The following is a 44,710-nucleotide window of genomic DNA, read 5'->3' as shown; positions in this document are numbered from 1 at the left end:
AATAGTGCAATAAATAATCAAAAAGCAATCAAAAAAAAACTTAAAGGGATTATTATGTCTAAAATTAGATTGGGTTATCTATTTTTAATTGCCAGTTTCGTTTCTTTTTCTACCTTAGCAGAGAAAACCGCTTTAGTTGGGGGGCGGTTAATTGATGGTTTTGGTAATCAACCAATCGCAAATAGTGTGATATTGATTGAAAATGGAATCATTCAACAGGTAGGAACTATTGAAAGCTTAGATGTGCCAAGCAGCTTTAAAATAATTTCAACTGAGGGAATGGATGTACTGCCAGGGCTTTGGGAAAATCATGCTCACTTAATGTTAAATGGTCATTCAGATTATGTACATTGGGATAAAACCTATCTAAATCGATTGTCAGATGAAATTATGCCAGCAAGTGCACTGCAATTATTACTCGCAGGTGTTACAAGTGCTCGGGATTTAGGCGCACCACTGGCAGATACCGTTAGCATAAAAAACAGAATAAATAATGGTGATATTCCAGGCCCAAACTTATATGTATCAGGGCCATTTTTACAGCATGAAGCATATTCAGGGGCTAAAGCATTTCGATGGGGTATAAATGGTGTTAGTGATGCAAAAAGAAAAGTTAATAAATTAGCAGACGCTGGAATGGATATAGTTAAGCTAATAGATCAAGATAAAATGACGCTTAAAGAGGCACAAGCGATCGTTGAGCAAGCACATAAGCGAGGCTTGAAAGTTGTAGCTCATTCACATAGGCCTGATGAAATAAGACGAGGGCTTGAAATCGGAGTTGATAACTTTGAGCACACAGGGTTAACTACTGCACCTGAGTACCCTGAAGATATTGTTAAGATGCTGAAAGAGCGTACGGCCACAGGTAGAGTTGCCGGTGGTCCATTATTTTGGACTCCAACAGTTGAAGGTTTATGGAATTATCAGCAAACGGTTGCTAACCCGGAAAAGCTAGATAGTAAATGCTGGCAACGAGGTCTAAAATCAGACACGATAAGTGATATCCAGAACTCCCTTAAAAATGTTGGACAACTAGAATATATGCAATTAACCCCATTAAGAAAGCCAACATTAAAACGAAAAATTGCTCAATTAAAAGATGCTGGAGTTGTTTTTTTGATTGGAACAGACAGCGGTATTCCGACAAAGTTTCATTGTCAAAGTACTTGGAATGAAATGGCAGTTTGGGTTGAGCAAATGGATATAAGTGCTATGGATACAATTCGCGCAGCCACATACTGGCCTGCAGTAATGATGGGAGTTAGCAAGAAAACGGGTACAGTCTCTGTTGGTAAAACCGCTGATATCATTGCAGTAAAAGGTGATGTTTTGCGCTATATAAATTTATTGCAAAATGTTGACTTTGTTATGAAAAGTGGAATTATTTATAAAGAACAAGGTTTACCTGTAGAAACGAATTTATAAGCAGGCTCAGTGTCTAAATGAAAGTGATTGAATGCAGTTTTCGATTATTATAATTTAGATATAAGCTCAAACTGTAGTAAGTCTACTCAGGTTAGACATAAAACAGTTAGGGCTTATTTTCAAAGAAGGATATTAGGTTAACTAAACACTACAGTTTTATTACCATTAATAAATAGCTTATGCTCTGATGCAAGTTGGAGTGCTTTACAAAACACTGTTTTCTCTACATCTTTACCCATTTTAGCCATCATTTCGGCGGTATTAGCATGTGTAACGCTTGTTACATCCTGCAAAATAATAGGGCCTTCATCAAGCTCATTATTCACAAAGTGAGCGGTAGCACCAATAATTTTTACGCCGCGCTCAAATGCTTGATGATAAGGTTTAGCACCTATAAATGCAGGTAAAAATGAATGATGAATATTAATTATTTTGCCTTCAAAGCGACCCACAAATTCAGGACTTAAAATACGCATGTATTTGGCAAGGCCAATAATGTCAGGGTTGTAGCTGGCAATTAAATCACCTACTTTTTGATCGTGCTCGCTACGAGTTAGTCCTTCGTGCGATACAACATGAAACGGCACATCAAACCCTTTTGCTAAAGGCTCTAAATCAGCGTAGTTAGCAATAACAGCTAATACTTCAATATTAAGAGTTTGTTCAAATTGCTTTAGCAACATACCACCTAAACAATGGGCTTCTTTAGTTGCAAGTAAAACTACTTTAGTTTTTGCACCGCAATGTAGGGCAAGTTTAGCGCCTTGTGGCAACAGTGCGCGTAGTTGATCTAAAAAGTCGCTTTGTGGCTCGCCTGTAAGCTCTGTGCGCATAAAAAATCGCTGTGCGTCTTTATCTACAAACTCGTTGTTACGCGTAATATTTAAATTATTTTTATGACAAAGCCCTGTGATTTTAGCTATTAAGCCTACGTCGTCAGCACATTGGGTGGTTAGTATATAGCTCATTGTCCTCATTCTTACCCTGTGATTAATACTTCATTATTTGTGTTTTGGCACATAAAGCAAGGGCTTTGTGGACTAATCCAATATTAATCATGTTGTTGAGTATAAAAGAGGTAGTAAAGTTAAAAGGTATTGAATAGAGGTTAATAAAGGATAAAAAAATGCCACCTAATTTACAAGGTGGCATTAATACTAATAATCCAGAGTTTAAGTTAATTAACCCTTTGGCTCGGGAGATAAGTTTTCTTCTTGTCTTAAATACCCTGCAGCTTCTTCGTCATCTTTAGCTATCGCTTGCTGAGTAGGTATAGCACGCGTTTGCTGATTTAATTGATGTATTTGTGACGCATTACCTAAATCACGCTCACTGGTGATTGAGGCGATCGATTCACGGTCTTTCAAGAACGCGATAACGTCTTTTTTGATTGCTTGTAATTGTCCTTCGTCTTTATGCATTTCCATAATATGGCGAGGATGTTCAAGATTTTTCATACCTGTTGCTGCAAACGTAGTAGAAATAACACGAGAAACAATAATCCAAGGCGTTATGCTACTGCGTACTAAAGTATTTTCTGAGCGAGTACTATCGTGAATACCAGTACCTGTTGATATTTTAGACTCAGTAAATGTGCCTTCGCATTTAAAGTACACTAGTAGTGATTCAAATTGCATTTCAGCAAAAAATAGATGAGCTGTATTTGTAAGCAATTGCGCAAATGCTTTAATAAGTATACCTATTAGCAATAAGTGAAAGCTTGTCATTAATAGCTCACTAAATTGAATAACATGTTGGTTATTAAATGCTTGTTTAAAGCTACTAATATTTGCAGCGTCAACGTAATGATAAATATTAATAAACGAATACGCTAAAAACACAGTAAACGCTAAGGCTATAATATAAAGCAAGTTACCACTTACTAAAGCAAGTAACCGTGCTAGCGTAAAGTTTTTACCTAAGTCTATTGAGTGCAGTTTAGGTTGAATCTCTTGGATCATTTCACCTTTAAAACCGCCTTTACCTTCAATTTGTTCTTGAAGCTTAGGATCTAATTCGCGATAAACTCTGTTAGGTACTTCTTTATAACGACGGTTAGCCATTACTAGATTGTCTAGGTTTATAAAAATTTCGTCTGGATGAACAGACTCTTGCCAGTTTTCACGTAGTTCTGATACTTCAGCAGAAGGGGTAACTGCATTTAAACGCGCTTTAATCATAATAAAAGCAATTGCGCAGCTCAGAGTGGCTAATACAATAATCGCAATTAAGTACATGCCAGCATGAAGACTAGGTAGTTGCTCAATCCAGCCATCTATTTCTTGTTTGCTAATGTGTTGTTCTTTCATCAGCCATGACATAGAAAGGCCAATAGCGATTGGTAGAATAAAAGATAAAGAAATAATTTTAGCGAGTGCACCGGTACCAAGTGCTTCAATATTTTTTTCAGCGTTTCTAGAAATAGGTTTACCCGTAGAGCGCCACGAAAAAAGCACGTAGAACATTAATATGGCACTATAAACAGGAAATGCTAATTCGCCTGCTTCACCGGTAAAACCCGATAAAGATACAAATGCCACAAGGCCATAAGCAATAAGTGCAACAAGGGTACTTACCCATGAGCCAAATAAGCGCTGAGCAACATTACGAATAGGATAAGGTAGGAATAATAACTTAGGGATTAAGCTGTGAAGTAAACGTGATAAAAAACCATTAGGCTCTTTAAACGTACTGTTTTTACGACCAACCAGCATTTCTTCGAGTGATTGCGCGGTGTAGGCTACTTCTTTTTGTTCTTCTTGGGCGGTTGATGCTTGTGATTTACTGTAGTTATAAGCAAGTGAAGTAGGGTGGTTTCTGCCTACAAAATACTTAAGAGTTGCATAAATACCACTTGAAAGTGAGCGAATGCCAAATGCTAAAATAAGCATGCCAAACACCATTAAAATCCATCCAGCGGTTGTATCTTCTTTTACTGAGCCCGCAGCAATAACAAGTAAACTAATACCCACTATAGACTCAATGAGTCCTCTTACAGCTGTTACTTTACCTTCAAGTTTGAAGGGGTTTTTTAGTCCAAGATCAATCGATCCATAATCAAAAGCCATTGAATGCTCCTTTTAAACAGCATGCCCAATTAAGGGAGAATATAAGCGTAGTTATAATAACCATTATATATATCGTATTTTTGTTTTTGCTCAATTTTTGATTATATATCAATAAAGTCGTTCAGTTTAAGGTTATTTTAAAGTGGTACATTCTATGCTTTGAAATATAAGCTTAAGCGAGTTAACAATATCTCTTTTAAATGCTTGAGGAGGAATGATGGAATTGATTTACGTTGATGATAGTTTGCCCGGAATTACCCGAAAGCAAAAAAACAAACATTGGCAGTATTTTGACCCAATAGGAAAAATAATTAAAGAGAAGGCCGTTATTGAGCGCTTAAATTCACTCGCGTTCCCGCCTGCTTATAAAAGTGTATGGTTTTGCCCTGAAGAAAATGGGCATATTTTAGCAACAGGTTACGACAGTAAAGGACGAAAACAGTACCGGTATCATCCATTATTTACACAACAACAAGATGCTAAAAAGTATCAAGCTTGTAGTGTGTTTGGACATAAGCTGCCGTTACTTAGGGCTCAATTAAAGGAAGCATTGCAAGGTGATGAGCTCGATTATGAACGTACTTTAGCTGCCATTGTTAGATTAATGGATTTAGGTGCTTTACGGGTGGGGAATGAACGTAATGTAAAACAAAATAAAAGTTTCGGAGCGACAACCCTAAGATCAAGGCATGCAAAATTAACAGGTAAAAATATTAGATTAAAATACCGTGCAAAATCAGGCAAAGAAAGGGAAGTAAATATAACGGATAAAGCATTGAGTAGTGTTATTAAGGAACTTCAGGACTTACCCGGGCAACACTTGTTTCAATATATAGAAGGGGGGGAGCGCTCTAACGTTACCTCTACTGAAATCAATCAGTATATTCAAAATATAATGGGTGAAGAATTTAGCGCAAAACACTTTAGAACATGGCGAGCAAGTGTGATTGCTTTTAAAGAAGTGTATGAAGCAAAAGGCGCTATTACATTAAAAACAATGCTTGATGAAGTGTCTTCAAAGCTTGGGAATACGCCAACAATAGCGCGTAATTCTTATATTCACCCTGATGTTATTGAGCTTTGTAAGAAAAATGAATCAGAACAAACTCATTGGCGCGACAATTTTAAATTACCCCGTAAAACAAAGTATCTTAGTCGGTTTGAGCGCGGTTTATTAGAGTTTTTAACGTAACGATAAAGGCTGTAGCTTACAGCCTTTATGCTAAGTTTTTATATTATGCTATTGCAGCATAAACGTTTCGTATTCTAAATCTTCAAATTGTTTTGAAAGCCAAAATAATCCTACTACCGAGGTAATAATAGTCGCTAATGCAAAGCCATAGCCATAAAACTGCGGTCCAAAAGCAATTGATAACAAAGTTAAAACAACATTGATTACTAGAAATAACCCCGCTAAAAATAGCACTGTTGAGCGTTTATCTAAATAAAACAAAATATTTAAAATAGATAAAAATATAACTTGTACCCCTACACCGACTACATCAATAAATAAAAGCGTTTTATAGTTTGGATCAATGCCAATAAAGGTAAGTATCTGCTCACCCCATAATAATAAGCAGGCAACGGTAATACCCTGAATTTTAAATATATCGTATAAACCGGCACGCGCAGTTTGGATCATACTGTCTTTTAATATGTAGATCTCTTCAAGAGATGAGCCACCACGAATAGCGGTGTAAAAACGGTCGTACTCTTCTACAAAGTCGGTTTCCATTTTTACTAAAAATACTGCCATACCGGGAATAATAGACAAATAAGCTAAAAATATAGGTAAGTCGTAAATTGGGCTAGCTCTTAACGTGCCAATAATTTGAATTGATGTGCTTGGCGAATACCAAAAAATGATTTTATCAGCCCACACACCAATGTTATAAAACAGACCACAAAAGAATAGGCTGTAATACACTTTTTTATTGCTTAAAAAGTCAAAGCTTATAAGTTTTTCACCTGGGTAGCGGCGAATAATCATAAATAAAAAGCTAAAAAAGAGCAGTGCTTCGCCAGCAAAAAACGCAAAAAATAAGCCGTCTAACTGCCAATCTCTTAATAAATATGCAAGCAATACCATAAAGGCGTAACCACTTAGCATGGTAATTAAAATTAACCGGTATTCTTTCATACCTGATAGAAAAATAGCGCCAAGCCACTGATTACATAAGCTTACAAAGGCACCTAAAATTATAATCTTAGTAACAACGGGTATAGGGAGCATAGGCCATACAGCTAAGCCCACCAATAACGCAGCTATTGTTGTTACAAGTTGTGCACCAAGTAAATTAGGGAGTACTTTTGCCTCTTCTTTTTGAAAAAACAAATCGGCAATAAACCGAGTTAGTAATAACTGCAAGCCACCCGTTAAAATAAGTGAGGCAGCCATCATGTAGGTAACAAGCGTTAAAAATTGAATAATAAGTACTTTAGGTAATACAATTCCTAAACTTAAAATACCAATTAGCATTAACGCTACAATAGAGAGCAGCCAGGGGCCTGAGCCTATTAAACCTGCGTAGCCGTATGCTTCAAAAACTGAGAGCAGGGTATTTTTTTTGAGAATTTTTCGTATCTCAAAACCTATTCCGGCCATGCCATTGTATCCTTATAAAGTTTATCGTAACGGGCAAACATGTGGCTCTCGTCATAAAATTTTTGTACGCGGTCTAAACCACTTTTTTGATACTCAAGCCAAGCTTGCTCATTTGTTAGCATATTTGATATTTGTTGTGCTGTTTCGCTAGGAGAAGCAATTGAGACAACTTCACCTGCTTTACCTAATGCTTTATCTTCATCGGTTCCGCCTTCGATTATTTCGCGGCACGAGCCAACATCACTAGCCAGTACAGGCACACCGGCCGCCATTGCTTCTAAAAGTACTAAAGGCTGCGCTTCGGAAATCGAGGTTAAAGCAACAATTCCGAGCTTAGGCAAAATTTTGGTAATATCTTGCATACCTAAAAACTTAACACTGTTTTGTAAATCAAGGCTGCCTACAAGTAGTTCACACTCTTTGTAATATTGCGGATCTTCTTCATAAGGGCCGATGATCCAGCCTTCGACCTCTGGTAATATCGATTGCGCTTCTTTAATCGCACGTATAAAGGTTTTAATATCTTTTATAGGCACTACACGTCCAATTAACCCAACAACCGGTGGTATCTGTTTTGGACGCTGATCAAGCGCTTCAATAAAGCGTACTGTTTTAATGCCATTAGGTACAACAAATGCTTTTTCAGGCGCTGCACCATCTTTTATTTGGCGCTGTCTGTTACCGTCGTATAGCGAAATGATCTTATCTGCTTCTTGATATGTTGTTCGGCCTATTTGCTCAAAAAAGCTGATCCACATTCGGCGAATAAAGCCCATCTCGGTATTTAAGTTTTTACCTAGGCTTTGTTCAGACTCTTTGATCCAACTGGCTTGAATAAGATCTATTTTTCTCTCTTTGGTGTAAATACCATGTTCGGTCAACAAAAAGGGAGTATCGCTTATAACACTGGCACCAGATCCTAAAATACCAGCATACCCGGTAGATATTGAGTGAATAAGTTTAACTTTTGGAAGTCCACGTGCAATTTCGGCTATTTTAAATAGCGGTTTATATAAATTGCGATATGACCAAAAAAAGTCAATAAAAGAGGATTCATCACAAAAAGTTGAATAGTAATTAGTGAGCACTTGCCACGATGATTCACTATATAAAAAGTCGGCTTCGTTAATACCGTCTTTTTTAGCCAAAGTTTCAAATGCAAATTTTAACAATTCAGTCGGGATAGGCTCGTTACAATATCTAAAATAATTTTGTAGTTGTTGCCAGAAATCAAAGAGCTCTTTTTTATATTTAACCCCATGCTTGGCTTTTATTTCAGAAGTATCATTTTCCACTAAATAATGAACATGCAGCTTGGTAACGTTTTCAGGTAAAGTATATTGAATCTCGCCATAATGCTCTGGTGCTCCACCTATAAAAACAAGCTCAAAGTTATAATGAGGTAACCCTTCAATTATTTGATGAACCCAACTAGATACACCACCACGTACGTAAGGGTAGGTACCTTCCAAAAGCAGTAAAATGTCTGCATTTTTATTACTCATGCCAATACTCCTGCAAATGACGTAATTCACTGCCTTTAGGTTGTTCTGGGAGTTCTTTTAAATAGCGTTTACAGTCGTCAAACTTGTTCATACAAAAGGCAACTTCGGCTTTATAAGGGAGAACATGACGCCTTGCCATACCAAACTCAGTTGCTTTAAGTAAGTACTCATGGGCTATTTCGTATTTGTCTAAGGCTAAAGATATACGGCCTAAAAATATAAAGGTTGCAGGTGTTTTTACGTGTTCAACACTTTGCAATGCAAGTGCTTCGGCTTTTTCTAAAACGTATTTACGAAGTGCTCCTTGGGCTAAGCCCAAATAGCTTAGTTCCCAATACAGTTCTGCTAGTTGTTTTTGTAAATTACTCAATTTAGGCTGCTTAGTCGTAACGGCTATTTCTTGCTGATACAAACTGATTTTTTCGTTGAGTTTGGTTTCTTTACCATCAAGGGTTGAGTAGGCGAGTAGTCGAATATCATCTTCTAAATCTTTAAGTGCTAGCTTTAAAATAGGAATAGCTTGTGAGTCACTCATGTGACGAGCTGCCATTACAGCACTTAAACGTTTATTTGGTTCACTCGCGTGCTTCAAAATTGCTTTAAGTCCGCCAATAGAATAGGTCGGGTTTGCTGATATTGCTCTGGCTTCAAAAGGAAGCTCAGGTATTTTATGCTCTTCTATTTCTATCTCGTCGTTTTTGAGAGGTTTACAAAGAGCAAACGTAAGCGCTACTACAACACCTATAATTCCAAGTACTGGTAATGTAAACAATAATAAAAACATGAGTAGCAAAGAGCTATAAGGAGTCGTTTTGTATTTTTTAGGTATAAAAACATAACTAACAATAGCAAAAAGGATGCTAGCAATAGCATGCAATAATATAGCTAAAAACCAATTAGGTGTTTCCAGTACTTCTACTAGTGCAAAGTACTGGCAAATACACCCTAAAATAGCCGCTACAATAATTATAATCATGAAAGTGAAACCAATCTCTTTATATCATCTGAGCTTATTGGTAGTGCAAGTTGTTGCTCAATAACAATATCAAGCTCAGCTAAAGTGTTACCCGTACGCTCTTTACACCAGGTGTTCATTCGGGCAATAAAGCCTGCTTTTTCAAGTTCATCAGCTAATGGCATTAATAGCAGTAATACCTGATTTTGATTATCATACAAATAAATGTCTAAACCACGGCGTGCTTCACTTAAATAACTCATAAGTTGAGTCGATTTATCAGTAATATTATTGGCTTTTATTTTTAGCAGCTGCGATGGAATGTTGTATCGTTTAGCTTCTTTATTCGCGCGTTTAACTTGGCGAATAAAGTATGGAGACTCTTCATAAGTCATTACTGGGTTTGTTATTTCATGGCGCAGTAGGTCGCCAATATGCCCAGCCATAACAGCAAGTAGTGTAAGAGTGGTATTTTTAAGCGCAAAAAATTGTACTCTTTCAACTAAAATAGCGCCATAAATTGTATTATTTACGTCGATAAGTGGGATTGCCATATGGTATTTACTTATACCTAACGCAGTTTTTGCGTCTTTTACTGATACTAATTCTTTTTCTTCAATCATCGCTAATATAAGAGGATCATTTTCAGCTATTTGACCCATTTGGCCAATAGAGGCAAGTGGTGGCTCTAAAACAGTGTCGTTTTCAACTTTATATAAACCCGCTCTTTCTAATAAACCATATTCAACGAATAGGTCGATTATTTTTTGCGCTGCGCTATCAAGTCTTCTTTCTTTTAATAGCCCGATAGAGGTTCTTACTGCTTGTAGCGATTCACGCAAACTTAACGTATGGCCAGCAAGCATTTGCTCTATTCTATCGTGAGATGAATTAATTAAGTGATACTGACGAGTAAATGTTTCAAGGCGATCGGTTACGTACTCAAGCTGAATACTTTGTTGTTGATTAGTACGTTCCCACACATCCCTAAATTCGCCAGTGATCATAATTACAATAATGTAGCCAATCATGGCGTTAATATTGAAGTCGCTTTGTGGTGATAAAATATTTGCTTGAAGTAAAAAAAGTTGACCAACAAGCAAACATAAAATACTAATAAAGCCTTTTGAAAAGCCATAACGTAGAGAAACTAAAAGTGGGCCAAGTACAGGCCACGAAAACCCTCCCTCAGTCCAAAATGGGTCCTCTGCGTTAAATAATACAGGCAGCCCTAAAGCAAGCGCGGTAAATATAAATACCTCAGCCCATATTTGTAGCTCAGGAACGTCTCTTGGTCTAAGGAAATGTGTTTTCACTCACTAACCTCTATATAAGAAATTAAATCGGCAATCACATCTTGTGCTGTTGCTGCAATGCTATCGCGGCCCCAACCACTTTTAGCAATAGTACCCGTCCAAATCGGCGTTGTTTGTCCATTTTCAGTGAGTGATAATGTAAGTGCAACAACGGGTTCGCCGTCAAGCCCAGCTTTGTAGCGCCACTCTTCAATGCTGCCTGTTAGTACATAGTCAGCTTGTTGAGTGCTTAACCACTGCATAGCATTGTCTAAACGGTATTGATCGTCCAGTGGTGGAAGCTCTTTGGTGTTTACGCGAGGTGCGCGTATAAGAGTTGGTAATTTATTTTGTTGCCAAATACTGGCTAAAATATCTTCAGCACGCTCACCTGCAAGCGGTGTTTGAGCATGATTAACAAGTGGCATTAATGCCACAATTTTTGAAGGGCTAAGCTCTACATCATCAGCAACTCTGCTGGTGGTACATGCTGATAATAGTAATACCAAACACGGTATAATTAAACGAAACATACTCTCTCCTAACATTAAAAATGTACGTAATAACCTAATTGTAATTGTGTATCTGAGTTACCCACTTTATTACTACTTTGGTAACCCAGCTGTAATTTAAATAAATCATCGCCCAGTACAGACCAACCTGCGCCACTTGAAACTGATACATCTACTGTATCGTTAAGTGTTTGATAGCCAGTACTTATATCAAATAACCACGAAGGGCTTGCGCCTAAATAAGGAGGTTCTAAAGAACCAGTTGAAGCAAATGAGGTCCCTAGTGCAAAACGTCTAAATGGTTGAAGGTCAACTCTTAGCGGTCGTCTACTTGCATCTGTATTTATTAAGGCATTAACACGTTCAAAGTCTTGCCATTGCGCACTAAAATAAGCGTTCCAAATTGGGCGGTCTTTTAAAATGCTGTATTGGTAACGTGCATTATATTCTTGGCCATTTATTAGTGAGCTTCCATCGCTTCTTCGAGAAAAAGACATCGCTGCTGCTGATAGCTGTACGTTTTGTCTACCATCAATATTGTAGTTAACATAGGCCGTGGCTTTATCTAGCTGAGCATAGCTAAGTAGCGCTTCTGATTGGCGGTTTTCAACATTATATTCAAGCTTTAAACCTACCTGTGTACGCGAATCCCATTGATAACGAGAGTCCAAGCTAAAACCTTGACGGCTAACTAAGCTGCCTTGGTGAGAATCTATTTTTGCATCAAAATACCAACGACCAAATGTCATTTTATCTTCTATCGCAAACAGTAATCCGTTGTTATCAAGATTTTGCTGATTACTTAAACTTAATTTCCATTGCCCATTAGCATAAGGAAAATAAACGTTTACATCGTACTGGCTACTGTTTAAACCAGCCTCTGGCGATAGGTTTATTTCAAGCGCTCTAAAATAGGATGCGCGTGCATTTCTGAGTAAACTCAATTGCGATTCATTTGCCTCGCCAGTGAGTTCTTCGTACCAACGTTGCATGGTGGCATAGGGTTGTTTTAAATAGAGTAGGGCGTTTAGCTCATCTAATTTGCTTAGTGAACCTTCAGCGATAAGCTGTTTCGCTTTATTAAATTCGCCGTTGGTCATATAAAGTTGTAGTTTTTGCCATGGCTCTAATTTTTGTGCAGCCCTGCGCGCTAACCACCAGTTTGTTTGGGGCTCACCAATAGTGTCGGGGGCAAGTTCTTCCATTGTGTTTAATTGCATTAAATGAGGAACAGCCATCGCGCCCGCCCAGCGGAACATTAAGCCTCTGTATGCATATTTATCTTTAGGTAAGTGTTGCAGTAAATAGTGATTAAGTTCAGCAGCATTTGCATAGTAGCCAAGTTGTTTCATTACATCGGCTAAGTTAACCAGTGTTGTTAAGTCACTTGGATCTGCAATGGCTAATTTACGCAAATAAAAGTAAGCACTGTTATATGATTTATCATAAATAGATAAGCTTGCTAATAGCTGGGTCCACGCATAGGAAGGATCGCTTTGAGAATAGCGAGCTAAAATGCGGCCAATCATTACAGTGTCATGCATTTGCAGCGCTAACCAACCTTGTGCAAGCACAACATCAGAGTCATATTCGCTTAATTTAGCAGCGCGGTTTAAAGTTGTATAAGCTGAATTTAAATCACTTTGGTTTTGATACCAATTTGAAAGAATTAACCAAGCAGGGTAGAGGGCTTTATTGTAGCGCTGCTTATCAAGTTCAGCATGAATACGTGCAACTGATTTAGCATCATTTACTTGTGTACTTAATAATGCAATTTGAATCAATTGACGGTCAGTTTGCGACTCGCTTTTCCATAAATAATCAAGAAGCTCCTGAGGCCGACCTTCAAAGCGTAATTGTTGGTAGTGCAGCATGTCGCCTACGCTTAAAGGGCTTATTTTTTGTAACTGTTCTAATGCATATAGCTCATGAGCTTTGTCTTGGACTCGCATTGCCATGTCTACATTGGCGCTCCAAAACTCATCATCAGAACTTTGTTGTTTACTTTTTAGCACTTGCAGAGCTGTAGCAAAGTCATCTTCTAGCCAAAATGCGCGGGCAATCCAAAGTAAATCTTCTTCATTTTTAGGCCCTTTATATGTAGGCCACAAGACTCTTAAGGCTTTTAAATTACCAGTATCGTGAAGCACTTTTGCTTTCCAGTATTGTGATAATACACTTTTACCATTTATTTGCTCAAAGCGTTCAATATTGTTTAACTCTTGCTTTGTGTTACCAATAAATTCGTTAGCTTGCATCCAATTAGCAAAACCATTGCCTTTCAGACTTCTGTTTTGCGCCTTATATTCGTATATATCATTAGCATCTTGGTATAAATATAAAGCGGTGGCATCGTTAATACTGTCGGTAAGCATCGCAGGAGTTACGGCTTTGTTAGACATTAGCCATTTAAATTCTCGAAGAGCTTCTTTAGGCTTGTTTTGCCAGCGCTTTATCTTCCAATTTAATAAATGTAGCTCTTTGTCATCTGGGCTCTGTAGTAATAGCTTTGCGAGTAATTGTTCTGCCCCTTTTGCATTTCCATTTGCTAAACGCAGGTGCATAGCTTGTGTTAAGTAGTCGGTGTTATTTGGCTCAGCTTTTAATAAGCTTTCAATGGCTTGAGCTGCATCTTCTGTGTTGCCAGCTAGGTTAGCTAAATAAAGGGTGCGTTTAACATCGGCTTGGTCGCCATAGGTTTTCCACCATGCATAAGCTTGAATCGGGTTATTTGCGCCCAGTGCAGTTTCAATCGCTTTAGCTGCAATGTCAGCATTTATATTTATTTTATAAATTGCGAGTGCTTTGCCTGGTTCGCCTGCGCTTAACCAGTAATCGGCTGCAAGGAGTGGCTGTTTATTTTTTTGATAGTACTGAGCAACTTTTGCGTTTAACCCAACTGCTTTTGCAATAGTTAGTATTTGTTCGTTCCAATTTTTATGAGCTCCTATTTTTAAAGATAGTTCTTCAAAGCGGTCGTCAATATTAGCCCCGCTTGCTAGCCATAATGAGTAAAGTAGCTTTATTTCAAGCGTCGCTTTGCGCTCACCTCTAGGTAGCTTTTCAAGCTCGTTAGTCGCTTGTGAATACTCACTAAGCCCTATATACAGCTCAACCAACTTTGCGCGAAGCTTTTCGTTGCCGGGCTCTGTGTTGAGCGCTGCATTAAGGTACGATTTTTCAAAGGTATAATCTTGTGAAAGTGCATCATCTTCAAAAAATAAGGTGTGAGGAAATAATGCATAAAGTGCAAAACAACTAACAGCTAATATCGCTAATATTGTTTTTACAGAAATTAACTGAGGGCGCTTTTTAGTATTCATTATAGAGCAGCTCCGTTGCAGTTAAGGTAACCATAAAAGTCACCTGCAGGTATTTCAAAATGTGTTAATTCACCTCGATTAATACCTTTAAAGCGCTCACCCAAACCAGATACAAATTCGCAAGAGCGTGCATTCATTAAATCGAGTGAAGCGGGTACCCACGCTTTAAAACTAACAGGCCCGTTAACTTGCCAGTTATTAATAACAACATTTGCAGACGCTAAATAAGGTTTTTTACTATTATGGCTGTGATCAAAGCTAAGGCGAGCTATGTTATTTATAATATGTATGTAGTCACCTTTTTCAGTTACACCAGATACACCTTCACTTTGAGCTATGTTTGGCACATCAAAATCGGTAGGTATTCGTAGAGTACGAATGTACTTTGAGCTAAATAACCATTCATTATTACTGTTTTTTGCAAGTGCAGAAAAGTAAAAATCTTTTGCTACTTTTGCATAGTGGCTTAAATGCACCGGTGTATTTGGCCTTGCTAAAACATAATCTATGTTGTGTTTAAGAGCGTCTAAGCCCGCAAGAACCTCACCTGAATAAAAGTGATAATAAATAGTGTAAGGTTTTAACCTATACGGCTTTTCTGTTATTTCGAAAGTTTCAGTTAAGCGTCTAAAGCCATAATAAGGGCCATGCCATAAGTTAGTGTAAACATTTTCATTTAATATGGGGGCATAAATTTGATACAACAAATCACGCTCAGGGCGGCCAATAGGTGATATATGTGTAAGGCTAGGGTTATCGGAATTTACATCAGTGTTGCCGCCATTTACGTTTAGCACACCAGCATCACGAGCCAGTTCAAGCGCTTTAGGGCCTGGTGTTGCATCGCCTGACCATAACATCATCACTGTTTTTTTATTTTTAGGTGTGAGCTTTTCATCAATATATTTTATCGAATCTGTAATTTCTTTTTTAAGGCTGATAGTGTTGTAGCCAGGTACATCTAGATGAAAACCGTAATCGGTGTCGTCTTCATCTATTTTTTTCCGCCCAGATAGTGCAGTCCAGAAATAGGGGTGACTATAAGTGTGTGAAGCAACTTCCACGTAAGGCAGATTAAAAATACTACGCGCAATACCTTCGAGTTTGGCACTTTGTTTAGAATGAATACCGCCTTCTTCAATGTCAGCTTGGATCACTGATGACGTTAATGGTAGTTTGTAGTGTTTAATTATTTCATCTCGAATTACTTCTGCTGAATAAGGCTTACCTGCGTAGTGGGCAACACTTGTAAATCCATCTCCATCGATATGCAGCGTAAGCATTCGCCTGCCACTTTCGGTGGTTGTATCTGGCACTAATATAGGTGGTAGTCCCATAGCCTGAGTTAGTAGTGTACGCGGATCAATAACCCATTTGCTGCCTTCCATCGGAAATGTATCAATTAGCCAAGGAGCAACTACTACTGCGCCATATTTAGTTTTAGCAGCTTGTACAACTATTGTGTCATCCGATGATTTTATTGTAATTAAAGGAGTCGCATCAGTTGCTAATTTTAGTAAGTATGGTTTAACAATAGGGGGAGGTGTTGTGGATTCTCCTTTGAGCCAAGGTGCAAAGCTATCTTGTTTATATGGACCTTCAGGCAGTGTGTTTAACGACTCAATACCCAAGCTTAATAATAATTTAGTTGATTGTGGTAACTCGCCTAAAATAAGCTCTGGCACCACACCTAAATTAGCTTCAAGCCAATTATTAAGTGTTGGTGTGTAAAATGCGTCGCTTGAGGTCCACGAAATAATACCAGCATGTAAGCTAGGATCAACTAAAGGTAAATCGCGCTTTGCCATATCTATGTAATCAGGTATGTACCCCAAATACTCAATCATGGTCGCAAGCTTTAAATGTACGGTAGTGTAAATGAGTGGCTTTACGTTACTGTTATAAGGGATCAAAATGCGCCTAGGCACCGGTGTAATTGATGATGTTCCCCATGTTTGCAGGTGACCATCGGTTACCCATGGATTAAAACCGGCGTCTATAATATTTTGTGCCATAGCGAGGCGATTATCGGGCTTTGCATAATCAATAACTTGGACGTTGAGGCCTAAGTCTTGTGCTGTTTTTAATTGTGCGCTTAGCCAATCTTGGTCGTTTTTGTTGGTCAGTTTATAGCTATTGTCGGTCGGATTAAAGTGGCTATACAAACCCTCAGCAACTAAGTCTTTGGCTAAATTAGCGAGTTTAGGCAATAACTCAAAGCCCCGGTTAAGGATAAGGTGCTTATCAAAAGTCTCAGATAGTGAGCTTATTATGGTGACTAACCCAGCTTGTTGATCGGGTTTACTGTGTGTAGCATCTAATAGCTGATAGCTATCAAGGGTATCTAAAAATAAGCCGCTAAAGCCACGTGCTTTTAATGCCGCAGCGCTATTTGCAATATATTGTTGCCAATGTGCTGATGTTAAATCCGCAATGTGGCTATTCCAGTTGGGGTTTATGCTAAGTGATGACTCGCTTTGATTAAACGACTCACCAACACTTAAATAAGCATAAACAGCAATATTACGCTGTTTAAACCAATTAAGTTCGTGCTCAGTCACAAGATCAGGCTGGACTACAACGCGAGAATAAAAGGTCATTTCGGCTAATGGCATCGGCGCTGAGTAGTAAAAAGCGATACTATTATTTACAGGTGCTGAGAATGCATGAGCAGACACTAAAAGTGCAAGGTATAAAATATATTTCATTAATAATTCATTTTTATTAGATTATAACTGTGACTCAAAGTGATGCGTTCCGATTTTTCTAGTTGTTTGGTATTAGTAATATAGGGTTATTATATGTTAATGGAAGTTTAATATCTATATGTTCATTATTTATATGAACCTAAAATCAATACTAACATGAGTCCTGCGTTAACTCATTACATAGCTGGTGATTAATCGTCTTAGTACGCTATAAAATTAAGTTTAGATCAATGCAGCTGCTAGAACTTTAAATCTCTAATGAAAGAGTGGCAAATTATATATTAATTAATACGAAGGTCTCAGTGTTTTTAGTGTCCAAATACCTTCCTTGTGACTATAATATCAGCTAATTGAGCATGGTATGAGTTTACTCCCACCAATTTTTTTATTTACTATGCTTTTAAACCCAATAAAACAATGTAAACAGCCGTAATTTAATTTTTGGCTATTGTCGCTATATATGCATTTATATACCCCGGAGAAATAATGAGTAATTTAAGCTTGAAAAACAAACTGTTGTTATTAGCTATATTGCCCTTAATGCTACTTTTGATTAGCTTGATGCTGAGTTCTTATTATTTAGAGAATAAAAATCAGCAACAAAATTTTGAAGCATTTCAAACTAAACTAATAAGTGACAAACAAACGTTGCTAAGCACCGAGGTGGAAATTGCCAGTAAAATTGTGCGCTATCAAATAGCAAATGGCTCTGAGCAAGATGCTAAAAACGCTTTAAGAGATTTAACATTTGGTCAAGGCGGTTACTTTTTTATATACGACACAAATGGCGTTAGTGTTTTTCATGCATTATTAGGTGATGCTATTGAAGGGCAAAACAAAATAGGGATGACTGACCCTAACGGTAAAAAAATAATAGTGGGCTTATTAGATCAAGCTAGAAAAGGCGGTGGCGCTTTTAACTATCATTTTCAAAAACCAAATACCACAGGCTTAGTTGAAAAAATGGGCTATGCAGCAATGATCCCAGGTACAAACTGGATGATTGGTACTGGCGCATATATGGATGATATAGACGCAGAACTACTTAAATATCAAACAGCAATGCAAGAGCACATGAATGATAAGGTAGTGACCTTATTGCTAATTGCTTTATTTTGGGTTGTGTTAACTATTGTATGTGCGTTAGTTGCCGCAAATACAATGGTAAAACCAATACAGCGCATGGCGCAAAGCCTTGACGACATTGCTAAAGGTGAGGGCGATTTAACCAAACGTTTAGATATTGATACTAACGATGAAATAGGCCAACTTGGCGAAGCATTTAATATGTTTGTAAGTAAGCTACATGGCATTATTGCCAATGTGGTTGATGTAACACACGATGTAAAAACAGCCTCTAGTGATATAAATACACAAACACGATTAATTGAAGACAAACTACTTAATCACAATCATGAAACAGACCTTGTTGCGACGGCTATTACCGAAATGTCGGCTACTTCTCATGAGGTGGCTCAAAATACGAATCAAGTGGCAGAGTCAACCCAAGCGGCAACGCAAGAAGTTGCTAAAGCTCAAGAGTGTGTTGATATTTCACTCAGTGAGGTGTCTAACCTAATGGGCGAGATAAACCTAGCCGCAGAACAAGTTGATTCACTCAGTGATCAATCTAAAAAGATTAATAGTGTACTAAGCGTAATTGGTGGAATTGCCGAGCAAACAAATTTACTTGCACTTAATGCTGCAATAGAAGCTGCACGAGCAGGTGAGCAAGGGCGAGGGTTTGCTGTTGTTGCTGATGAGGTAAGAAGCTTAGCAAGTCGTACTCAAGTTAGCACATTAGAGATTAGTGAAATGTTGAGTGAGTTACATAATTTAGTATCAGATGCAGTTGCAGCAATGCAAGCGAGTCAGAATAGTTGTAATCGCTCAGTAGAATCGTCTCGTGCTATTTCAGAAAGTTTAGGTGCGGTAACAACCTCAGTTAGATCAATTAACGACATGAGTACGCAAATTGCGACAGCGGCGCTGGAGCAAAGTAGCGTTACAGAAGAAATAAACCGTAATGTATTTGCCATTCAAGAAATCGTTAATGAACTAACTATTTCAAGCAAAACTACCTCTTCGGTAGGCCAGCATTTAGCTGCGCGTGGTGAAAACTTAGGCCAGCTTGTTGGCCAGTTTAAAATTTAACAAAGTTTAAAGCTTTACAGTAAAAGCCGCTAATAGCGGCTTTATTTTTGTGGCTTAGTTTTAGCTGCTTAGTTTTTATAAAAATTATTGAATTTTTTGTATGTGTTAAGGTCTATCAGCATGCAAATATACCTATACAGTGGAATAACCATGCAAAACATGCCATCAATTAAACGTTGTACTCGAGAAGAGTTAGCGCCAGAGCAAGACTTGGGGCGTTTAGTGTCTTTTTTACGCTCGAGATTAGCCATTCATGTTGATGCCAAGTTACTTCCTATGGACTTAACTTCTGCGCAATATATTGTGGTTGTACTACTTGCGAGAGAGTCGGTTAATACGCTTGCAGGACTTTGTGAGTATATGGTTTATGATCGTGGCGCTATGAGCCGCTTACTAAACCGACTTGAAGAAAAAGGACTCATTATTAAAACGCAATGTGAGCTTGATAAGCGCTCAACTATTTTGTGTTTAAGTGAAAAAGGTAAAGCTCTTTGTCCAGAAATAATGCCTGTAGTAAACGAAGTCTATGCTCAAGCATTAAATGGTTTTTCAGAGCCAGAAAAAAATCAAATAATAGACTTATTATTTAAAGCTATAAATAATCTAGATACATTACCCGAAATTCCCCCCACAAATAGATTATCAATAAAATAGCGATACTGTTTCAACAGAAAGTTAGCGTGCTAATTAGTTGATCTGATTGTGCGTAGAATCTAACTTTGATAATATAGTTGCCTAGGCAATTAAAGTTATCATCTTGTTAGGTTTGTTATGATTGAAAATAATTTGTTAGTACAATTACAGCAGCAATATCCAGAACATACTTTTATGCAACATCACTTAAGTGTTGTCCATAAGGGACGTTTTGCTAACGCGATTGTGTATCGATATAAAGATAATGAATTTGATTTAATTGTTAAAGATTTTAGCCAAAGCCCGTTATTTATCCGCAAAACATTTGCGCGACTATCGGTAAATCAAGAGTATAAAGGGTTGAGCCGCTTAGCAGAGCTTGATGCAGTTGCTAACCGCTTTTGTAGATTGTCGCCGATAGCGGTTGCTTATAACTATATTGAAGGCACGCCACTGCGCGCTTTAATTCATGAAGATAAAACGCTACCAGTAAGCTTTTTTAGCGAGCTTGAGCGTCAAGTAGCAAAAATGCATCGTAAAGGCATCGTGCATTTAGACTTGCGTAATATGGGTAACATTTTATGTGGCGCAGACGGTAAACCTTATTTTATTGATTTTCAGTCCACTATTAGCTTTTCACGTTTTCCGCGCTGGTTGCAACGCTTTATGCGAGGGTCTGACATGTCAGGTGTATATAAAGCATGGAATAAATTGGGTGAGCAACCTCTACCACAAAAAAAGCAAGACTATTTAGAGCGCTTTAATCACGTGCGTAAACGCTGGATTTTTAAAGGTTACCCAATACAGCGTGGCTATGCGTGGGGCGCTGCACTTATTACTCAATTTGTAGATTCAGACTTAGTACGAAATATTACTGATAGACTTTAATTTAAAGCACAAACCGTAATTTAAAAACACCTAATTCATTGTGTGATTTTGCCCATATTAGCCTAGCTAATATGGGATTTTTTTTATTATAAGTAATCCCTTTGGTTTGCTTACTTGTTGTTTAATCCCTCAAAAACAATTCCTTTTACTGTTTTTTTAATTTTTTAAAATAAATATTAGTACTGCATTTAGTTTGCCCATACAATGCGCAAAAATAGCTTGCGCATGCTTAATAAGTTCACGTTTTTTCTGCAATTTTTTATTGTTCAAGTAGACTATAAATAATGTGCGCTTTTAAATTTTAAGGTTTTAAGATGATTGAGTATCCGGTAGACCAACTTCCACAGCTCATAAATGATTTATTGCAATGCGATACAACAGAACGCAAAAATAAATTATTAGCAGATGCGCAGTTAACGCTTTCAACAGAGCACCTGTCATTACTTTTTGAGGCGATACCAAAAGAACAACGACTTGAAATTTGGCAGTTGCTTGACGAAGACACGCAACACGAAATTTTTGTTAATTTAAGTGAAGATAGTTGCTTGTGGTTGCTGCAAACACTAGAAGACACTGAGGCTTTTAAACTTCTTGATGAAGTTAATGTAGAAGAGCTACTGGAACTTGAAGAAGTTATACCAGAGCGATTTGTTGAGTATGCAAAAAAGCAACTCGATGAAGCGCAAACCAAACAATATGATTTAGCGCAGCAATACCCGCCAGAACAACTTGGTCACTGGTTAGGTTTTGACTTTTTAAAAGTATCGGAGAAGCTAACAGCCGGTGGTGCTAAAAAATTGCTACATAAAGGTTTACCGCAATACAGTGAAGTTATTTATTTAGTAAGCCGCAAGGGTAGTTTAATAGGTGAGGTTGCGGTAAATGATTTAATAAAAGCCAGCGACACCGATAACTTAATGACATTGGCAAATCATGACTTTTCATCGCTCCATGCTGATGATGATTTATATGAAGCGGCAGAGGTGGTGATTCACAGTGAAAAAATGGCACTGCCAGTGGTTAATGCTGATAACAAATTACTTGGGCGATTAACCATTGCCTCAGCGTATGAATTACGCCAAGAAATTGCTGATGAAGCTGCCGCTAAAGCCGGTGGTTTACGTGAAGACGAAGACCTGTTCGCAAGTGTGCGAAAAAGTGCTAAAAACCGTGGTATATGGTTAGGTATTAACTTAGCTACTGCCTTTTTAGCGTCTTGGTTCATCGGTTTATTTGGCGCAACTATAGAACAGGTTGTAGCACTAGCTGTATTAATGCCAGTGGTTGCTTCTATGGGCGGGATCGCAGGTAGTCAAACATTAACCGTTATTGTACGTGGTTTAGCGCTCGGACAGGTTACAGATTCAAACCGTAATGCGTTGCTTAAAAAAGAGCTGCGTGTTGGCGCTGTAAATGGCTTGGTATGGGCGTTTGTAATAGGCCTGCTTACCTTCTTATGGTTTAACGATTTAATGCTCAGTATTACGATTACGGTAGCCATATTATTGAATTTAGTGGCCGCGTCACTAGCAGGTGTTGTTATTCCGTCTATTTTAGACAAAATGAAAATTGATCCTGCGTTATCTGGTTCGGTAATTTTAACTACCGTTACCGATATTGTTGGGTTTGTTACCTTTTTAGGTTTAGGCAGTTTATTGCTTTTATAAGCCTTATACCAATTCGCTTAATTAAGTGAATTGGTATTACTAACAGGAAAATACAATGACCTTTGAAGTCATGATTTGGTGTGCAATTGCTTTGTGTATTTCACAATCGGCAATATTTTCGGGCTTAAACTTAGCGTTTTTTTCACTAAGTAGGCTTCAGCTCGAAATGGAAAGTGCAAAAGGGAACGAGGCGGCCATAAAAGTGATGGCCCTTCGAAACGACTCTAACTTTTTATTATCGACTATTTTGTGGGGCAACGTAGGTATTAACGTACTACTTACACTACTTTCTGATTCGGTATTAATGGGCGCAAGTTCGTTTTTATTCTCAACTATCGCAATTACTATTATTGGTGAAATAACACCGCAGGCTTATTTTTCGCGTAATGCGCTAAAAATGGCGAGCCTACTTTCGCCGTTAATTAAGTTTTATCAGATTCTGTTTTATATAGTTGCTAAGCCAACGGCTTTAATTCTCGATGCATGGTTAGGTAAAGAGGGGATTACGTACTTTGCTGAAAGTGAGCTCAGAGGTATTATTCGCAAACACATAGAAGCAGAAGAGGCTGATGTTCAGCACGTTGAGGGAATAGGCGCGCTTAACTTTTTTAGCTTAGATGAAATAAGCGTAACCAAAGAGGGTGAGGTAATTGATCCAGACTCTATTATTGCTTTGCCTACTAAGCTTGATTTGCCTATTTTCCCAGACCTTACATTAACGACTGATAATGAGTTTTTACGAAAACTACATAAGTCAGGTTATAACTGGGTGATCATTACCAATGAAGACGGTTGGCCTTTATTAGTGGTAGATGCTGACGGCTTTTTACGTTCAGCCTTGTTTGAACCAGATACGTTCGACCCTTATCATTATTGTCACAGACCTATTATTGTTGCTGATGAAGCGATGCGCCTGAGTGAAGTTATTTTAAAAATACGGGCTAGTCATTCTTTAGATAAATCGTTTGATGGGGCCATTGATCACGATGTGGTGTTAGTGTGGAGTGATGTGAAGCGCATTATTACCGGTGCTGATATATTTGGTCGGTTACTCAAAGGTATGAGTGCACCAAAACTCGAACTGCATGAAAATACAGAAAATAAAAAGCCGCTATAAAGCGGCTTTTTTGTATTCAATAGAAAGGAGGATTATGCCCAGCCTTCGTAGCGCTTACGACGCGACAACACTATCGTTAATATAATACCTAAAAACAGGCCTAAAAACGCAATAGCACCACCGTAAGTAAGTAGCTGACGTTTCTCTTTTGAGCTAGCAGCTTCTTTTTGGGTGCGCTCTTGTTCTAGTGTCGTTTTAAGCTTAGTAATTTGGGCCGATAACTGCAGGTTTTGATCAGTTAAAGTTTGGTTTTGCTCTTGTAGCTGCGGAAGTTCTATTTGAGCTTGGCGCAGGTTTTCTTGCATAGTGCTCATTTCGCTACTTAGTGTTTTGTACTGTTGGTGTAAGCCTGCCGTTTTGGTAACAAACTTAGTTTCTATCCAACCTTCGCGGTCTTTATCATCTTTAATTTTAATAAAGCCGTTTTCTTCAGCAGATAACAAGGTTAACTTTGTTCCAGCATCTACAGAGCCGAGTAGTCGATAATTCTTACTCGCACCAGAGCGCATAAAAGTATATAAATTATCGATAATATAAGCGGTGTTTGCATTAGTTGAATTTGCAGGTTTTGCTTCTTCTGCATAACTCATAAATGTGGTGGCTGTTAAAAGTAGCCCTAATAAACAATGTTTTAGCATTTATCTACCTTGTTGATCTAACTGCGTCCGTTATGAACGTGATTTTCATTTCACATAAGTAGTTAGATAGTATGGATTAAATAGCTCAATAGCAAGACTGATATTGTAACCCAGTAGCAGTTACCTAGCCCACTAGGTTACAAACCTCGCCCCGCGATTAAATTGCCTCTAGATAGAACGAATTTTAATCCACAAAGGTCAACAGGCACTAAAATAAGGCTAAAAAATTTGCATTGTTAGTGTGCTTTGTTTATTTTGAGCACTTATTTATTTTAAAGGTAATCCGCAAACCGAATGGATACTGAGATAGAACTGAAATTTTTGGTATCAGATGCCGTTATTCCACTGATCCCCTCGTTAATTACTCAATTTGCAAAAACGGTGAAGAATAAACCGTCACGCAGCTTACAAAATGCATACTACGACACGCCAAGCCGAGAGCTTAGAGCGCTTGACATAGGTTTTAGAACTCGCTGTTCTGACAGCGAATGCGAGCAAACTATAAAGCTTGCCGGTGAAGTTGTAGGTGGTTTACACCAACGTCCAGAGTACAATTTACCAATTGAATCAAGTCGCCCTAATTTAATGGCGTTTGATGCTGATATTTGGCCTCATGGCATGCAAATAAGCGCAATCTCAAAAAACTTGTATCCAATATTTAGTACTAACTTTATTCGTCGTACTTGGTTAATTGAAACCGAAAGTGGCGCTAAAATTGAAGTTGTACTCGATAAAGGTGAAATTGCGGCTTCGGGTAAAATTGAAATTATTAGCGAGCTTGAAATTGAGCTTGTTGAGGGCAGTCGTAATGAGTTGTTTGCGTTTGCAGATGTACTGGTTAGCCAGAACTGTATCCGTTTAGGATTATACTCTAAGGCCGCGCGTGGTTATCGCCTTGCAGATGAAAAACCTTTAACACCAAGCAAATCTATTGGTTTTGTTCAATTACCAAAGTCGACTACCCAAGAGCGTGCTTTAGTTGAAGCCATGAACTTTGGTATTCGCTTTGTGCAAAAGCATGAGCAATGCTATTTCGATAAGCCAAGTTTAAAAACGCTTAAACGCGTAACTGACGGCATTAGCCTAATACGCCATACTTTTTGGCTGTACGACGATATAGTATCCAAAGAAAGTACAGAACATTTACGTACAGAGCTTAAATGGTTATTAAGCGAATTAGCGTGGGTAGAAAACGCGATTCAATTAAAAACGTACACGTCTAAACGCCATGCTTTTTATAAAAAAATTAATGCTGCTCCAGCACTTACTCAAGTCATTGGTGATTTAAAAGAGTTACAGCCGAGCATTGACGATATAAATGCACTGTTTCATAGCGCGCGTTATAATCGTTTATTACTGTCGTTAACTACGTGGTTAATTGATAAACAGTGGCGTAAAGATTGGGGGCAAATAGAGCTTCAAGCGGCTGAGCAAAACGTGTCGTCTATTGCGAGTCGGCTTTTTAATAAAGACTGGAAAAATCTGCACGAATTACTGCCTAAAGAACAAACACTCGATGTCGCTTCGTATTTAAACCTGCGCACTCAACTTGAAAATAGTTTACTGAGCGGTAACTGCTTAGGATCGTTATTTGATAAAGAAGAACGCCTAGAGTTTAGATTGCCTTGGCTTGATATTTCTCATGGTATTTATGAGTTAAGTACGCTTGAGTATTTAAAGCAGTTATGTGCTGGGCAAGAAGACGAACAGCTTGCTAAAATCCAGTCATGGCTTGAACAAAAGTCTGAATATTTGGTTAGTGCGATGGAGCAAAGTCGCCTTGCTTCATTTGACATAGAACCTTACTGGCAAAAATAAATGATGCACTTTTGTAATGAAATTCAGTTACAAAAGTGCTTATCCGTTATTTTTTAACTCGTTATTTTTAACACTTACGCTGAGCCAACATGGCATTTGTATAAAAACAAAAATGGCGTAAGTGTGTATTATCAAAGCCACAGTGATAATATTTTTGAAGTAAAAGCGCAGATGAGCGAAATACCAACCAGCTTTGCCTCATGGATCAATCCCTACTTGGCTAATCAATAAAGCCGGCCTAAAAAGTACTTACGACATCTTTATTAATTTACATCATATGCTCACACATAAAAATACACTCCAAAACTACCTGTAATCAAAGTAGGTCAGTGCTAAATATCGAATATATAATAATTTTATGGTGTGTTGGGTAGTCTTTAACTACGCTTAAGCAATAATGACACGCTATTATTTGGAGAATTGATGAAGTATTTAGTGGCTATATTATGTTTGATGCACAGCTCACTCTTATTGGCTCAAGAATATACTTTTGGTGTAGTGCCGCAATATGAGCCGCAAAAGCTAAATGCTATTTGGCAACCTTTGTTAAAGCAAGTAAGTAAGCAAACAGGGGTATCAATAAAGCTAATTACAGTTGAGTCTATTCCGGTATTTGAAAAAGCCTTTGCTAATGGCGACTACGACTTTGCATACATGAATCCATGGCACAGTGTTGTAGCATATGAAAAGCAGGGATATTTGCCACTAATAAAAGATGCAGGGCGAAAGCTGCAAGGTATTTTGCTCGTAAACAAAGACAGTAATATTGATAATTTAAGCCAACTAGAGGGCGCCGAAATAGCATTCCCTGCACCTAATGCATTAGGTGCGTCATTATTAATGAGAGCCGACTTAGCATTGTTATATGGGCTAACAATAAAGCCTGTATATGTTCAAACCCACCCTTCGGTATATTTAAATGTAGCACTGCATTCAACAATGGCGGGCGGTGGTGTAATGGGCACATTTAAACAACAACCAGAAAGCTTGCAAAATAAGCTTAAAATTCTTTATAAAACGCGTGAAATTAGTCGCCATCCAATTGTAGCCCACCCAAGGGTTGACCCTACAATACAGTTAAAAGTGCAACAAGCTATTTTAGATATTGGCCAAAGCGCAGAGCATAAACATTTACTTGCAGGTATCCCAATTATTAAACCTAGTATTGCAACTTTAGCAGAGTATCAGCAGTTAACTCAGTGGGGCTTGCGCTCATTTTATGTTGAAAATTAGAGGGTTTCGTAGTCTAAGGGCGCAAAGCTTTATTGTTGTATTGCTTTGTGGCTTGCTTATGGCCTGTCTTTTTATGTTTTACGCCTTACCTGAGCAAGCGCGTTGGGTAAACGATGGGCTTTCAAAGGCTGCTCAGCGTTCTTTAGCGCAGTTATCGACTTCTATAACGACTCCGTTGTTAACTAGGCAGTATGCAGAGCTGTATGAAGAAATAGACAGCCAACTCCAAACTCGCCCTAATTGGAAAAGTATTAAAATTGTTGATGTGGATTCAAATAACCAATTATACCCGCTTGAAAACTGGGTTGGAGCAAATGAAAACGGCGACATGTTGTTATCTCAGCAGGTGGTGTTTTTAGATAAACCGCTGGCTAATATTAGCTTGGTTGTTAATTTTACGAATGAAATAAACGAATCTTCAAAACTTCATTACACCTTAATATATATACAATTTATTATTTTAGTTATCGTTTTTATAGGTTTAGCTTGGCTGGTGGATTACAGGGTTACATCGCCTTTGAGGACGTTAAAACGGGGGTTTTCACGTTTAGCCAAAGGTGACTTTGATTGCCATATAGATAAACAACAACAAAATGAAGTAGGCAGTGTAATAAGTGCATTTAATAACATGGTTGATGAGGTTGCTAATAACCATCAAAAATTAAATGTATTACGAATTCAAGCTGAGTCAGCAAGTAAAGCAAAGTCAGATTTTATGGCCAGTATGAGCCACGAATTAAGAACCCCGTTAAATGCAATTTTAGGCTTAGCCCAACTGTATGGATATGATGAAAGTGCTAATAAAGTACAAAAAGAAAACGCGAAAAGCATTTATCAAGCTGGAGAACATTTACTATTACTTATAGACGATGTACTTGATTTAACGGCTATTGAGTCGGGTAATATGCAGTTTAGTTTTTCTTATGTGCCTATTAAAAGCATATTAGAGGAGTCAGTAGAGCTCGTCACTGAGCTTGTTAAAGGGCAATCAATAACACTGCATACCCAAGGTTTCGAGTCCTTAGAAGGGTTGAGTATTTACATTGATCAGCGCCGCTTTAAACAAGTGATGCTTAACTTGCTTTCAAATGCGATTAAATACAACAAGCCAAATGGCAGCATTAATATAAATTGCCGCGTGTTAAGTAATAAACAATGCGAAATAGATGTAATAGACACCGGATGTGGATTTGATCCTGATGACATTTCTCGCTTATTTAAACCTTTTGACCGTTTAGGAGCTGAAACCAGTAAAGTGAACGGTACGGGTATTGGTTTAGTGATAACTAAGCAGCTGGTAGAGCGTATGCAGGGTTCTTTAAGCGCGCAAAGTGAGCAGCACAAAGGTTCTTGTTTTACACTAAACTTTAACAGCTTTGATCAAACTGACTTGCCAGCACAAGTGCAAGTACCTCAAATAATACTGCAAAGCTTAGATACAGTAACTCTTCCTACGCTTGAGGTTTTAGTGGCAGAAGATCAGGTTACAAATCAGCAAGTATTAAAACAGCAATTAACCATGCTTGGAGTGTGCTCTACTTTTGTAAGTAATGGGGAACAAGCCTGGGAAACTCTGCAAAGTAACCATTTTGATATTTTGTTAACCGACATTCAAATGCCTTTACTCGATGGGTTAGGGTTAGCCAAAAAAATACGCGAAAACACTCATTTTGATAAACTTATTATAATTGCAATTACGGCCAACATTACCAAAAACAATATAGATAATTGTTATGATTGTGGAATGAACGGCTTTTTAACCAAGCCCATTGAGCTTGTTAAATTAAAATCGCTGTTGATGGAACACTCTCAAACAATGGTTAGTACATGTTCAGATAAATCTGATAGTGAAAATATAGCTTCAGATAGTTTTGATCAACTAGATATCACGTTATTAAAAGCAATGCTTGGTGATGATCCTACTGTGCACTGCATGGTGTTTAATGCGTTTTTACAAACGGCAGGGGAGCAAATTAAATTAGCTAATGCGTATGCTAAGAGTAAAAATTATGTTGATTTGGCTTTTCAGGCCCATGCCTTAAAGTCGTCGTCAAAATCGGTAGGGGCTATTAAACTGGCTGATATATGCCAGCAGATCGAAACGTATGCAGAAAATGAATCTATTGATAACAATGAAATGCAAAGTCTCGAGACCTGCTTCAACGATGTAGTAACGCAACTTAAAAGCTATTGTTTACGATATGAAAAACGCACATAAAAAATGGCTCATAAAGAGCCATTTTATGTTTAAAATATTTTAGTATTTAGCCGCTTCCCCTTTCTTAGGTAAAGCGTCCTGTATAAAGTCACGTAAATCGTTATTAGAGCTTTCTAAGTCAGCGTGGCGAAGGTACATCATATGCCCACTTCTGTAGCCTTTAAAGCTCAAACGGTCTTTCATTTTACCGCTTGGGTCTAATTGCCATAACGTATATTTAGCGTCAAAGTAATTGGTTGCACCATCAAAGTATCCTGATTGAATCATCACGTTTAAGTAAGGGTTTTGCGCCATTGCTAAACGTAGATTTTCGCCCGTATTATTACCGGTTCTATCCCATGGGTGAACATTACCAAATAAATTATATTTTACATCTGTTTTATAGTTTAGCTCTTCACGTAAGTAGTGATTAATTGCAGGAGTGAAAGAGTGTAACCAAGAGGTAAGTTCAGCCCAGTAGTCTGGGGATTCACCTGCGCCTCGTTTATCTATTCCTAAATAACGAGAATCTAAGCGACCCACCGTTTGACCACGTTCACGTAGTAGCTCTTTCCAGAAAAATTGAGTTGGAATATCCAAGTTATTTTGTTCAACAAACTTTTCTGATAAGCCTGCGTAGTGTGCCATTTTTGTAATAATTCGACGTTTTTCTTCAGCATTAATAAGGCCACCCTTAACAAGCGCTGGGATTAACTCGTTTACAGTAAACTCTTCAACTTCAGGTAATAACTCATCTAGATCTTTAGCTTGTAAATCGGCTTTAAGTGCTTTGTGATACCAAGCAGTCGCTGCAAAGTAAGGTAGGCGGTTAGCGGCTTTAATCGGGCCGTCGCGCTTAATACCAATATCAGTAGGTGATACGAGAACAACACCGTTTATGTACATCCATTGACTATTTTGAAGCTCATGAGCAAGACCCGATACACGTGTTGTACCGTAGCTTTCACCAATTAAAAATTTAGGCGATCGCCAGCGCTCAGCTCTATTTACAAAAGTATTTAACCACTCAGCAAGGTATTTAATATCGGCATTAACACCAAAAAATAGCTCTTTTTGTTTTGCTTTAGAAGGAAGTTCGCCTTTTTCGTTTTCAAGTACGCGAGAGTAGCCTGTATTTACAGGGTTTACGTAAACAATATCGGCAATATCAAGTACAGAATATAGGTTGTCTTTTACGCCATAAGGTTGAATTGGATAGCCTTCGTCATCAATTTTTAATACGCGAGGACCAGTATAAGCAAGGTGCATCCATACAGAAGCCGAGCCTGGCCCACCATTAAATGAAATAAGTAATGGGCGAGTTGTCCTGTCGTCAACTTTGTCGCGTGTGTAGTAGGTGTATTGCAATGTCGCAACCGCATCGCCTTTATCATCCCATACAGGTTGTGTGCCTGTGGCAACGGTGTAATTAAAGCGTTGACCGTTGATTTTAGCTTTATGTTGAGTAACAACTTTGCTGTCTACATCAATACGACGTTGGTTATCGGCAAGCGTGCTTGTACTGATTATTAATGCAATAACGGTTATCGGTAAACTGATAATACGACTAAGCTTCATTAGGTGTCCTTATTATTGTTGATACACCATTAAAGACATTAATGAGTTAAATAACAAAAGTATTGAGACTAGTGGCCGATAATACTAGTTAAGTAAGTGATTAATACACTTGTAGATTCGTATTAATCACTTCTATAGTTATTTTGGGTTGGGTTTCTTTATTTAGTTAATCACAGAATTCAGGTATATTGCGAGCCTACTTGTATTGGTTTTATATACAAGCTATCACCAAAAAAATCTAATGGATTACGCTTTCAAGCACATAAGTGCACTCTACACCGGATGTTTATGACTAATGCTATTGCAGTAATAGCATTGTATTTGTCGTTTTGTTACAAAATTAATTAAAGGTAAAGAGAAGCTTTATGCAAAGAGTATTAGTGGTTGAAGACAGTAAAGTAGTGCAGCAGGTGCTTCGCCACTTAACTGCACAATACCTTGATGTAGCAATTGATTTTGCTTGGTCTTTAGCAGAATGCGCGACTTATGTAGAAAAGTACGATTATACGCTTGCGTTAGTTGATTTAACTTTGCCAGATGCTCCGCACGGTGAAGTTGCAAAATATACTTTATCTAAAAAAATTCCTACGGTTGTTTTAACCTCAAAAATAGATGAGTACAAGCGCCAACAAATGCTTGAATTGGGCGTAGTTGATTATGTTATTAAAGATAATCGCGATTCTTACCATTATGCCGTTAAGCTCGTTGCGCAATTACTCAGAAATCAAGGCTGTAAAGCACTAATAGCAGATGACTCGTTACTAAGTCGCTCGTTAATGAAGCAAATGCTAGAAAAGCAATTGTTTGATGTAACAGATGCCCACGATGGACAACAAGCACTCGAAATATTAAAAGCTAATCCTGATATAAAGCTACTTATGACCGATTATGCTATGCCCTCTATGGATGGCTTTGAACTTGTCAAAGCGGTACGTAATTTTAGAGGCCGAGACGACTTAGCAATTATTGGCTTGTCGGGCGCGGGAAAGCATGGCCTATCAGCGCGGTTTATTAAATACGGCGCCAATGACTTTTTAACAAAGCCATTTATGAATGAGGAGTTTCATTGTCGTGTACTTCAAACAATGGAGCAGCTGTCGTTAATTTCAGATATTAAAGAAAGCGCACATAGGGATCATTTAACAGGGCTTCATAACCGACGCTATTTTTATCAATATGCAGAAAAGCTTCTTAAAGGTAAAAATCAGAAAAATACTCTTGCATTGCTTGATATCGATTTTTTCAAAAATATTAATGATACGTTCGGCCATGAAGGCGGCGACCAGGCCTTAAAGCAGGTTGGTTCATTAATACGATCTACATTTTCAAACTTTACGGTTGCACGCGTTGGTGGAGAAGAGTTTGCCATAATATTACCTGAAATAGAGTTAGAACGCGGTCGCGAATACTTTGAAGCATTCAGGAAAAAGATGGCTAGTTACGATTTTTCTATTAGCGATAAATCGATTAAAATTACCACAAGTATAGGCTTAGCTGACTTTCAAGACACTAGTTTAACGCAGGCAATGCGTGTTGCTGACAAAGCATTATATCAAGCTAAAAGCCAAGGCAGAAACTGCGTGGTATAACCTTTCTTAATAAAGCTAGGTACGCGATAAATATATAGAGATATATCACGCACCAATGTAGCTGACTTGTTAAATTAACGCACCAAATTGGTGCGTTTTTTTTGATCTTGAGTTTGTATTTTGTATTAACTTGTTGTTTTTAAAAATATAAAAATAGTGGCACAAAGGTTGGATTGTTTAACCCAATAAGATAACAATAAAGAGTCCGAGGGGGCCGCTATGAAAATGATTAGTGCAATCATAAAACCATTTAAATTAGACGACGTGCGTGAAGCACTCGCTGATTTAGGAATTGAGGGGATGACAGTAGTTGATGTTAAAGGTTTTGGACGTCAACGAGGTCATACTGAGTTATATCGTGGTGCAGAATACCAAGTAGATTTTATTCCTAAGATCAAACTTGAAATTGCAACTCGTACTGAAAATTGTCAACGCGTTGTTGAAGCAATCACTAAAATTGCATCAACAGGTAAAATTGGTGACGGTAAAATTTTCGTGTACGACTTGGATCAAATTGTTCGTATCCGTACTGGCGAACTTGACGAAGAAGCAATTTAAGGGGGGTCTCATGGAAAATACAATAATAGAACTAAAGTTTTCACTCGATACCTTCTATTTTTTAATATCAGGTATATTAGTAATGTGGATGGCAGCAGGTTTTGCCATGTTAGAGGCGGGCTTAGTTCGCTCTAAAAACACAGCTGAAATTTTAACTAAAAATGTCGCGCTATATTCAATTGCATGTACGATGTTTTTATTAGTTGGCTACAACATTATGTATGTAGACAATGCCGAAGGTGGTTTCATTCCTTCAATAGGCGCTTTAATTGGTACGCAAGCTGCCGATGCTGACCATTCTTTAGAATCTGACTTTTTCTTCCAAGTAGTATTTGTTGCAACCGCTATGTCGATTGTATCGGGTGCGGTTGCTGAGCGTATGAAACTGTGGGCTTTCCTAGGTTTTGCTGTAGTACTAACTGGTTTTATCTACCCTATTGAAGGTTACTGGACATGGGGTGGTGGTTTCTTATCTGAAATGGGCTTTGTTGATTTTGCAGGTTCTGCAATTGTACATGGCGCAGGCGCAGCAGCTGCATTAGCAGGTGTGTTAATTCTAGGTGCTCGTAAAGGTAAATACGGTAAGAACGGTGAAATATACCCGATTCCAGGTTCAAACTTACCACTTGCTACACTAGGTACATTTATTTTATGGATGGGTTGGTTTGGCTTTAACGGTGGTTCTCAATTACTACTTTCTGATAAAGAAAACGCAACTGCAGTAGGCCAAATATTACTTAATACTAATGCTGCCGCTGCAATGGGTGCTATTGCAGCACTGTTTGTGTGCAAAGTGCTTTGGGGTAAATCAGATTTAACCATGGTATTAAATGGTGCGTTAGCTGGCTTAGTTGTTATTACAGCAGACCCTTTATCACCATCACCATTAATGGCATGTCTACTTGGTCTACTTGGTGGTGCACTTGTTATATTTAGTATCATAGCACTTGATAAAGTTAAGATTGACGATCCAGTGGGTGCTATCTCTGTTCACGGTACGTGTGGCGCATTAGGTATTATGTTAGTACCGCTAACAAATGGCGACGCAAGCTTTGTTAATCAGTTAATTGGTCTAGTATGTATTCTTGCCTTTGTATTTGCAGCATCATTTATTGTTTGGACTGTGCTTAACAAAACAATGGGTATACGAGTAACCGAAGAAGAAGAACTAAACGGTATGGATCAACACGATTGTGGTATTGAAGCCTACCCAGAGTTTGTTTCTGTTCGAAATAGCTAATAGTTTATTTAAATAATAGTGTGTTTACACAAAGCCCTACTTCGGTAGGGCTTTTTTTGTTTCAGGGGGGGTTAACTTTTCGGATGTTAGGATATATCCAATATGCTAAGCTCACACTCGTGAATAACCCTTGGAATAAATTACACTTAAATGGCTGACAATAAAAAAACACCTACCAGTAAACCTGCAGTTAAACGTGCAAGTAAATCGTCAAGCAAGACAAAAAAAGGCACCTCAAAGGGCAGTAAAAAAACAGTGGAAACCACTGTTAAACGCTCTTTTATGAGAAAAACATGGTCAGTGTTTTGGAAACTAAGCTTGGCTGTTTTTATTGCAATGGCAATGTATTTCATTTATTTAGATTCAAAAACAACGCGTATATTTGAAGGTAATAAATGGCAACTTCCAGCGCAAGTGTATGCTCGTTCTATGGAGTTTTATCCGGGGCAATTTTTATCAAGCCAGGAAGTAGTGTTTGAGCTAGAGCGTTTAAATTATTCATCGGTTAATAGATTAAGCCGCACAGGACAGTTTGTTAAAACAGCAGATAGCATCAAGATTGATCGTCGTGATTTTGAATTTTATGATGGCCTTGAAGAATCACATATTATTGAACTTCGCTTTGCAGGGCAAAAAGTTGCGACCATTAAAGATAAATTTGGCAGACGTTTAAACTCTGCCCGTCTAGAGCCTGTGCAAATAGCGCGTATTGGTAATGACTCTAAACAAGATAGAGAATTTGTACCACTAGATAAGTTTCCAGCAATGCTAAAAGATACGCTATTGGTGGTTGAAGACCGTGATTTTTACGAACATCATGGTGTATCAGTGTTTTCTATTTTACGCGCGCTTTATTCTAATATTAAAGCGGGGCGCACCGTTCAAGGTGGTAGTACGCTTACTCAGCAGTTAGCTAAAAATATTTACCTAACACGTGAGCGCTCTTTAGTACGAAAAATAAATGAGGCCTTTATTGCCCTTATTTTAGATTATCGTTATTCAAAAGATCAGATATTAGAAGCTTACTTAAATGAAGTATACCTAGGGCAGTCATACAACCAAGGTGTGCACGGTATGGGGCTTGCTGCTGACTTTTACTTTTCAAAGCCGGTAGATGAGCTTGAGTACGATCAAATTGCTTTGCTGGTGGCAATGGTTAAAGGTCCATCTTATTACAACCCACGTCGCTATAAAGAGCGCACAATGGAGCGCCGAGACTTAGTGCTTCGCCTTATGGTTGAAAACAAGCTACTTAGCACAAAAGAGTACCGTGCATCGCTTAATCGCCCAATTGATATTGCGCCAATGAAAGCGAGTTTACAAAAATCATATCCAGGCTATTTAGAGTTAGTAAACAGAGAATTAAATGAATTATTGCCAGATCAGCAAACACTTGATGCAGGTGTAAGAGTATTTACTTATTTTGATTTGCAAAAGCAAACAGCAATGGAAGAGTCTATTGAAAAGAGCTTACCGTACCTGGAAAATCGTCCTAGAACCGAAAAACTAGAAGCAGCCATGATCTCTGTTAATGTAGAAAAGGGCGGTGTATCTGCACTTGTTGCAGGGCGCGATGTTCGTTATTCAGGGTTTAATCGTGTTTTAGATACAAAACGTAATATTGGCTCGCTGGTAAAACCTGCTGTGTATTTAACCGCATTGCAATTACCACATTATAATTTAGCTACTTTGCTTGATGACTCGCCAGTACAGGTTACAAATGAGCAGGGAAAAGTGTGGCAACCAGAAAATTTTGATCATAAATACCGTGGAGCAATCCCTCTTTATAAAGCATTTAGTAACAGTATTAATATTCCAGCGGTTAATTTAGGCCTCGATGTAGGTGTTGATAAAGTCGCGAAAACACTAAAAGGATTAGGCGCTAAAGGGGCGATAAACGAATACCCATCGTTGCTTTTAGGGGCTGTTGAAATGTCGAGTTTTGAAGTTGCTCAGCTTTATACGACAATTGCTGCAGATGGCGAATATAAAAAGCTCACTGCAATTTCGGCATTAACTGACTCGGTTGGTAAAGTACTTTATAAGCATAAAGTAAATGCAGAGCCTCGTTTTGATAAATCTGCAATGTATATGACTAAATACGCGATGAAACGCGTAACGAAAGACGGCACTGCTAAACGCTTAAATTTACACTTCCCATCAATCCAACTTGCAGGCAAAACTGGCACTAGTAACGATTTACGTGATAGTTGGTTTGCAGGCTTTGATCAAAATACAGTGACGGTAGCTTGGCTTGGTCGAGACGACAACAAAAGCACGGGTTTAACGGGCAGCGTAGGTGCATTAGAAGCATATATTCGCTACTTAAAGCCACTTAATCCACAAGCAATAGCCGATACGCGTCCGCCATCAATACGCTGGGCATTTGTAAATGAGCAAACGGGTAAGCAGGCACCACCAGGATGTGGCAAGGTGATTCAGCTACCACTTAGAGCGAGTGAGTTTGAGCCAAGACCACAATGTATTCGTTAATCTAAGACTACTTTAAACAACGAAGCCGCTTATTTAGCGGCTTTTTTGTGAGTTGTAGTTAACGCTTAAGATTTAAAAAACTGCATTGATTTGGTTAAATCATTAGATAAGCGACTTAGCTGCTGTGCATCTTGCAGCGTTGATTGAGCTGATGTTAGCGTTTGATCTGCTAAATTACTCACCTCTTGCGAATCATTCAATGCTTGTGTTGTCGCATTTGACTGCTGTTTAACACGCTCTGCAATAACTTCACCTTGATGTTTAATGTCGCCCATACTTTGCTCTGCGCTTTGCAATACTTCATTGGTTTGATTGGCTGCTTTTACCGATTGCTCCATTTTTTCAACACTTGAACGCATTTTTTGCTGAGTGTCGTCAGATGCTTGTTGTAAGGAGCTAATAATTTGGTGAATTTCTTGTGTTTGTGTTTGTGTACGCTGAGCAAGAGTTCTTACTTCATCAGCTACAACGGCAAAGCCTCGACCATGCTCGCCAGCTCGTGCAGCTTCAATAGCGGCATTTAGTGCAAGCAAGTTTGTCTGATCGGCTATCTCACTAATACCTTTACTTACTTTGCTAATTTCTTGGCTATCTTGTGCTAGCTTATCGAGCGCTTGTTGGCTCTCTGCAAATTCAATTTGTAGATCTTGCATATATTTAGCAAGCTCCATTGTATTGTCTGAACCTTGCTTTACATGCGCAGCAGCATCTTGCGCAGTAAGCGTTGCTTGATGCGCTGACTCTTCAACAGCAAGTGCGTTTTGAGCCATTTCGCTGAGTGCATTATAAATGGCATTTACTCGAATTTGCTGTTTTGAAACATCATTGCTTGTTTGGCTACTCGCATGTGATAGCGATTTAGTTGCGCCGCATAGCTCTTCTGTACTTGCTTTAACATCAAATAATAAATGTGAAAATGCATTAAGTAATGCATTGTAGCGCGATGCAATAATTCCCATTTCATCATTAGTACTCGAATCTATAGTGGCATTTAAGTCGCCATTTGCGGCTCTGTTAGCGGCATCAGCAAAGCGATTAATAGTATCAACAACTGCAAAATAAAAACCAATCATTAAATAAAATGCAAATAACAAACTAATCAATGAAGCGGCTAAAACAAGATTTCGAGTCCACTGTTGAGTTTGCAGTTTTGCTTCAATAAGGCTCTCAAGCGTTGGAATACTCTTACTAACAAGTTGATTAATACTGCTGTGAACATTGTTTGTTAGTTTAGTAAATTCTGATTGAGTTAACAAAATATCGTCTGGCTCAAGTAGTTTTTCATCTATCGCTTTTTTAAATGCACCAACAGCACTGTGTAAATTATTTAACGAAGGCATGAGCGCTTTATTTACTGATTTGTCAGCATTGGTGGCTACATTGAGTATTTTATCGAGTTGTTTTTCATATAAAGGAAGTGACTTACTAAAATTTGAAAGTGCTATAAACGTATCTGGCGTAAAACGATTACTTGCCAAAACAGTGTTTGCGCTTTGCGCTGTCGAGTTTATTTGCATTATAAGTGCAGGAATTGGCGTGACTAAAGAGCGGTTTACGTAAGCACTGGCTAACTGGCTATCTAATGCTAAGTTAGACTGAATAGAAACAAGTTCAAGTACATCATTTGCTTGATCGTCTTTTATATCAAAACCGAGTGAGCGAGCAATTTTTATATTTTGATTTGCTTCCCCCTGCATTTGATTTGAGAGTATTGACCTGTAGCCTTTTAAACCTTGTTGCTGCATTTTTGAAACAGCGATACTTTCACTTAATAATGAGACTAAAAAAAACAAACTAAGTGCAAGAGGAACGAGTAAAATTCCAAACATTAAGCTGATTTTAGTTTTGTATTTTAAATTTGCCATTAGCTGGATAGCGGGAAAAGAAAATTGGCGTAATCCTGACATAAGGCTCTCTTGTATTTTTGTAATTAGGGTAAAGGTGAATAGACCTTGTTATGCTTAATTATCATTCATTTATAGTACTTTACAAATAAAAAAAGCCCTTTCGGGCTTTTTTCAATCTTTAGTCTTAATTACACACTGTAAAAACAAGCGCTTATAAAATATAAAAAGTAATTTTAACTTAAAGTTTAGCAAACGAGCGTTCTGCTGCTGCTATTGTTTCTTTTACTTCTTGCTCAGTATGTGCAGCACATACAAAGCCAGCTTCAAATGCTGATGGAGCAAGGTACACACCTTCTTCAAGCATCAGGTGGAAAAAACGTTTGAAGCGCTCTAGGTCACACTCAGTTGCTTGTTTGTAGGTTGTTACTTTTTCAGCATCAGTAAAAAAGAATCCATACATGCCGCCAGCATAATTAGTTGTTAATGCAATGCCTGCTTTTTTAGCGCCAGCTTCAAAGCCTTCACAAATTGCTTTAGACGTTGCTTCTAACTTATCGTGTAGACCTGGCTCACATAATAGCTCAAGTGATTTTAAACCTGCAGCCATCGCAATAGGGTTACCAGAAAGAGTACCCGCTTGGTAAACAGGGCCCACAGGCGCAATGTAATCCATTATTTCGGTTTTACCACCAAATGCGCCAACAGGCATGCCGCCGCCAATGACTTTACCTAAACACGTAAGGTCTGGTTTAATGTTGTAATACGCTTGAGCGCCGCCAAGTGCAACACGAAAACCCGTCATTACTTCATCAAAAATAAGTACTGATTTATATTCGTCACACACATCACGCAAACCTTCTAAAAAGCCAGGTACTGGTGGAATGCAGTTCATGTTACCGGCTACTGGCTCTACAATAATACAGGCAATTTCGTCAGCGTATTTTGCAAAAATAGCTTTTACTTCATCTAGGTTATTAAACGATACAGTAAGTGTATGCTTAGCAAAGTCCTCAGGAATACCAGGAGAATTAGGTACGCCCATTGTTAGTGCACCAGAGCCTGCCTTAACTAATAACGAGTCAGCATGGCCGTGGTAACAACCTTCAAATTTTAATATTTTATCGCGGCCGGTAAAGCCACGCGCTAAACGAATTGCACTCATTGTTGCTTCAGTGCCTGAGCTAACCATGCGTACTTTTTCGATTGATGGAACCAGCTCTTTTACTTTTTCAGCCATTAGTATTTCGGCTTCAGTTGGCGCGCCATAGCTAAGGCCATTTTCTACTGCTTCGTGCACGGCTTGTTTAATTGCAGGGTGGTTATGGCCCATGATCATAGGCCCCCAAGAGCCAACATAATCAATGTAACGATTACCGTCGGCATCAAATGTAAACGCGCCTTCTGCTTTTGTAATAAATAGCGGCGTACCGCCTACACCGTTAAAAGCACGAACTGGCGAGTTTACGCCACCTGGAATAGAGGCTTGAGCGCGTTCAAATAAGTCTTGGCTAATTGTCATGAAAAATCCTATAAATTGTCACTTAAAGAGGGTTTAGCTGTCGCGTTTGCGGCTAAACCAAGGTACGTCCACTTCATACTTATCGACTTTATTTTCTACGCCGAGTGTTAAAGCAAACAGTGCCATACGAATTAATACGCCATTTTGTACTTGGCGGAATATTGCTAAATTGTCGTTACTGTTTAAGTCGTTATCAAGCTCGTTGGCTTCTAAGCGACTATCGCGTGGTAACGGATGCATTAATACAGAGTTAGGTTTGCAATGAGCGCTGTAAATAGATTGGCTAATTCTAAAACCGCCACGGTATTTATTTGCTTCTTCTTGTGAAGGAAAACGCTCTTCTTGAATACGTGTTTGGTAGACAATATCGGCTGCTAAATTACCTTCCATCTTGTTTACTAGCTCAATTTTGTGTCCTGCATTTTCTACGGCATCTAAAATGCTCGTTGGCATTTGTAGGCCATCAGGCGCGACCATCGAAAACTTTACGTTTTTATAATGGCACAATAGCTTTGATAGAGAATGCACTGTGCGACCATATTTTAAATCACCCACAAGCGCTATATGCATGCCATCAATATTTTGATCAAAACGGTGTAATTCACGCTCAATGGTTAATAAATCAAGTAATGCTTGAGTCGGGTGCTCATTTGGGCCGTCGCCGCCATTAATAACTGGCACAGTACAGCCATCAGCAAATTCACTTACTGAGCCTGCATCAGGGTGGCGCATAGCAACAGCATCGGCGTAAGCTGAAATAACGCGCGCGGTATCGTAAAGTGATTCACCTTTTGCAAGCGCTGAGCTTTGCATACCTGTAGTTTCACGTACACCACCGCCTAGTAAGTTAAAGGCTGTACCAAAGCTAACTCGCGTGCGAGTACTTGGTTCAAAAAACAAATTAGCTAAAATAGCGCCTTTAAGCACCGTTGTTTGCTTTTGTTTTTTAGCATAAGGCTCCATTTTTTTAGCTACTGCAAAAATACGTTCAATGCAGTCTCTGTCTAGCTGATTTACAGACAGTATATGTTCGCCTTGGAAACTTAACATGGGGTAATTCCTAATCAATCAAATGGGCGCGATAATCCATAAATGGAGCACGCAATCGCGCGTGTTATAGCAAGTATTGTAAATTGCAGCGCAGTTTAACATGCACCGAAACGCTTATAAATTAGGTTTTATTACCGCAAGTGCCACTATGATGAGCAGCGCAATAACAGGGAGCTCATTAAAAATACGGTAAAAGCGGTCTGTTTTAGTGTTTCGGTCATGTTTAAAGTCACTTAATAACTTAAAACAGTAGCCGTGGTATAGGTATAAAATAATTACCAGTACAAGTTTGTAATGTAGCCACATACTGTATTTAAACCAATCACGACCATATTCAACAATGGTTAACACACCAAATACAGCCGTTAAAACAGCAAATGGGGTTACGAAATAAAGTAACCTGCGCTCCATAACTTTAAGCATAGAGTTACATGATCTTTCTTCGCTCATTGCGTGATATACAAATAATCGAGGCAAGTAAAAAATACCGGCAAACCACGCAATCATAAAAAATATGTGGAGTGTTTTATAAATCAATAATGCGCTCATAATAGTCCTTATTGCTTAAAGTAAGCTGTTACGAATGGTTAAAATATGATGAATTTGATCCCAGCGTAATAGCCCCATAATTTGTTGATTATCTAAAAGGTTATAAACGTAAAGCGCGCCACTTCTTTTATCTTTTAGTATATCGAATGCATCGGCTAGGGTGGCTTGGCTGCTGATGCCCTGCAAGCTAATGTAATTTATATTTATTGCTTCATCAGACATTAGCGTTAAATCGTATTCAGCGAGGCGATAGCCATTTTCTTCGTCAAAAACAATCAAGGGTGTTTGGCTATCCATGGCATCAAGCGTATTTTTTATTTGCTCTTTATCGTCTGAGTAAAGCAATTTAAAGTCTTCATCCATATCATCCATTATTCCCACTTTTTGTAATGCTTCGGTAGCGGGAGATACATGGTACGGCAATCCCTGAAAATCTAATTGCTGCAAAAATATGGAGCGATTTCCAAAAAATTGTAATGCAGTTACATATGCAGTGGTTATAACTATCATCGCAGGAACGATTATTTCAGGTGATGATGTAAGCTCCATTACTGTTGTTAATGCAGCAAGCGGTGCATGCAGTGTAGCCGCTAATAATCCAGCCATACCTAAAACCCCATACGTACCCGCAATATCAGTACCCGGGCTAATATATTGAGCAAAAAAGGCCATTAATGTCCCAATTAATACACCAAGCCCAATTACCGGACCAATTAAACCACCAGGAATACCCAAACCAATAGCAAACAATGTGGCAAGTAGTTTAGCTATTAAAATGGTAGTAAGCAGCTTTACGTTATCAGGCGATTCAACCGCGATAGTAATCGCACTCATACCAGAACCCATAGCATGAGGCACCGCGTAAGCTATCAAGCTGGCAATACACCCTGCAATTAGTAAACGAGGAAACATACTTAAAGGTTTAAATGTTTTAATAATTAGCATTAAGTTTTGATTAAAGCTAAATGCTATAGCGCCCAGCGCCATACCGCATAATATTAAATAAGGGTAATGCCAACCACTTAATGGCGCTATTGTAATGAGTGCAAGTTCAGAGCCTTCACCAAAAACAAACTGCGTAGCGAGTGCACCAGTAACAGCAGCAAGCATGATTGGCACAAATATGTGTACTTTATATTCTCGAAGTACCACTTCCATTACAAAAATAACGGCTGCAAGTGGGGTATTAAACGAAGCGGCTATACCTGCTGCAACGCCGCAACCACTTAAAGTACGCATGGCGTTATGCGGTAAATGTAGTTTATCCGCTAAAATACTCGCACCTGTTGCGCCCATATGTACGGAAGGCCCTTCTCGGCCAACCGAAAAACCGCTAATGAGTGCAAGTGCGCCACCAACAAATTGATTAACCGTATTGTATAAAGGCATTTGCCCGTAATGGCGTTTAATACGATGAATAACAAAAGGAATGCCTAAACGGTAATGTTTAAAGCCAGTAAATGCAGCAAAGCACGCAATTAAAAATGCGGCTATTAATGGCATTAAAACGCGTTCAAGAGTCGGTAGGGTAGTAAAGTCGTCAGGTGTTTCCAAAAATAAGCTTTGAAAAAACAAAATAGTTAAGCGAAATAAAATAATAAAAAATGCAGCAATTAATCCGGCAACTACGCCTAATAAGCATAATTGTACAGATGTTTTAGGTTTTGCCAGTCGACGCCTGAGTTGCTCAAGCCACATGCATTATTTCCTCGCCGCATTTTTCAGCAGCATTTTAGCAAAAGAGTTTAGTTAAGTCCTTGTGATTTTGAATTTTTCGTAACTTATATTAACAATTTGCAGTAAAGATTAAGACCTATTTTTTATAACTAAAATTTTTAATGAATTTATAGTTTACAAGGGTCGCTTTTAGTTTGCTTAAGTATTATTTTAGTGAGCTAATGTTTAACCACTTTTTTACTAATTTATAGGTATAACTTAGAGTAAAGAGTTGTTTTACTATACTTGATTAAAACACTCGGGTATTAGATAATCACGCCATTGCGATATTGAGGGTTTTAAAATGTCTGAAGAATTACCAATTAAGTTCAGCGATGCAGCTGCTGTTCGCGTTAAACAGTTAATCGACGAAGAAGAAAATCCAGATTTAAAACTGCGTGTTTATGTAACAGGTGGTGGTTGTTCTGGTTTTCAATATGGTTTTACTTTTGATGAAAAAGCGAATCCTGGTGATTTAGAAATTGTAAAAAATGGTGTAACACTCGTTATCGATCCAATGAGCATTCAATATTTGGTTGACGGTGAAGTTGATTACACTGAAGGATTAGAAGGCGCACGCTTTTTTGTATCTAATCCTAATGCAACAACAACCTGTGGTTGTGGTGCAAGCTTTAGCGTTTAACAGCCAAACGCTAAATAGAATGAAGCCGCTTTTGCGGCTTTTTTAATGCCTACAAATCGGTTGGGGCATATTCGGTTATTTGCATTATCAATACAAAAAAGCCAAGTACAAAAGCAGAAAACGCTAAAATGTATATGAAGCCTTTTTTGCCTTGCTTAATTGGTACGCCGTTGTGGCGCAAAAA

31 protein-coding genes are annotated in these 44,710 nt (G+C 38.3%); 15 read left to right on the top strand and 16 right to left on the bottom strand.

From position 1 onward, the window contains the following. Positions 1–54 precede the first annotated feature (54 nt). Positions 55–1,428 carry an amidohydrolase family protein gene (locus CXF89_RS06240; protein ID WP_121954095.1) on the top strand — a complete coding sequence of 458 codons (1,374 nt, stop codon included), beginning with the start codon at positions 55–57 and terminating at the stop codon, positions 1,426–1,428. A gap of 137 nt (positions 1,429–1,565) precedes the next feature. On the opposite strand, the gene purU is transcribed toward CXF89_RS06240, so the two are convergent. Continuing rightward, complete coding sequence (gene purU, locus CXF89_RS06235) at positions 1,566–2,396, bottom strand: formyltetrahydrofolate deformylase (protein ID WP_007584800.1); 831 nt, start codon at positions 2,394–2,396, stop codon at positions 1,566–1,568. A 213-nt stretch (positions 2,397–2,609) separates the two neighbouring features. Further along, on the bottom strand, positions 2,610–4,496 hold the full coding sequence (locus tag CXF89_RS06230) for a hypothetical protein (protein ID WP_101217729.1): 1,887 nt from the start codon (positions 4,494–4,496) through the stop codon (positions 2,610–2,612). Positions 4,497–4,713: 217 nt separating this feature from the next. Between CXF89_RS06230 and CXF89_RS06225 the strand changes: the two genes are divergently transcribed. After that, positions 4,714–5,688 (top strand): DNA topoisomerase IB, encoded by a 975-nt coding sequence (locus CXF89_RS06225; protein ID WP_024593963.1) that lies wholly within the window; start codon positions 4,714–4,716, stop codon positions 5,686–5,688. Positions 5,689–5,736: 48 nt separating this feature from the next. Here the strand turns inward: CXF89_RS06225 and pelG are convergent, their stop codons facing one another. Genes pelG through CXF89_RS06190 form a run of 7 tightly spaced genes read right to left on the bottom strand, consistent with a single transcriptional unit; the run spans position 5,737 to position 17,399 of the window. After that, positions 5,737–7,101 carry an exopolysaccharide Pel transporter PelG gene (gene pelG / locus CXF89_RS06220; RefSeq protein WP_007584803.1) on the bottom strand — a complete coding sequence of 455 codons (1,365 nt, stop codon included), beginning with the start codon at positions 7,099–7,101 and terminating at the stop codon, positions 5,737–5,739. Further along, positions 7,089–8,606, bottom strand: a complete 1,518-nt coding sequence (gene pelF, locus CXF89_RS06215) for a GT4 family glycosyltransferase PelF (RefSeq protein WP_121954094.1) — start codon at positions 8,604–8,606, stop codon at positions 7,089–7,091. The genes pelG and pelF overlap by 13 nt, the downstream gene beginning before the upstream one ends. Continuing rightward, positions 8,599–9,582: a HEAT repeat domain-containing protein gene (locus CXF89_RS06210; protein WP_121954093.1), complete on the bottom strand. Its 984-nt coding sequence runs from the start codon at positions 9,580–9,582 to the stop codon at positions 8,599–8,601. The genes pelF and CXF89_RS06210 overlap by 8 nt, the downstream gene beginning before the upstream one ends. Then, complete coding sequence (locus CXF89_RS06205; protein WP_007584806.1) at positions 9,579–10,877, bottom strand: PelD GGDEF domain-containing protein; 1,299 nt, start codon at positions 10,875–10,877, stop codon at positions 9,579–9,581. Before CXF89_RS06205 ends, CXF89_RS06210 begins: the two co-directional genes overlap by 4 nt. Beyond that, positions 10,874–11,389: a hypothetical protein gene (locus tag CXF89_RS06200; RefSeq protein ID WP_007584808.1), complete on the bottom strand. Its 516-nt coding sequence runs from the start codon at positions 11,387–11,389 to the stop codon at positions 10,874–10,876. The genes CXF89_RS06205 and CXF89_RS06200 overlap by 4 nt, the downstream gene beginning before the upstream one ends. A gap of 14 nt (positions 11,390–11,403) precedes the next feature. After that, complete coding sequence (locus tag CXF89_RS06195) at positions 11,404–14,691, bottom strand: tetratricopeptide repeat protein (protein WP_121954092.1); 3,288 nt, start codon at positions 14,689–14,691, stop codon at positions 11,404–11,406. Further along, the gene (locus CXF89_RS06190) at positions 14,691–17,399 is read right to left on the bottom strand and encodes a bifunctional glycoside hydrolase/polysaccharide deacetylase family protein (protein WP_121954091.1); all 2,709 of its coding nucleotides are present in this window, start codon (positions 17,397–17,399) and stop codon (positions 14,691–14,693) included. Before CXF89_RS06190 ends, CXF89_RS06195 begins: the two co-directional genes overlap by 1 nt. 486 nt (positions 17,400–17,885) lie before the next feature. Here CXF89_RS06190 and CXF89_RS06185 point away from each other — a divergent pair, with 486 nt between their 5' ends. The 5 genes from CXF89_RS06185 (at position 17,886) to CXF89_RS06165 (ending at position 23,858) form a co-directional block, all read left to right on the top strand. Beyond that, on the top strand, positions 17,886–19,553 hold the full coding sequence (locus tag CXF89_RS06185) for a methyl-accepting chemotaxis protein (RefSeq protein ID WP_024593969.1): 1,668 nt from the start codon (positions 17,886–17,888) through the stop codon (positions 19,551–19,553). Between the two features lie 120 nt (positions 19,554–19,673). After that, on the top strand, positions 19,674–20,207 hold the full coding sequence (locus tag CXF89_RS06180) for a MarR family winged helix-turn-helix transcriptional regulator (RefSeq protein ID WP_231611873.1): 534 nt from the start codon (positions 19,674–19,676) through the stop codon (positions 20,205–20,207). Between the two features lie 117 nt (positions 20,208–20,324). Next, the gene (locus CXF89_RS06175) at positions 20,325–21,074 is read left to right on the top strand and encodes an RIO2 family protein (protein WP_007584826.1); all 750 of its coding nucleotides are present in this window, start codon (positions 20,325–20,327) and stop codon (positions 21,072–21,074) included. A gap of 314 nt (positions 21,075–21,388) precedes the next feature. Then, positions 21,389–22,741 carry a magnesium transporter gene (locus CXF89_RS06170; RefSeq protein ID WP_007584828.1) on the top strand — a complete coding sequence of 451 codons (1,353 nt, stop codon included), beginning with the start codon at positions 21,389–21,391 and terminating at the stop codon, positions 22,739–22,741. A gap of 55 nt (positions 22,742–22,796) precedes the next feature. Continuing rightward, a complete protein-coding gene (locus CXF89_RS06165) occupies positions 22,797–23,858 on the top strand; it encodes a DUF21 domain-containing protein (protein WP_024608225.1) in 1,062 nt (353 codons plus the stop codon). Between the two features lie 32 nt (positions 23,859–23,890). On the opposite strand, the gene CXF89_RS06160 is transcribed toward CXF89_RS06165, so the two are convergent. Beyond that, positions 23,891–24,496: a TIGR04211 family SH3 domain-containing protein gene (locus CXF89_RS06160; RefSeq protein WP_007584830.1), complete on the bottom strand. Its 606-nt coding sequence runs from the start codon at positions 24,494–24,496 to the stop codon at positions 23,891–23,893. A 294-nt stretch (positions 24,497–24,790) separates the two neighbouring features. On the opposite strand from CXF89_RS06160, the gene CXF89_RS06155 reads away from it, so the two are divergent. The 3 genes from CXF89_RS06155 (at position 24,791) to CXF89_RS06140 (ending at position 29,765) form a co-directional block, all read left to right on the top strand. Continuing rightward, positions 24,791–26,314 (top strand): CYTH and CHAD domain-containing protein, encoded by a 1,524-nt coding sequence (locus CXF89_RS06155; RefSeq protein WP_007584831.1) that lies wholly within the window; start codon positions 24,791–24,793, stop codon positions 26,312–26,314. A 423-nt stretch (positions 26,315–26,737) separates the two neighbouring features. Further along, complete coding sequence (locus tag CXF89_RS06145; RefSeq protein ID WP_121954090.1) at positions 26,738–27,547, top strand: phosphate/phosphite/phosphonate ABC transporter substrate-binding protein; 810 nt, start codon at positions 26,738–26,740, stop codon at positions 27,545–27,547. Beyond that, the gene (locus CXF89_RS06140; RefSeq protein WP_121954089.1) at positions 27,534–29,765 is read left to right on the top strand and encodes an ATP-binding protein; all 2,232 of its coding nucleotides are present in this window, start codon (positions 27,534–27,536) and stop codon (positions 29,763–29,765) included. The genes CXF89_RS06145 and CXF89_RS06140 overlap by 14 nt, the downstream gene beginning before the upstream one ends. Before the next feature lie 39 nt (positions 29,766–29,804). Here the strand turns inward: CXF89_RS06140 and CXF89_RS06135 are convergent, their stop codons facing one another. Further along, entirely contained in the window at positions 29,805–31,322 is a 1,518-nt protein-coding gene (locus CXF89_RS06135) for a S10 family peptidase (RefSeq protein WP_121954088.1), read from the bottom strand. A 365-nt stretch (positions 31,323–31,687) separates the two neighbouring features. On the opposite strand from CXF89_RS06135, the gene CXF89_RS06130 reads away from it, so the two are divergent. The 4 genes from CXF89_RS06130 (at position 31,688) to mrcB (ending at position 37,202) form a co-directional block, all read left to right on the top strand. After that, a complete protein-coding gene (locus tag CXF89_RS06130; protein WP_121954087.1) occupies positions 31,688–32,911 on the top strand; it encodes a diguanylate cyclase domain-containing protein in 1,224 nt (407 codons plus the stop codon). Positions 32,912–33,130: 219 nt separating this feature from the next. Beyond that, positions 33,131–33,469, top strand: a complete 339-nt coding sequence (locus CXF89_RS06125; RefSeq protein WP_004587162.1) for a P-II family nitrogen regulator — start codon at positions 33,131–33,133, stop codon at positions 33,467–33,469. Positions 33,470–33,479: 10 nt separating this feature from the next. After that, positions 33,480–34,709 (top strand): ammonium transporter, encoded by a 1,230-nt coding sequence (locus tag CXF89_RS06120; RefSeq protein WP_121954086.1) that lies wholly within the window; start codon positions 33,480–33,482, stop codon positions 34,707–34,709. A 150-nt stretch (positions 34,710–34,859) separates the two neighbouring features. Then, positions 34,860–37,202: a penicillin-binding protein 1B gene (gene mrcB / locus CXF89_RS06115; RefSeq protein WP_121954085.1), complete on the top strand. Its 2,343-nt coding sequence runs from the start codon at positions 34,860–34,862 to the stop codon at positions 37,200–37,202. A gap of 65 nt (positions 37,203–37,267) precedes the next feature. Here mrcB and CXF89_RS06110 read toward each other — a convergent pair whose 3' ends face one another. From CXF89_RS06110 to CXF89_RS06090, 5 genes are all read right to left on the bottom strand, one after another. Continuing rightward, a complete protein-coding gene (locus tag CXF89_RS06110) occupies positions 37,268–39,109 on the bottom strand; it encodes a methyl-accepting chemotaxis protein (protein ID WP_121954084.1) in 1,842 nt (613 codons plus the stop codon). Positions 39,110–39,287: 178 nt separating this feature from the next. Then, on the bottom strand, positions 39,288–40,568 hold the full coding sequence (gene hemL / locus CXF89_RS06105) for a glutamate-1-semialdehyde 2,1-aminomutase (RefSeq protein ID WP_024589288.1): 1,281 nt from the start codon (positions 40,566–40,568) through the stop codon (positions 39,288–39,290). Between the two features lie 33 nt (positions 40,569–40,601). Continuing rightward, the gene (locus CXF89_RS06100) at positions 40,602–41,618 is read right to left on the bottom strand and encodes an aspartate carbamoyltransferase (RefSeq protein WP_007584862.1); all 1,017 of its coding nucleotides are present in this window, start codon (positions 41,616–41,618) and stop codon (positions 40,602–40,604) included. A gap of 114 nt (positions 41,619–41,732) precedes the next feature. Beyond that, entirely contained in the window at positions 41,733–42,167 is a 435-nt protein-coding gene (locus tag CXF89_RS06095; RefSeq protein ID WP_007584864.1) for a CopD family protein, read from the bottom strand. A gap of 15 nt (positions 42,168–42,182) precedes the next feature. Next, a complete protein-coding gene (locus tag CXF89_RS06090) occupies positions 42,183–43,865 on the bottom strand; it encodes a chloride channel protein (protein WP_007584866.1) in 1,683 nt (560 codons plus the stop codon). Positions 43,866–44,187: 322 nt separating this feature from the next. Between CXF89_RS06090 and erpA the strand changes: the two genes are divergently transcribed. Continuing rightward, positions 44,188–44,526 carry an iron-sulfur cluster insertion protein ErpA gene (gene erpA / locus CXF89_RS06085; protein ID WP_002958911.1) on the top strand — a complete coding sequence of 113 codons (339 nt, stop codon included), beginning with the start codon at positions 44,188–44,190 and terminating at the stop codon, positions 44,524–44,526. The last annotated feature ends 184 nt before the right edge of the window (positions 44,527–44,710 follow it).

Source organism: Pseudoalteromonas sp. MelDa3, from assembly GCF_002863625.1.
GTDB classification, from domain to species: Bacteria; Pseudomonadota; Gammaproteobacteria; order Enterobacterales; family Alteromonadaceae; genus Pseudoalteromonas; species Pseudoalteromonas arctica.
This window is presented reverse-complemented; position numbering and strand designations above follow the sequence as displayed.

What these genes read in the sequence shown, in the direction of transcription:
- CXF89_RS06180 (WP_231611873.1), top strand. Translation starts at nt 19,674, where the DNA reads ATGCAAATATACCTATACAGTGGAATAACCATGCAAAACATGCCATCA.
- mrcB (WP_121954085.1), top strand. Translation starts at nt 34,860, where the DNA reads ATGGCTGACAATAAAAAAACACCTACCAGTAAACCTGCAGTTAAACGT.
- CXF89_RS06165 (WP_024608225.1), top strand. Translation starts at nt 22,797, where the DNA reads ATGACCTTTGAAGTCATGATTTGGTGTGCAATTGCTTTGTGTATTTCA.
- CXF89_RS06240 (WP_121954095.1), top strand. Translation starts at nt 55, where the DNA reads ATGTCTAAAATTAGATTGGGTTATCTATTTTTAATTGCCAGTTTCGTT.
- pelG (WP_007584803.1), bottom strand. Translation starts at nt 7,101, where the DNA reads ATGGCCGGAATAGGTTTTGAGATACGAAAAATTCTCAAAAAAAATACC.
- CXF89_RS06160 (WP_007584830.1), bottom strand. Translation starts at nt 24,496, where the DNA reads ATGCTAAAACATTGTTTATTAGGGCTACTTTTAACAGCCACCACATTT.
- CXF89_RS06130 (WP_121954087.1), top strand. Translation starts at nt 31,688, where the DNA reads ATGCAAAGAGTATTAGTGGTTGAAGACAGTAAAGTAGTGCAGCAGGTG.
- CXF89_RS06225 (WP_024593963.1), top strand. Translation starts at nt 4,714, where the DNA reads ATGGAATTGATTTACGTTGATGATAGTTTGCCCGGAATTACCCGAAAG.
- CXF89_RS06155 (WP_007584831.1), top strand. Translation starts at nt 24,791, where the DNA reads ATGGATACTGAGATAGAACTGAAATTTTTGGTATCAGATGCCGTTATT.
- CXF89_RS06145 (WP_121954090.1), top strand. Translation starts at nt 26,738, where the DNA reads ATGAAGTATTTAGTGGCTATATTATGTTTGATGCACAGCTCACTCTTA.
- CXF89_RS06125 (WP_004587162.1), top strand. Translation starts at nt 33,131, where the DNA reads ATGAAAATGATTAGTGCAATCATAAAACCATTTAAATTAGACGACGTG.
- CXF89_RS06140 (WP_121954089.1), top strand. Translation starts at nt 27,534, where the DNA reads ATGTTGAAAATTAGAGGGTTTCGTAGTCTAAGGGCGCAAAGCTTTATT.
- CXF89_RS06100 (WP_007584862.1), bottom strand. Translation starts at nt 41,618, where the DNA reads ATGTTAAGTTTCCAAGGCGAACATATACTGTCTGTAAATCAGCTAGAC.
- CXF89_RS06195 (WP_121954092.1), bottom strand. Translation starts at nt 14,691, where the DNA reads ATGAATACTAAAAAGCGCCCTCAGTTAATTTCTGTAAAAACAATATTA.
- CXF89_RS06200 (WP_007584808.1), bottom strand. Translation starts at nt 11,389, where the DNA reads ATGTTTCGTTTAATTATACCGTGTTTGGTATTACTATTATCAGCATGT.
- CXF89_RS06170 (WP_007584828.1), top strand. Translation starts at nt 21,389, where the DNA reads ATGATTGAGTATCCGGTAGACCAACTTCCACAGCTCATAAATGATTTA.
- purU (WP_007584800.1), bottom strand. Translation starts at nt 2,396, where the DNA reads ATGAGCTATATACTAACCACCCAATGTGCTGACGACGTAGGCTTAATA.
- hemL (WP_024589288.1), bottom strand. Translation starts at nt 40,568, where the DNA reads ATGACAATTAGCCAAGACTTATTTGAACGCGCTCAAGCCTCTATTCCA.
- CXF89_RS06175 (WP_007584826.1), top strand. Translation starts at nt 20,325, where the DNA reads ATGATTGAAAATAATTTGTTAGTACAATTACAGCAGCAATATCCAGAA.
- CXF89_RS06190 (WP_121954091.1), bottom strand. Translation starts at nt 17,399, where the DNA reads ATGAAATATATTTTATACCTTGCACTTTTAGTGTCTGCTCATGCATTC.
- CXF89_RS06135 (WP_121954088.1), bottom strand. Translation starts at nt 31,322, where the DNA reads ATGAAGCTTAGTCGTATTATCAGTTTACCGATAACCGTTATTGCATTA.
- CXF89_RS06210 (WP_121954093.1), bottom strand. Translation starts at nt 9,582, where the DNA reads ATGATTATAATTATTGTAGCGGCTATTTTAGGGTGTATTTGCCAGTAC.
- CXF89_RS06230 (WP_101217729.1), bottom strand. Translation starts at nt 4,496, where the DNA reads ATGGCTTTTGATTATGGATCGATTGATCTTGGACTAAAAAACCCCTTC.
- pelF (WP_121954094.1), bottom strand. Translation starts at nt 8,606, where the DNA reads ATGAGTAATAAAAATGCAGACATTTTACTGCTTTTGGAAGGTACCTAC.
- erpA (WP_002958911.1), top strand. Translation starts at nt 44,188, where the DNA reads ATGTCTGAAGAATTACCAATTAAGTTCAGCGATGCAGCTGCTGTTCGC.
- CXF89_RS06110 (WP_121954084.1), bottom strand. Translation starts at nt 39,109, where the DNA reads ATGTCAGGATTACGCCAATTTTCTTTTCCCGCTATCCAGCTAATGGCA.
- CXF89_RS06090 (WP_007584866.1), bottom strand. Translation starts at nt 43,865, where the DNA reads ATGTGGCTTGAGCAACTCAGGCGTCGACTGGCAAAACCTAAAACATCT.
- CXF89_RS06185 (WP_024593969.1), top strand. Translation starts at nt 17,886, where the DNA reads ATGAGTAATTTAAGCTTGAAAAACAAACTGTTGTTATTAGCTATATTG.
- CXF89_RS06095 (WP_007584864.1), bottom strand. Translation starts at nt 42,167, where the DNA reads ATGAGCGCATTATTGATTTATAAAACACTCCACATATTTTTTATGATT.
- CXF89_RS06120 (WP_121954086.1), top strand. Translation starts at nt 33,480, where the DNA reads ATGGAAAATACAATAATAGAACTAAAGTTTTCACTCGATACCTTCTAT.